60 protein-coding genes and 2 pseudogenes (2 of these 62 cut by a window edge) are annotated in these 55,616 nt (G+C 68.7%); 41 read left to right on the plus strand and 21 right to left on the minus strand.

Features of this window, described 5'->3' with window-relative positions; translation table 11 throughout:
- On the minus strand, positions 1 to 292 hold the 5' portion of the coding sequence (locus NI2_RS19565) for an acyl carrier protein (protein WP_133733790.1). The gene continues 107 nt to the left of window position 1, outside the view; 292 of the gene's 399 nt are visible here — the first part of the coding sequence; its start codon is at positions 290 to 292; its stop codon lies beyond the left edge, outside the window.
- Between the two features lie 53 nt (positions 293 to 345).
- On the minus strand, positions 346 to 1,140 hold the full coding sequence (locus NI2_RS19570) for an SDR family NAD(P)-dependent oxidoreductase (protein ID WP_067492668.1): 795 nt from the start codon (positions 1,138 to 1,140) through the stop codon (positions 346 to 348).
- A gap of 492 nt (positions 1,141 to 1,632) precedes the next feature.
- Between NI2_RS19570 and fabD the strand changes: the two genes are divergently transcribed.
- The gene (fabD, locus tag NI2_RS19575; protein WP_067492670.1) at positions 1,633 to 2,607 is read left to right on the plus strand and encodes an ACP S-malonyltransferase; all 975 of its coding nucleotides are present in this window, start codon (positions 1,633 to 1,635) and stop codon (positions 2,605 to 2,607) included.
- On the opposite strand, the gene NI2_RS19580 is transcribed toward fabD, so the two are convergent.
- From NI2_RS19580 to NI2_RS19595, 4 genes are all read right to left on the minus strand, one after another.
- A complete protein-coding gene (locus NI2_RS19580) occupies positions 2,526 to 3,149 on the minus strand; it encodes a PadR family transcriptional regulator (protein ID WP_067492672.1) in 624 nt (207 codons plus the stop codon). The genes fabD and NI2_RS19580 overlap by 82 nt on opposite strands.
- 170 nt (positions 3,150 to 3,319) lie before the next feature.
- A complete protein-coding gene (locus NI2_RS19585; RefSeq protein WP_208115308.1) occupies positions 3,320 to 4,312 on the minus strand; it encodes an LLM class F420-dependent oxidoreductase in 993 nt (330 codons plus the stop codon).
- Between the two features lies 1 nt (position 4,313).
- A complete protein-coding gene (locus NI2_RS19590; RefSeq protein WP_067492675.1) occupies positions 4,314 to 5,120 on the minus strand; it encodes an ABC transporter permease in 807 nt (268 codons plus the stop codon).
- A complete protein-coding gene (locus tag NI2_RS19595) occupies positions 5,117 to 6,025 on the minus strand; it encodes an ATP-binding cassette domain-containing protein (protein WP_067492967.1) in 909 nt (302 codons plus the stop codon). The genes NI2_RS19590 and NI2_RS19595 overlap by 4 nt, the downstream gene beginning before the upstream one ends.
- Before the next feature lie 104 nt (positions 6,026 to 6,129).
- Here NI2_RS19595 and NI2_RS19600 point away from each other — a divergent pair, with 104 nt between their 5' ends.
- From NI2_RS19600 to NI2_RS19610, 3 genes are all read left to right on the plus strand, one after another.
- Positions 6,130 to 6,900, plus strand: coding sequence for a response regulator (locus NI2_RS19600; protein WP_243749692.1), 771 nt, complete (start codon positions 6,130 to 6,132; stop codon positions 6,898 to 6,900).
- Between the two features lie 55 nt (positions 6,901 to 6,955).
- Positions 6,956 to 7,201 (plus strand): tetratricopeptide repeat protein, encoded by a 246-nt coding sequence (locus NI2_RS19605; RefSeq protein ID WP_067492677.1) that lies wholly within the window; start codon positions 6,956 to 6,958, stop codon positions 7,199 to 7,201.
- Positions 7,202 to 7,293: 92 nt separating this feature from the next.
- Entirely contained in the window at positions 7,294 to 8,799 is a 1,506-nt protein-coding gene (locus NI2_RS19610; protein ID WP_133733789.1) for a tetratricopeptide repeat protein, read from the plus strand.
- A gap of 89 nt (positions 8,800 to 8,888) precedes the next feature.
- On the opposite strand, the gene NI2_RS19615 is transcribed toward NI2_RS19610, so the two are convergent.
- Positions 8,889 to 9,221: an ArsR/SmtB family transcription factor gene (locus NI2_RS19615; RefSeq protein WP_067492681.1), complete on the minus strand. Its 333-nt coding sequence runs from the start codon at positions 9,219 to 9,221 to the stop codon at positions 8,889 to 8,891.
- 95 nt (positions 9,222 to 9,316) lie between these two features.
- On the opposite strand from NI2_RS19615, the gene NI2_RS19620 reads away from it, so the two are divergent.
- Complete coding sequence (locus NI2_RS19620) at positions 9,317 to 10,516, plus strand: MFS transporter (RefSeq protein ID WP_067492683.1); 1,200 nt, start codon at positions 9,317 to 9,319, stop codon at positions 10,514 to 10,516.
- A 48-nt stretch (positions 10,517 to 10,564) separates the two neighbouring features.
- Here the strand turns inward: NI2_RS19620 and NI2_RS19625 are convergent, their stop codons facing one another.
- Entirely contained in the window at positions 10,565 to 10,960 is a 396-nt protein-coding gene (locus NI2_RS19625) for a VOC family protein (RefSeq protein ID WP_067492972.1), read from the minus strand.
- 135 nt (positions 10,961 to 11,095) lie between these two features.
- Here NI2_RS19625 and NI2_RS19630 point away from each other — a divergent pair, with 135 nt between their 5' ends.
- The 8 genes from NI2_RS19630 (at position 11,096) to NI2_RS19665 (ending at position 18,216) form a co-directional block, all read left to right on the plus strand.
- Complete coding sequence (locus NI2_RS19630; protein WP_067492685.1) at positions 11,096 to 12,202, plus strand: zinc-binding dehydrogenase; 1,107 nt, start codon at positions 11,096 to 11,098, stop codon at positions 12,200 to 12,202.
- 70 nt (positions 12,203 to 12,272) lie between these two features.
- Complete coding sequence (dapB, locus tag NI2_RS19635; protein WP_067492687.1) at positions 12,273 to 13,019, plus strand: 4-hydroxy-tetrahydrodipicolinate reductase; 747 nt, start codon at positions 12,273 to 12,275, stop codon at positions 13,017 to 13,019.
- A complete protein-coding gene (locus tag NI2_RS19640) occupies positions 13,016 to 13,516 on the plus strand; it encodes a hypothetical protein (protein ID WP_243749691.1) in 501 nt (166 codons plus the stop codon). The genes dapB and NI2_RS19640 overlap by 4 nt, the downstream gene beginning before the upstream one ends.
- Positions 13,517 to 13,519: 3 nt before the next feature.
- The gene (locus NI2_RS19645) at positions 13,520 to 13,972 is read left to right on the plus strand and encodes a flavodoxin family protein (RefSeq protein WP_067492689.1); all 453 of its coding nucleotides are present in this window, start codon (positions 13,520 to 13,522) and stop codon (positions 13,970 to 13,972) included.
- Between the two features lie 86 nt (positions 13,973 to 14,058).
- Positions 14,059 to 14,751: a response regulator transcription factor gene (locus NI2_RS19650; protein ID WP_067492691.1), complete on the plus strand. Its 693-nt coding sequence runs from the start codon at positions 14,059 to 14,061 to the stop codon at positions 14,749 to 14,751.
- Positions 14,748 to 15,962, plus strand: coding sequence for a sensor histidine kinase (locus NI2_RS19655; RefSeq protein WP_067492693.1), 1,215 nt, complete (start codon positions 14,748 to 14,750; stop codon positions 15,960 to 15,962). Before NI2_RS19650 ends, NI2_RS19655 begins: the two co-directional genes overlap by 4 nt.
- On the plus strand, positions 15,955 to 16,980 hold the full coding sequence (locus NI2_RS19660; RefSeq protein WP_067492695.1) for a DUF8320 family protein: 1,026 nt from the start codon (positions 15,955 to 15,957) through the stop codon (positions 16,978 to 16,980). Before NI2_RS19655 ends, NI2_RS19660 begins: the two co-directional genes overlap by 8 nt.
- Before the next feature lie 36 nt (positions 16,981 to 17,016).
- Complete coding sequence (locus tag NI2_RS19665; RefSeq protein WP_067492701.1) at positions 17,017 to 18,216, plus strand: winged helix-turn-helix domain-containing protein; 1,200 nt, start codon at positions 17,017 to 17,019, stop codon at positions 18,214 to 18,216.
- An 11-nt stretch (positions 18,217 to 18,227) separates the two neighbouring features.
- Here the strand turns inward: NI2_RS19665 and NI2_RS19670 are convergent, their stop codons facing one another.
- Positions 18,228 to 18,665: a hypothetical protein gene (locus NI2_RS19670; protein ID WP_067492704.1), complete on the minus strand. Its 438-nt coding sequence runs from the start codon at positions 18,663 to 18,665 to the stop codon at positions 18,228 to 18,230.
- 114 nt (positions 18,666 to 18,779) lie between these two features.
- Between NI2_RS19670 and dapA the strand changes: the two genes are divergently transcribed.
- On the plus strand, positions 18,780 to 19,688 hold the full coding sequence (dapA, locus tag NI2_RS19675; RefSeq protein ID WP_067492706.1) for a 4-hydroxy-tetrahydrodipicolinate synthase: 909 nt from the start codon (positions 18,780 to 18,782) through the stop codon (positions 19,686 to 19,688).
- Complete coding sequence (locus NI2_RS19680; protein WP_067492708.1) at positions 19,685 to 21,760, plus strand: ribonuclease J; 2,076 nt, start codon at positions 19,685 to 19,687, stop codon at positions 21,758 to 21,760. Before dapA ends, NI2_RS19680 begins: the two co-directional genes overlap by 4 nt.
- A 58-nt stretch (positions 21,761 to 21,818) precedes the next feature.
- Here NI2_RS19680 and NI2_RS19685 read toward each other — a convergent pair whose 3' ends face one another.
- Positions 21,819 to 22,367: a WKL family lipoprotein gene (locus NI2_RS19685; RefSeq protein ID WP_067492710.1), complete on the minus strand. Its 549-nt coding sequence runs from the start codon at positions 22,365 to 22,367 to the stop codon at positions 21,819 to 21,821.
- 34 nt (positions 22,368 to 22,401) lie between these two features.
- The gene (locus tag NI2_RS19690) at positions 22,402 to 22,785 is read right to left on the minus strand and encodes a DUF4189 domain-containing protein (protein ID WP_067492712.1); all 384 of its coding nucleotides are present in this window, start codon (positions 22,783 to 22,785) and stop codon (positions 22,402 to 22,404) included.
- Positions 22,786 to 23,078: 293 nt separating this feature from the next.
- Here NI2_RS19690 and NI2_RS19695 point away from each other — a divergent pair, with 293 nt between their 5' ends.
- Both NI2_RS19695 and NI2_RS19700 read left to right on the plus strand, forming a co-directional pair.
- Positions 23,079 to 25,616, plus strand: a complete 2,538-nt coding sequence (locus tag NI2_RS19695) for a DNA translocase FtsK (RefSeq protein ID WP_067492714.1) — start codon at positions 23,079 to 23,081, stop codon at positions 25,614 to 25,616.
- 415 nt (positions 25,617 to 26,031) lie between these two features.
- Positions 26,032 to 27,009: a TerC family protein gene (locus tag NI2_RS19700; protein ID WP_067492716.1), complete on the plus strand. Its 978-nt coding sequence runs from the start codon at positions 26,032 to 26,034 to the stop codon at positions 27,007 to 27,009.
- A 54-nt stretch (positions 27,010 to 27,063) separates the two neighbouring features.
- Here NI2_RS19700 and NI2_RS19705 read toward each other — a convergent pair whose 3' ends face one another.
- Together NI2_RS19705 and NI2_RS19710 are read right to left on the minus strand one after the other, a co-directional pair.
- On the minus strand, positions 27,064 to 27,348 hold the full coding sequence (locus NI2_RS19705; RefSeq protein ID WP_067492717.1) for a YciI family protein: 285 nt from the start codon (positions 27,346 to 27,348) through the stop codon (positions 27,064 to 27,066).
- Positions 27,349 to 27,375: 27 nt separating this feature from the next.
- Positions 27,376 to 27,942, minus strand: coding sequence for an amino-acid N-acetyltransferase (locus NI2_RS19710; protein ID WP_084476546.1), 567 nt, complete (start codon positions 27,940 to 27,942; stop codon positions 27,376 to 27,378).
- Between the two features lie 257 nt (positions 27,943 to 28,199).
- On the opposite strand from NI2_RS19710, the gene pgsA reads away from it, so the two are divergent.
- The 5 genes from pgsA to pspM all read left to right on the plus strand — a co-directional run bounded on the left by pgsA (position 28,200) and on the right by pspM (position 31,871).
- On the plus strand, positions 28,200 to 28,838 hold the full coding sequence (gene pgsA, locus NI2_RS19715) for a CDP-diacylglycerol--glycerol-3-phosphate 3-phosphatidyltransferase (RefSeq protein ID WP_067492719.1): 639 nt from the start codon (positions 28,200 to 28,202) through the stop codon (positions 28,836 to 28,838).
- Positions 28,835 to 29,344, plus strand: a complete 510-nt coding sequence (locus NI2_RS19720; protein ID WP_067492976.1) for a CinA family protein — start codon at positions 28,835 to 28,837, stop codon at positions 29,342 to 29,344. Before pgsA ends, NI2_RS19720 begins: the two co-directional genes overlap by 4 nt.
- A 92-nt stretch (positions 29,345 to 29,436) precedes the next feature.
- Positions 29,437 to 29,862, plus strand: coding sequence for a helix-turn-helix domain-containing protein (locus NI2_RS19725; RefSeq protein ID WP_067492978.1), 426 nt, complete (start codon positions 29,437 to 29,439; stop codon positions 29,860 to 29,862).
- 183 nt (positions 29,863 to 30,045) lie between these two features.
- Entirely contained in the window at positions 30,046 to 30,867 is an 822-nt protein-coding gene (locus tag NI2_RS19730) for a PspA/IM30 family protein (RefSeq protein WP_067492725.1), read from the plus strand.
- Between the two features lie 137 nt (positions 30,868 to 31,004).
- A complete protein-coding gene (pspM, locus tag NI2_RS19735; RefSeq protein ID WP_067492980.1) occupies positions 31,005 to 31,871 on the plus strand; it encodes a phage shock envelope stress response protein PspM in 867 nt (288 codons plus the stop codon).
- An 87-nt stretch (positions 31,872 to 31,958) separates the two neighbouring features.
- Here the strand turns inward: pspM and NI2_RS19740 are convergent, their stop codons facing one another.
- Together NI2_RS19740 and NI2_RS19745 are read right to left on the minus strand one after the other, a co-directional pair.
- On the minus strand, positions 31,959 to 33,449 hold the full coding sequence (locus tag NI2_RS19740; RefSeq protein ID WP_067492728.1) for a carboxylesterase/lipase family protein: 1,491 nt from the start codon (positions 33,447 to 33,449) through the stop codon (positions 31,959 to 31,961).
- Between the two features lie 56 nt (positions 33,450 to 33,505).
- Positions 33,506 to 34,201, minus strand: a complete 696-nt coding sequence (locus tag NI2_RS19745) for a maleylpyruvate isomerase family mycothiol-dependent enzyme (protein ID WP_067492982.1) — start codon at positions 34,199 to 34,201, stop codon at positions 33,506 to 33,508.
- A gap of 154 nt (positions 34,202 to 34,355) precedes the next feature.
- Between NI2_RS19745 and NI2_RS34495 the strand changes: the two genes are divergently transcribed.
- From NI2_RS34495 to NI2_RS19770, 5 genes are all read left to right on the plus strand, one after another.
- A complete protein-coding gene (locus tag NI2_RS34495; RefSeq protein WP_166655713.1) occupies positions 34,356 to 34,532 on the plus strand; it encodes a hypothetical protein in 177 nt (58 codons plus the stop codon).
- Positions 34,533 to 34,548: 16 nt separating this feature from the next.
- Entirely contained in the window at positions 34,549 to 35,259 is a 711-nt protein-coding gene (locus tag NI2_RS19755; protein ID WP_067492984.1) for a PIG-L deacetylase family protein, read from the plus strand.
- Between the two features lie 131 nt (positions 35,260 to 35,390).
- Positions 35,391 to 36,545, plus strand: coding sequence for a glycosyltransferase (locus NI2_RS19760; RefSeq protein WP_067492986.1), 1,155 nt, complete (start codon positions 35,391 to 35,393; stop codon positions 36,543 to 36,545).
- A 107-nt stretch (positions 36,546 to 36,652) separates the two neighbouring features.
- Positions 36,653 to 36,844 (plus strand): DUF3046 domain-containing protein, encoded by a 192-nt coding sequence (locus NI2_RS19765; protein WP_067492988.1) that lies wholly within the window; start codon positions 36,653 to 36,655, stop codon positions 36,842 to 36,844.
- Positions 36,845 to 36,851: 7 nt separating this feature from the next.
- Entirely contained in the window at positions 36,852 to 38,078 is a 1,227-nt protein-coding gene (locus NI2_RS19770) for a tetratricopeptide repeat protein (RefSeq protein ID WP_067492732.1), read from the plus strand.
- Positions 38,079 to 38,082: 4 nt separating this feature from the next.
- Here the strand turns inward: NI2_RS19770 and NI2_RS19775 are convergent, their stop codons facing one another.
- The gene (locus NI2_RS19775) at positions 38,083 to 38,598 is read right to left on the minus strand and encodes a CGNR zinc finger domain-containing protein (protein WP_067492733.1); all 516 of its coding nucleotides are present in this window, start codon (positions 38,596 to 38,598) and stop codon (positions 38,083 to 38,085) included.
- A 126-nt stretch (positions 38,599 to 38,724) separates the two neighbouring features.
- Here NI2_RS19775 and NI2_RS19780 point away from each other — a divergent pair, with 126 nt between their 5' ends.
- From NI2_RS19780 to NI2_RS19825, 11 genes and pseudogenes are all read left to right on the plus strand, one after another.
- A complete protein-coding gene (locus tag NI2_RS19780) occupies positions 38,725 to 39,186 on the plus strand; it encodes a VOC family protein (RefSeq protein WP_067492734.1) in 462 nt (153 codons plus the stop codon).
- A 9-nt stretch (positions 39,187 to 39,195) separates the two neighbouring features.
- Complete coding sequence (locus NI2_RS19785; RefSeq protein ID WP_067492735.1) at positions 39,196 to 40,074, plus strand: pyridoxamine 5'-phosphate oxidase family protein; 879 nt, start codon at positions 39,196 to 39,198, stop codon at positions 40,072 to 40,074.
- Between the two features lie 11 nt (positions 40,075 to 40,085).
- On the plus strand, positions 40,086 to 40,535 hold the full coding sequence (locus tag NI2_RS19790; protein WP_067492990.1) for a nuclear transport factor 2 family protein: 450 nt from the start codon (positions 40,086 to 40,088) through the stop codon (positions 40,533 to 40,535).
- Positions 40,536 to 40,675: 140 nt separating this feature from the next.
- Positions 40,676 to 41,713 (plus strand): recombinase RecA, encoded by a 1,038-nt coding sequence (recA, locus tag NI2_RS19795; RefSeq protein WP_067492737.1) that lies wholly within the window; start codon positions 40,676 to 40,678, stop codon positions 41,711 to 41,713.
- Between the two features lie 421 nt (positions 41,714 to 42,134).
- Positions 42,135 to 42,671: pseudogene (gene recX / locus NI2_RS35220) on the plus strand (recombination regulator RecX); the annotation flags it as partial.
- 183 nt (positions 42,672 to 42,854) lie between these two features.
- Positions 42,855 to 43,013: pseudogene (locus tag NI2_RS35755) on the plus strand (recombination regulator RecX); the annotation flags it as partial.
- 215 nt (positions 43,014 to 43,228) lie between these two features.
- Entirely contained in the window at positions 43,229 to 43,879 is a 651-nt protein-coding gene (locus tag NI2_RS19805; RefSeq protein WP_067492992.1) for an ABC transporter permease, read from the plus strand.
- On the plus strand, positions 43,872 to 45,041 hold the full coding sequence (locus NI2_RS19810; protein ID WP_067492740.1) for an ABC transporter ATP-binding protein: 1,170 nt from the start codon (positions 43,872 to 43,874) through the stop codon (positions 45,039 to 45,041). Before NI2_RS19805 ends, NI2_RS19810 begins: the two co-directional genes overlap by 8 nt.
- 67 nt (positions 45,042 to 45,108) lie before the next feature.
- Positions 45,109 to 45,912, plus strand: coding sequence for an ABC transporter permease (locus NI2_RS19815; RefSeq protein ID WP_084476548.1), 804 nt, complete (start codon positions 45,109 to 45,111; stop codon positions 45,910 to 45,912).
- On the plus strand, positions 45,909 to 46,886 hold the full coding sequence (locus NI2_RS19820; RefSeq protein WP_084476549.1) for a glycine betaine ABC transporter substrate-binding protein: 978 nt from the start codon (positions 45,909 to 45,911) through the stop codon (positions 46,884 to 46,886). Before NI2_RS19815 ends, NI2_RS19820 begins: the two co-directional genes overlap by 4 nt.
- A 107-nt stretch (positions 46,887 to 46,993) precedes the next feature.
- Positions 46,994 to 47,854 carry a 3-hydroxyacyl-CoA dehydrogenase gene (locus tag NI2_RS19825; RefSeq protein WP_067492742.1) on the plus strand — a complete coding sequence of 287 codons (861 nt, stop codon included), beginning with the start codon at positions 46,994 to 46,996 and terminating at the stop codon, positions 47,852 to 47,854.
- Positions 47,855 to 47,901: 47 nt separating this feature from the next.
- Here the strand turns inward: NI2_RS19825 and NI2_RS19830 are convergent, their stop codons facing one another.
- From NI2_RS19830 to NI2_RS19845, 4 genes are all read right to left on the minus strand, one after another.
- Complete coding sequence (locus tag NI2_RS19830) at positions 47,902 to 48,798, minus strand: amino acid ABC transporter permease (RefSeq protein WP_067492744.1); 897 nt, start codon at positions 48,796 to 48,798, stop codon at positions 47,902 to 47,904.
- Positions 48,795 to 49,466 carry an amino acid ABC transporter permease gene (locus NI2_RS19835; protein ID WP_067492746.1) on the minus strand — a complete coding sequence of 224 codons (672 nt, stop codon included), beginning with the start codon at positions 49,464 to 49,466 and terminating at the stop codon, positions 48,795 to 48,797. Before NI2_RS19835 ends, NI2_RS19830 begins: the two co-directional genes overlap by 4 nt.
- Positions 49,467 to 49,551: 85 nt before the next feature.
- Positions 49,552 to 50,388 carry a glutamate ABC transporter substrate-binding protein gene (locus NI2_RS19840; RefSeq protein WP_067492748.1) on the minus strand — a complete coding sequence of 279 codons (837 nt, stop codon included), beginning with the start codon at positions 50,386 to 50,388 and terminating at the stop codon, positions 49,552 to 49,554.
- 36 nt (positions 50,389 to 50,424) lie between these two features.
- Positions 50,425 to 51,153, minus strand: coding sequence for an amino acid ABC transporter ATP-binding protein (locus NI2_RS19845; RefSeq protein ID WP_166655747.1), 729 nt, complete (start codon positions 51,151 to 51,153; stop codon positions 50,425 to 50,427).
- 233 nt (positions 51,154 to 51,386) lie between these two features.
- Here NI2_RS19845 and miaB point away from each other — a divergent pair, with 233 nt between their 5' ends.
- On the plus strand, positions 51,387 to 52,931 hold the full coding sequence (gene miaB, locus NI2_RS19850; protein ID WP_084476550.1) for a tRNA (N6-isopentenyl adenosine(37)-C2)-methylthiotransferase MiaB: 1,545 nt from the start codon (positions 51,387 to 51,389) through the stop codon (positions 52,929 to 52,931).
- A 119-nt stretch (positions 52,932 to 53,050) separates the two neighbouring features.
- On the plus strand, positions 53,051 to 53,632 hold the full coding sequence (locus NI2_RS19855) for an Rv2732c family membrane protein (protein WP_067492752.1): 582 nt from the start codon (positions 53,051 to 53,053) through the stop codon (positions 53,630 to 53,632).
- 57 nt (positions 53,633 to 53,689) lie between these two features.
- Here NI2_RS19855 and NI2_RS19860 read toward each other — a convergent pair whose 3' ends face one another.
- A complete protein-coding gene (locus NI2_RS19860) occupies positions 53,690 to 55,069 on the minus strand; it encodes a DUF349 domain-containing protein (RefSeq protein WP_067492753.1) in 1,380 nt (459 codons plus the stop codon).
- A 262-nt stretch (positions 55,070 to 55,331) separates the two neighbouring features.
- On the opposite strand from NI2_RS19860, the gene NI2_RS19865 reads away from it, so the two are divergent.
- Positions 55,332 to 55,616 carry the 5' portion of a class III extradiol ring-cleavage dioxygenase family protein gene (locus NI2_RS19865; RefSeq protein ID WP_067492755.1) on the plus strand. The gene runs 471 nt beyond the window's last position, so 285 of the gene's 756 nt are visible here — the first part of the coding sequence; its start codon is at positions 55,332 to 55,334; the stop codon falls past the right edge of the window.

The raw sequence follows: 55,616 nt of genomic DNA on the forward strand, positions 1-55,616 counted from the left end.
CGATCTGGGGCATCACCTTGTGCAACTGCTCGAGGCCGAGGTCGGAGACCATTCCGTCGTCGGTGCCGAATTGCTCGTCCGGGATGCCGCCCTGGATTCGCTCGCTCAGCTGGGTGGTCGTGATCTTGACGCCCAGGCGGCGTTCGATTCGGAAAAGAATGTCGAGCAGATCGATCGACTCGGCGCCGACCTCACCGAACAGGGTGGCATCGGCTTCGACCTCATCGATTTCCAAAGCGACTGCCTCGGCGACGATTTCGCGGACGGTATCGATAACGCTGATTTCGGACATGCTGGTTTCCTCCATCTGGAAGTGGTCGGATCGGGGTGGAGCTGAGGTACCGGCTAGCGGCGCGCGGTCTTCTTGAGCGGTTTGCCGGTCAGTAGCGTCCCGGCGACCATGCCGTCGACCGGGACGAGCGCGCCGGACAGATGCCGGTTGCCGGGCGCGGCGAGGTAGGAGACCAGGTCGGCCACCTCGTCGACGGTGGTCGCACCCGAAATGGGCACTTGCCCGATGACGGAGTCGCCACCGTCACCACTGAGAACGTCGGCGATCATCTCTGTCTCCACGAAGCCGGGCAGCACCGCGTTGACCCGGATGCCGAAGCGGGCGAACTCGAGCGCCGATGCCCGGGTGAAGGAGTTGATCGCCGCCTTGGACGCGGCGTAGCTGGACGCGCCGAACCAGGCGCGTTCGCCCATCACCGAGGAGATGTTGACGATGGCCGCGCCGTCGCTCTGGGCGAGCGCGCCGCAGGCCGCCCGCGTGCCGTTGAACACGCCGCCGAAGTTGACCCGCATGACCTCGAGCCAATCGCTCTCCGACATTTTCATGATCAATTCGTTGCGCGTGATACCCGAATTGTTGACGAGGATATCGAGTTTCCCGGCGAATTCCAGCACCTGCTCGACAACCGATTCGGCAGCGCTGTAGGAGGAGATATCTCCCTGAATGGCAACGGCCTTTCCGCCGTTGTTCTCGATTTCGGTAACCACTTCCTTGGCCGCCTGCTCCCCGCGAAAGTAGTTCACGGCGACAATGGCGCCTTCCGCGGCGAGACGATGACAAACCGCGCGGCCTATTCCGCCTGATCCGCCGGTCACCAGTGCGACCCGGCCGGTGTGAATTGCTGACATCAAGTACCTCCCCAGGGGTCAGCATGAAAAGCGTGCGATGGTCCGGTTCGGACGATCTCATCCACACTTTCCGAAACCGATGATCCGGCAGTTAAACCCCAGGTGCAACCGACACAAGTGTGATTTGCGCCATAATAGCTGTGCGCTATTACCGGTTGGTGACGCTCTTAGCACGTGTTGTTGCAGCGCGCTAGCTAGTAATTCCTTGGGCCGCTAGAGGCTGATCTTCGCGTGGGAAAGACGGAATAGATCTGGCGTTAACGCTGAATTCATCACGACGTGAGCCGACTACTGAAACCGACCGGTCGGAGATTTGGGCGAGATATGCTTCGCGGTATACCAACAAGGGCAAGTCTTGAACTCCGGACTACCTGCGAGCAGAATCGAGCAACGACGCTCGTCGTCGAGCGGAATTCCGTGTATCCGTACCGGCAGATTGTTTTTGACACCTGTCCAGGTTGATACCCGTTCTATATTCAGGGGAAGAAACGCATGACATCCACCGCTTTCCTGTTTCCCGGCCAGGGTTCGCAACGAGTCGGGATGGGGCACGACCTCGCCCAGGCCTACCCCGACCTCGTCGCACCGCTGTTCCGGACCGCCGACGAGGTGCTCGGCTTCGAGCTGTCCCAGCTGTGCTGGAACGGGCCGGAGGACCGGCTCGCACGCACCGACATCACCCAGCCCGCGATCTTCGTCGCCAGCCTGGCCGCCTACCGCGTGCTGTCCGAACTCGTTCCCGCACCGGTGGTCGTCGCCGGCCACAGTCTCGGCGAGTACACCGCCCTGGTCGCGGCGGGCGTACTCGAGTGGACCGACGCGTTGCGCCTGGTCCGACGGCGCGGCGAACTCATGGCGCGGGTCAATGAATCGAATCCCGGTGCGATGGCGGCCGCTCTCGGGCTGTCGAGTGACACGGTCGAGCGCCTCTGTGCCGAGGTGCGCGAGCAGACAGGCGCCGTCGTCGAGGTCGCGAACTACAACGCCGAGGACCAGACGGTGGTGTCGGGCAGTGAAGCCGGTGTAACCGAGTTCACCACCAGGGCAACACGACTCGGCGTCGAGGGGGCGAAGGTGAAGCGGCTCGCGGTCGGCGCGCCCTTCCACAGCTCGATGATGGCCCCGGTCGAGGCGGAGTTCGCGGCCGATCTCGCAGGCGTTCGGTTCGCCGATCCGGTGATCCCGCTCGTCGCGAATGTCACTGCGGCGCGGGTGCATACGGGGGAGCAGGCGCGTGCGGGGCTACGGGCACAGCTCGCCGGATCGGTGCGCTGGAGTCAGAGTCTGCGCGCTGTGCGGGAATTCGGTGTCGAGGCGTTCGTCGAGGTCGGCCCGGGACGGGTGCTCACGGGATTGTGCAAACGCGCGTACCCCGAGGTGGCGAGCTATTCCGCGGGAGACCGGCGGCGCATCCGCGCGGTGGCCGATGAGGTGGGCGGTGTGTTCCCGGTCGAAGCTGTGGGCTGAACCGCCGCTCTGCGCTGTTCGATCTCGCCCCAAAACTCGACGGACAGAGCTTCGTAGCGGATGCCGAACTCGAGCACGAGCAGCTCGTGGGAATCGCTGGCCGGATCACCGGAGAGCGAATCATGCGCGGCCAGATAGCGATCGAGCCGTTTCTGATGCGCCTGCTTCTCCCCGGCGGCGACCTCGACCACGTCGTCGGGGGAGGACAGGCTGCCGAAGTACAGCTTGAGCAATCCGCTGTCGCGCAGTTCGTGCGTGCGCTTGTCCTGCCCGGTGGTGAGCCAGTCCTCGAGTTCGGCGCGGCCCGCGTCGGTGATGGTGTAGATCCGGCGGCGGCGACCGGTGGTCTCCTGATAGCCGGACAGCAGCCCCTCTTCGACGAGGCGTTCCGGTTCGGCGTAGATCTGGGAATGGGGGAACGACCAGAAGAATCCGATCGAGCGATCGACCTGCTTCTTGATGTCGAACGGAGTGCAGGGTCCGGTGCGGGCGACCAAGCTGAGGACCAGATAGGACGTCGGGCTGAGCTTCCGGTCGGCCAAGCAGCTCACTCCTCTGGTATCGGGTGACAACATCCTGGGTGAGAAACAGGAATGCTTCATTATTGGAGCCGGATATCGCGATCCGCACTATACGTTTCGGACTATGGGCTGTCAAAGGCTGCTCGCAGTCGTCCGCCGTGCGACGACAGCGTCACACGGCGGACGAAGGCTCAGGCGACCAGCGGTTTCAGTGCTTCGCCTGCCATCTCGAGAACACCGGGATGGTGGCCGTTGGCAACCATATTGATGATGAGGCCGTCGACGCCGTGGACGAGGACGCGGTCGGAGATCTGCTCGGCCACCTGCTTCGGCGTTCCGACGAACAACTTGCCCGCCATCGAGGCACGCACCCGCTCGACCTTCGCCCGTTCGCCCACGCGCGCGGCGAACATGTCGTCGATGAGCTGTTCGGCGCGGTCGGCGCTTTCGTCCATCACGACGAAGGCGAGGTAGCTGACGTCGAGGGTCGACCGGTCGCGCCCGGCCTCCGCGCAGCGCTGGTCGAGGGCGGCCATCTTGCGCGGCAGCTCGTCGGTCTCGCAGCCGATGCTGAGATGGTCGGCGTGCCGCGCCGCCAGGGCGAAGGTCTTCTTCTCGCCCGCACCGCCGAGCATGATCGGCACGTCGTCGCGCATGCGTGGTTCGTTGATGACGTTCGCGACGCGATACCAGGTGCCCTCGAAGCTCGGGCGTTGGCCGCGGAACATCGGTGCGATGATCTGCAGTGCCTCGTCCAGCTTGGTGAACCGGTCGGTGAAGGTGCCGAATTCGTAACCGTAGGCGAGGTGTTCGAGCTCGAACCAGCCCGCGCCGATACCGAGCATCGCCCGGCCCCGGCTGATCACGTCGAGCGTGGTGACGATCTTGGCGAGCAGCGCCGGATTGCGGTAGGTGTTGCCGGTGACCATGGTGGAGAGCCGGATGGTCTCGGTGACGGCGGCGATCGCGCCCAGCGTGGTGTAGGCCTCGAGCGTCGGGCCGTTCGGCGGGCCGAAGCGCTGATAGAAGTGGTCGGTCAGGAACAGGGTGTCGAATCCGGCCTTCTCCGCTGCCTGCGCCTGCGCGACGATGGCGGGGAAGAGTTCGTCGACCGGTGCGCCGAAGTTGAAGTCGGGCATCTGGAAACCGAGGCGGACAATGCCTCGGCCGGTGGGTACGGACATGTCAGACATCCCTTCGGAGCAGGGCGCGGCGGGCGAGGGCCGACACCCCGAGTGTCACGGTTGTCACGATCGCCAGCCGGGGCCAGCCGCCGAGCGCGCCGATGAGTTCGGCCGAGGCGTCGGCACTTTGGGAGAGCTTGCCGACCACGGCACTGGGTGCCTGCAGGGTCGCCAGCTTGTGCAGCTCGCCGAACGCCGTCGCCGACGCCGCCTCGGGCAGCACCACGTGCGCGGCGGCAGCGGCGACCGCCCCGGCCGAGCTGCGCATCAGGATGCCGAGCGCTGCCCCGAACAGGGCCACCGCCGGGAACACGCAGACGATGCCGAGCAAGCCCGGGAACGCGTCACCCGCGGCGTATTTCGAGCTGTCGATGGCGAAGACGCCGACCAGATAGGTGAGCGTGGTGGCCGCGATGCCCAGGGTCGTGCTCACCGCGGCGGCGGTAAGCATCTTCGCCCCGAACACGACATCGCGTTGCGGTGTCGCCGCCAGGACCGAGCGGATGGTCCCCGAGGTGTACTCGGTGGAGGTGACCAGCGCACCCCAGGCGCCGATGAGCGCGATGGGCAGGGTCATGGCGGTGAAGGCGCCGCCGATCACGGTGTCGGTGGTCTCCAGGCTGTCGGACAGGCCGACCAGTGCCGCCGACACCGGGCCGATCAGCAGCGCCAGGATGGGCAGCAGGAACAGCGCCCTCGACGACCGGATCTTGATCAGCTCCGAGATCACCTGGTACCGCATCACCTCCCAGGGCGGCGCCGAGCGGTTCGGGGTGGCGGTGGTGCTGGTCACGATCGTGGTACTCATGCCGACTCCTGCAGTGTTTCGCTGTCCTGGAAGGTGTGCCGACCGGAGACCAGCCGGGTGAAGACCTCTTCGACCGACGCGGTGACCGGCGTCAGCTCGTCGAGGACGATGTCGTGGGTGGCCGCGAGGCGCCAGATCTCGCGCGCGGTCACCCCGCGCACGGTGCCGGTGTCGCCCCGGATCTCGATGCGGTCGCCGAGCACGGCGGCCAGCCGGGTCAGCTCTTCCCCGCGCACGCGCACCCGTGGTTCGGCATTGGCGACGAAGTCGGCGGTCGGCTCGTCGGCGACGATCTTGCCCCGGCTGATCACCAGCAGGTGATCGGCGACCAGTTCGGTCTCGCTCATCATGTGGCTCGACAGCAGCACCGTGCGGCCCTCGTCGGCCATGGCCCGCAGGGTCTGGCGGATCCAGCGGATGCCCTCGGTGTCCAAACCGTTGACGGGTTCGTCGAGGATCAGCACGGCGGGGTCGCCGAGCAGGGCGGCCGCCACGCCGAGGCGCTGGCGCATGCCGAGCGAGAAGCCTTTCACCCGCATCCCGGCCACGTCGGCGAGCCCGACCCGCTCGAGCACCTCGTCGACCCGCGTGCGTGGGATGCCGTTGCTCGCCGCGAGGAAAGCCAGATGATAAGCGGCGGTGCGTGATCCGAGCACATCGCTCGCATCGAGCAGGGCGCCGACGGTGTGCAGCGGGAATCGTAGGTCGCGGTAGTCCTGGCCGAGCACCGTCGCCGTACCGGAGGTGGGCGTGTCGAGTCCGAGTATGCAGCGCATCGCGGTCGACTTGCCCGAACCGTTGGGGCCGAGGAACCCCGTGACCCGACCTGGTTCGACGGTGAAGCTCAGGTTGTCGATGGCGCGAGTCCTGCCGTAGAACTTGGTCAAGTTACGTGCTTGGATCATGCTTTCGAGCGTATTGAGCAGGCATTTCGGCCACATCCATCCCGGGAGCCAACTGCGCGGGTAGTCCTCGAGAGGGATGCGGCGCTGCCCGGTGCGTTCGCGCGGTGGCCATTACGCTGATGTCGCAGGGTGGTTCGGATCGGTTCGGCGCCTACCGCGCCGTCCGCACAGAGGGGCGAATTCCGTTGTCGGACAATCACTATCACGCGCACGATGCGGCGAAGGCGAACATCCGGGTGCTGATCGCCGACGACCAGGAGCTGGTGCGCGAGGGATTGAGCGTGCTGCTGGACTCCCAGCCGGATATCGACGTCGTCGGCCAGGTCGCCGACGGCGAGCAGGCGGTGCGTGAGACCGAGCGGCTGGCCCCCGATGTGGTGCTGATGGACGTGCGGATGCCGGTGTGCGACGGGATCGAGGCCACCCGCCGCATCACCGCCGCCGGGCCTGCCAAGGTGATCGTGCTGACCACCTTCGACCTCGACGCCTACGTGTACTCGGCGCTGCGCGCGGGCGCCTCGGGGTTCCTGCTGAAGGAATCCTCGGCCCGTTCGCTCGGTGAGGCGGTACGCGTGGTCGCCACCGGTGAGGCGCTGCTCGCTCCTTCGGTCACCCGGCGCCTGCTGTCCGAGTTCGCCCGGCAGGGGCAGTCGGTTCGGTCGGCGGAGAAGGCGGCCGGGCTCACCGCGCGGGAGACCGAGGTGCTGGTACTCATCGCGCGGGGCTTGTCGAATGCCGAAATCGCCGGGGAGATGGTCATTTCCGAGCAGACGGTGAAAACGCATGTCGGCCGGATACTGGACAAACTGCAATTGCGCGACCGGACCCAGGCGGCGATCTACGCCTATGAGACCCGACTGGTGAGCCCGTTGTAACTCCGGTGGCGATGCGGGAGCGAACTGTCGTGGTCGCACCGTAACGTTGTGCGCGGTGGACGCCGGTCGCCGAGCGGTTCGCCTGCGACGTACCGATCACCGACAGCGGTACGACGTCGACGGGCAGGGAACGGTTGTGACGGTGGAGGGGGCGCTCGCACGCGCGCGTGCCGCCAGGCGGATCGGACGCGTCGAGAAGGCGCGCCGGATGCTGGGGACGGCCCTGACGCATGCGCACGACGACCCGGACGTGCTGGTCGAGTTGGCCGAACTCAGCGGCGAGCGCGGCGCCCTGGCGTGAGTCTCGACTGCCGCCAACAGTGGGCAGGCCGGTCGTGCTGACTGCCGTAGCAACGGTAGTGTGCGCCCGAGGAATCCAGGGGGAGGGAAATCGTGCCGGTGCAGGCGGCGCTCGAGCGGGCGCGAGTGGCTTTGGAGATCGGACGGGCCGAGGAGGCTCGGGAGATTCTGGGGGCTGTGCTGGCGCAGGCGCCGGACGACCCGGAATTGCTTGTGGCGCTGGGAAATACGGCCTTCGCGCTCGACGATCCACAAGAGGCGTTGCGGTGGGCGGGGCGCGCCATCGGTGCCTACCCGGAACTGCCCGAAGCGCAGATGCTGGCCGCCATGTGCGCGGCGATGCTGGGGGAGTGGGGGCGGGCGCGCGAGCACAGCGAGACCGTCCTGCGGTTGCTGCCCCACGAACCCGCGTCGCTGTTGCTCGCGGCGTGGATGATCGCCTTCGGACCGGCCGGCGACAGCGACCGGGCCGCCGTGCTCGTCGGCGAGGCCGTCGAACTCGCGCCCGACGACGCCGGTGTGCACTGCTCCGCCGCCGAGATCTACCAGCGTCTCGGCGACTTCGACGGGATCCGGCGCCATGTCGGCGCGGGACTCCTGCTCGACCCGACCCACACAGACCTGCTCCGCATGCAGGCGCAGCTCGAGTTCGGCGGCGTCGAAGGCGGCAGGCGGTCGGCGGTGGCGACGCTGCGCGGTGTCCTCGCGCAGGCGCCGACCGACAGCAAAGCCACAAGGTTGCTCGCCGAAGTGCACTGGCGAGCGCTGATGCGACTCGCCGCGTGGGTGTGGTTCTTCGCGGGTTGCTATGCGGCCGTGGCGATGTGGGCACCGACGGTACTGCTCCGAATCGTGTCGCCGGTGCTGCTCGCGGCGATTCCGCTCGCCTGGTTCGGTGTGTTCCACAAGCTGCGCAAACAACTGCCACCCGGTTATCTGCGGACTCGCGTACTGCGACCGCGCGTGGTGTTGGCGCTGCTCGTGGTGGTCGGCTCGGCGTTCGGTGTCGTACTCGGCGCGGTGGCGATGCGGTCGGAGTACGTGGCATTCATCCGGATCGGGAGCTGGCTGCTGGTGCTCGGCGCGCTCGGGGCCGCGCTCGCGCATCTGCTGCTGTATACGGCGTGGTTGCGGCCGGGCCGCGACGACCCCGATCCCGAAGACGGCTTCGACTTCGCGGCCATGCAGATCATGGTGCTCGGCATCTGCGTGGTGCCGCTGGTCGTCGTCGCCGGTCTCGCACGCGGATTCGCTCGTCAGCCTGCCGTATTCGGTGCGTTTCTCGCCGTGGTCGGTGCGGTGTTGTTCGCCCTCGTCCTGGAAGCCGGAATCGGGATCTGGCGCGATCGAGCGGGATACCGCAGGCTGCCCGTGATCGCGGCGATCGTGTGCGCCCTGCTGGCCGGGTCGGGTGCGGCTGTGTGGTGGGGTGGCGGCGAAATCGTCGACGGTGAGGTGCGCGGGCGTGAGTTCGTGAATGTGCCCGCACCACCGACGATCTCACCGCGCGAGTTCCCGACGATCCCGACCCTGCGGGTTCCGACTCTGGTCGTACCCCCGACTGTCACGGGGGTACCGGCCGTGACCCCGACCCGGTGACAGCGGCAACCGGTCCGCAGGGCCGCGCGCAGCAGGTGTCGGCTCCGGCGCTCCGTGACCGTTAGGCGCGTGGGCAGGACCGCCGCTCGTCAGTCGTCGGCAGCGCTGTTGGCGGCGGCGACGACCGCGGGGAGCAATCCAGGGACCGCCGATTCGACGTCTTCGGTGCGCAGGCGCTGATAGGTCTGCCCGTCGAGGGTGAGGCGCTCGATGAGACCCGCTTCGCGCAGGATCTTGAAGTGGTGCGTCGCGGTGGACTTGTTGATCGCGTCGTAGAGCGCCGAGCAGCGCAGCGGGCCGCCCGCGTTGCTCAGGCGGCGCACCATTTCCAGGCGCACGGGATCGTGCAGCGCGCCGAGTACGGCGGGCAGCTCCGCCACGGGCAGGGTGGGCGCCGCGGGGAGATCTTTAGCCTGCGTCATGATGATCTACCTCACTCCCGGGTTTGATAGTCATCATACCCGGCGTAGGGTCGGGTTCGTTCGATGGTTATCAAACTCACCTGATGGGGGCTGCGATGGCAGCGACAACGATGGTGCCGACCGAAACCGGTCAGCGGTGGGCCTACGGGCTGGTCCTCGCCGCCACCGGCGTGGCACTCGGTGTCTCCGGGGCGCCCGCCCCGCTGTACGGAATCTACGAAACCGAATGGCACCTGTCGCCGTTCACCACGACGATGGTCTTCGCCGTGTACGCGGTGGCCGCGCTCGGCGCGGTGCTGGTGTCGGGTCGCGTCTCCGACGTGGTCGGGCGCAAGCCGGTGATCGTCGGCGCGTTCGCCACCATGATCCTCGGGCTGCTGGCCTTCCTGCTCGCCGACTCGGTGCCGATGCTGCTGCTGGCGCGAGCCCTGCACGGCGCGGCGGTCGGGGCAACCGTGGTGGCGGGTGCCGCCGCGCTGCTGGATCTGCGACCCGAGCGGGGCGCGCGGTCCGGTCAGCTCAGCGGGGTGGCGTTCAATGTGGGCATCGCGATCGCGGTGCTCGGCACCGCTGTGCTCGCCCAGTACGCGCCGTCGCCGCTGCGCACGCCGTACGTGGTGATCGCGGTGATCTGCCTGGCCGCCGCGGCCGGGATCCTCGCGTTGCGCGAACCGCACGTCGCGCGCGTGAAGGGTCGCATCACGATCGCCAAACCCGCTGTGCCCCAGGAGATCAGGGCAGATTTCTGGTTCTCCGCGATCGGGGTGATGGCCGCCTGGTCGGTGCTCGGTGTGCTGCTGTCGCTGTATCCGTCGCTGGCAGCCGCGAAAACCGGCGTGCACAACCTGGTGTTCGGTGGGGCGGTGGTGGCCTCGACCGCCCTGGCCGGCGCGCTCGCGCAACTGTTCGCCACCCGCATTCCGGCGCGTAAGGCCGCGATCATCGGTGACCTCGGGATGGCCGCCGCGTTGCTTGCCACGATTCCGGCGCTGGCCACCAGGCAACCGGCTGCCGTGCTGATCGCGGGGCTGGTGCTCGGCGCGACGTTCGGGCTGGGCTTCGGTGGTTCGCTGCGCCATCTGTCGGAAGTGGTGCCGCCGCATCGGCGCGGAGAAACGATGTCGGCCTATTACCTGCTCGCCTATTCGGCAATGGCTTTGCCGACGCTCGCGGCGGGCTGGGCGGCGACCACCTGGGGAATCGCGACGGTATTCCCGTGGTTCATCGCGATCGTCGCCGTGGCCTGTGTGCTGGCCGCCCTGCTCGGGCTGCGCGGCAGCCGGGCGAAAGGCTGAGGAGCACCCCGTCCGGCCGGGGTTGAACGGCCGGACGGGGTCGGGCATTTATGTGGGCCAACCGCCGTAGGGCACGGTGATCAGTTCCAGGAAATGGCCGTTGGGGTCGAGGAAGTACACGCCTCGGCCCCCGTCGTTGTGATTGATCTCGTTGACGCCGTGCTGCTGCGGATCGGCCCAATGGTCCAGCTTGTAGCGCTGGATCTTGGCATAGGCCGCGTCGAACTCGGCTTCGGAGACCAGGAACGCGTAGTGCTGCGGCTGGATCTCGGAAACGAACGGCGGCACCTTCGCGAAATCGAACGTGACACCGTTGTCGAGCGGGATGGGAATGAACGGACCCCACTCTTTTCCTATGTCCAACCCGAGGATGTCCGCCCAGAATTCGGCGGTTTCCCTATTGTCCCGACATCCGACAATGGTGTGATTGAACTGTACTGACAGGGGATTTCTCCTTGGTTCGTGACGGCGCCGACCCTGGGCTCGGTACAAGGCGGCCGACAGGAGCACCGTCACCGGAAACGAGATTAACGCCGAATCCCGGGTCCGGCAATGCCGATGGCGCGGTAGGTTCGCGCCATGAGGATTCGTGGAGCCGTTCTCGAACGCGTCGCCGATCCGGCGCCGTTCGCGCAGTCGCGGCCGATCACCGTGTGCGAACTGGAGCTGGCCGAGCCGGGTGACGGCGAGTTGCTGGTGCGGATCGAGGCGGCCGGGTTGTGCCATTCGGACCTGTCGGTGGTCGACGGCAACCGGGTGCGCCCGGTGCCGATGCTGCTCGGCCACGAGGCGGCGGGCATCGTCGAAGCGATCGGCGCCGGTGTCGACGATGTGAGGGTGGGGCAGCGCGTGGTGATGACGTTCCTGCCCCGCTGCGGCGACTGCGCGGGCTGTGCCAGCAACGGCCGCACACCCTGCGGGCCCGGCAGTGTGGCCAACAACGCGGGTGAGCTGCTCGGTGGTGGGCGGCGGCTGCGTCGCGACGGTGAGGATGTGCACCATCACCTGGGGGTATCCGGATTCGCCACGCACGCGGTGGTGGATCGGCGGTCGGTGGTCCCGGTCGACGACGACGTGCCACCGGAGGTGGCCGCGGTCCTGGGCTGCGCGGTACTCACCGGCGGCGGCGCGCTGCTCAACGCCGCGAAACCTGGTGCGGGAGACCGGATCATGGTGGTCGGCCTCGGTGGCGTCGGGATGGCGGCGGTGCTGGTCGCGGTGTCGCTCGGTCTCGGCGAGGTGATCGCCGTCGACACCGTGCCCGAAAAGCTGGCGCTGGCAAGAGAATTCGGCGCCACCGCCGCCTTCACTCCCGCCGAGATCGTCGACAAGGGGGTGAACGCCGACGTGGTGATCGAGGCGGCGGGCAATGTCCGTGCCTTCGAAACCGCCGTCGCCGCGACGGCTCCCGGTGGCGTCACGGTGACGGTCGGGCTGCCCGCTCCCGATGCCACCGCCACGATCTCCCCGCTAGCACTGGTCGCCCAGGGCCGAACCATCATCGGCAGCTATCTGGGCTCGGCCGTGCCCGCCCGCGACATCCCCGAGTACGTGCGGATGTGGCGCGCCGGGAAACTGCCGCTGGAACGGCTCGTATCGGCGCGCATCGGACTCGACGCGGTGAACGAGGCCATGGACGAACTCGCCGCGGGCGCCGCGCTGCGGCAGGTGATCGTCTTCGGCTGACCTCGGCGTCCCCGGCCGGTGCCTGCTCGATAGGCTTGCGGACAAGCGGAAACGACGACGAGGAGATGCGGTGACCATTCGGGTCGGAGTGCTCGGAGCACGCGGCAAGGTCGGGCAGGCCATCTGCGCGGCGGCGGAGGCGGCGGCCGATCTGGAGCTGGTGGCCCAGGTCGACAAGGGTGACGCGCTGGAGGCGTTCACCGAGACCGGCACCCAGGTCGTCGTCGACTTCACCCATCCCGATGTGGTGATGGGCAACCTGAAGTTCCTGATCGAGAACGGCATCCACGCCGTGGTCGGCACCACCGGCTTCGACGAGTCGCGGTTGGCCGAGGTGCGCGGGTGGTTGGCGCAGCGTCCCGAGGTCGGGGTGCTGATCGCGCCGAACTTCGCCATCGGGGCGGTGCTGTCGATGCGGTTCGCCGAGCAGGCGGCGCGGTTCTTCGAGTCGGTCGAGGTCATCGAACTGCACCACCCGAACAAGGCCGACGCGCCCTCGGGCACCGCCTACCGCACCGCCGCGCTCATCGCCGCCGCCCGCGACGAAGCCGGGGTCGGGCGCAGTCCCGATGCGACGACGGCCGAACTCGAGGGTGCGCGCGGCGCCGATGTCGACGGGGTGCGCGTGCACTCGGTGCGCCTGGCCGGGCTCGTGGCCCACCAGGAAGTGCTCTTCGGCACCCAGGGCGAGACGCTGACCATCCGCCACGACTCCATCGACCGCAGCTCCTTCGCCCCCGGCGTGCTGCTCGGGGTTCGTGAGATCGCCGGACGACCGGGCCTGACCGTCGGGCTCGACCCGTTCCTCGACTTGTGAGCGCCGATCCGGTGACCCAGGCCGAGCCGAACCGTCAGGTCGTGAAAACCGTTGCGCTCGTTGCCTTCCTGGTGCTGGCGCTGGTGTTCTACTTCGTCCGCCTCGGTGGCCTTGCCATCGCCTACATCGCCGACGGCAAGCCGGCGGGCATCGCCATCGGCATCGGCATGCTCTTGTTGCCGATCGTCGGCGTATGGATCGTGTGGACCACCTTGCGGGCCGCCCTCGATCATCAGCGCCTGGCCCGGCGCATCCACGAGGAGGGCCGCGAGGTCGACACCTCGCAGCTGGCGCGCCGCCCGTCCGGCCGCATCGAACGCGACGCGGCCGATGCCCTGTTCGCCGAGATCAAGGCCGAGTGGGAGGCCGATCCGGACAACTGGCGCAGCTCCTACCGCCTGGCTCGCGCCTACGACTATGCCGGTGACCGCACCCGTGCTCGCGAAACCATGCGCCGTGCGGTGGCACTCGAGAAACTGGAACGCGACGGAAAGTAGCTCATGGCCCGGTTGCTGATCGTCCACCACACCCCATCGCCGCACACGCAGGCGATGTTCGAAGCGGTCCTGTCCGGTGCCACCGACCCGGAGATCGAGGGCGTGGAAGTGGTGCGCCGAGCCGCGCTGGCCGTCACCGCCGTCGACGTGCTGGAGGCCGACGGCTACCTGCTCGGCACCCCGGCCAACCTCGGCTACATGAGCGGCGCCCTCAAGCACGCCTTCGACACCATCTACTACCCGTGCCTCGACTCCACCCGCGGTCGGCCCTACGGGCTGTACCTGCACGGCAACGAGGGCACCGAGGGGGCCGAGGCGAGCGTCGAGCGGATCACCACCGGGCTGGGGTGGACGCGGGCGGCCGCGCCGGTGGTGGTGTCGGGGCCGCCGGGCAAGGCCGAACTGGAGCGTTGCTGGGAGCTCGGGGCCACCATCGCCGCAGGTCTGATGGGGTAAGTGGGGTTCGCCCCGAATTCTGGTGGCTGACATCCGCGCCGGCGATACGGTAGAACTCGACCCGACGTGTTGCGGGCTGGCCGCGGATGGGTGTTCGAGATGGGGAGTGGTCGGTGACCGAGGTGCAGACGGTGCGACGGATCGGGTTGGTCGAGGACCACGAATCGGTGGCGATCGGGTTGGCCGCCATGCTCGGCCCCGAACCAGACCTGGAACTGGTCGCCACCGCCGAGACCGTCGCGGGCTTGCTCGCCGACGCCGACGACCTGGACCTGGTGGTGCTCGACCTGCGCCTGCCCGACGGATCGAGCCCCGAGGACAACGTCACCGCGCTGCGCGAGCGCGGCATCGAGGTGCTGGTGTTCACCGGCGCCGACAACGCCTTCCTCGTCCGCTCGGCCGCCAAGGCGGGCGTGCTCGGCGTGCTGCGCAAATCCGAGGGCGCGGCCACCGTGGTCGACGCCGTGCGCCGCGCCGCCTCCGGCGAACAGGTGGTCACCACCGACTGGGCCGCCGCCATCGACGGCGACCCGCAGCTGTCCGACGTGGGTCTGAGCCCGCGCCAGGAGGAAGTGCTCATGCTCTACGCCTCGGGCGAGAAGGCCTCGCGCGTGGCCCGCCTGACGGGGCTGTCGGAACAGACCGTCAACGACTACCTCGGCCGCATCCGGCAGAAATACGCCGACGCGGGCAGGCCCGCGCCCACCAAGACCGACCTGTACAAACGGGCCGTCGAGGACGGGTGGCTGCCCGTGCCGGAGAGGCAGCAGCGCACGTGAGCACCGCGGTCGCCGCCGCGCCCGCACCTGTCGCCGAGATCGACCTGTCGCACGCGGCGACCGATCAGATCCTGCGCAGGCTCGGAGTGGTCATCGGGATCGGCGCGCTGATCGTGATGATGCTCGAATTGCCCGCGGTGCTGGTGCAACCGGTCTACCTCGCCCGCTGGCCCGAGATCCACCTCGTGTCGGCCTATGTGCTGTTCGCGGTGCTGGCGATCGTGTCGGCGCGCGGCCCGGTGCGCGCCATCCGGCGTGCGGCCGGGGCCGCCGCGGTGGTCTATCTCGCGGCGGCGGCGGTGACGCCGCTGCTGTACTCGGTGACCTACATCGGCTCGTTCGCGTCCTGGCCCTACCGGGGCCTGGCCGTCGGTGCGCTGGCGGCCGGTCTGGCATGGCCACGGCGGGTGGCTGCGGTCTTCGTCGCGCTGCTGGCGACGGTGGCCGCGATATCGAATGTGCTGGTGATCCCGGGCAGTTCGATGTGGACGCTGGTCGGTGACATCACCCGGGCGCTCGGGGTGGCCGCGCTGTTCCTGTGGTGCGTGGTGTACGCGCGGGCCGCCGCCGAACGCGTCGACCGGGAGGCCATCCGGCAGCGGGTGCGCGCCGCGACGGTCGCGGCGACCACCGCCCGCGAACGCGAAGGCGCCCGCTTCGCCGCACTCATCCACGACGCGGTGCTGTCGACTCTGCTCGAGGCCTCACGCAGTGCCGGGTCGACGCCGGTGCTGCGCCGCCAGGCCGCGCGCACCCTCGAACAGCTCGAACAGTCGCGCAACGCCCCCGAGATCGACCACTTCGACGCCGCCGCCACGGTCGAGTTCCTGCGCGACGCGGTGCGTGAAGTGGATCCCGAACTGCCCGTTCAGGTTTCCTCACGCGGTGCCGACCTGCGGCTGCCGGTGGAATCGGCGCGGGTACTCGGCGCGGCACTGATGGAGGCGGTGCGCAACAGCTTGCGCCATGCGGGTGCACCCGGTCGCACCGTCCGGCGTGGCTTGTCGGTGACCATCGCGACCGGCGGCATCCGGGTGGTGCTCACCGACGACGGCGTCGGCTTCGACCCGGCTCGCGTCCCGGCCGACCGGATGGGCATCACCGGCAGCATCCTCGGCCGCATGCGCACCCTCGCGGGCGGCGCGGCGTTCGTCGAGTCCGCGCCCGGCGCGGGCACCGTGGTCACCCTGGTGTGGGCCAGCGATGGCTGAGCGCGACCTGCCGTTCGGGATGCGCGACCTGTTCGGCCTCAGCGACGGCACCGCCTGGCTGTTCGTCGTCATCTTCGAAGCGACCATCGTGATGCACCTGCGGGTGAACTTCGGCATCGCCCCCCTACTGCCCGCCACGGCCGCGCTGCTGCTGATGGCGGCGGCCGCGCTGGTGGTGCTGGTGTTCCCGATGGATCCGCTGCCCTGGCCGCCCACGGTGTTCGTCGCGGCCGCCGGACCGATGGCGATGGCGCTGACCGTGCCGTGGGTGCAGAACCCCTCGGGCTTCTCGAATCAGCTGTGGACGGCCTATCCCACTTCGTACCTGCTGGCCATGCTCGTCCTGCGCGGGCGGGTCGGTGCGGCCTGGCTCGGCGTGACCGCGGCCGCCTCGGTGCTCATGACACTCGGGGTGTTCACCGACTGGCACGCGGAAACCGTGGTGCGCGCGCTGACCCCGATCGCGACCGTCGGCGCGGTGACGGTGTTCATGGCCATCGTGCGGCCCACCCAGCGCTCGCTGCGCGAGCTGGGATCGCAGGCGAATCTGCGCGCCGCCACCGAGGCGGCCCTGCACGCGGCGACCGCCGAGCGGGACCGTCAGCTGGTCCGGCTGGACCAGGTGGCGGGCCCCATCCTGACCCGCATCGCCGAGGGCCGCGAACTCACCGACGACGAACGCGAACAGTGCAGGCTGCTCGAAGCCGAACTGCGCGACGGGTTGCGCGCCCCCGAACTGGTCACCGAACGCCTCAGCGCCGCCGCCCGGGGCGCCCGGGCGCGCGGAGTGGAGGTGACACTCCTCGACGACGGTGGCTTCCGCGGTGTCCCGGAATGGGTGCGGCGCAACGTGATCGAGGCCGCCGTCGAGGCACTGGACGCGGCCCGGGCGGGCACCGTCACCGTGCGGGTGCTGCCCATCGGCAGGCGCTGGGTGGCGACGGTGCTGGCCACCGGACCCGACGGTGACCGGCGCACCGAGATCGATACCGCCGGTGACGTGCGGGTTTCCACCTGACCGGAACCTGTCGTACCCCTGTGCCAGGGTGGTGGCATGCAGCGGATGAATGCGGCGGCGGCCCGGCGGATCGCGCTGGCCGCCCAGGGTTTCGGCAAACGCCGCCCGGCCAACCCCAAACGGCGGGCGATTCTCGATGTGGTGGCCAGAACCCGCCTGCTGCAACTGGATTCGGTCTCGGCGGTGGTACGCGCCCACTACGCGCCGGTGTTCAGTCGCATCGGCCCCTACGACCGCACCCTGCTCGACGGCGCCGCCTGGAGCGACAGCCCACGCGCCAGGCGCGGTCTCGTCGAGTACTGGGCACACGAGGCCGCGCTCATCCCTGTCGCCGACTGGCCGTTGATGCGGTGGCGCATGGCCGAATACGAACACGGCCGGTGGGCGGGCATGCGGAAGGCGGCCGAACGCAACCCGACGCTCGGCAAGGACATCCTCGACGTGGTGACCGAGGTCGGTGCGGCCAGCGCCCGCGAAATCGAACGGCATCTCGAACTCGACAAGCCGCGACCCAAGGGCACCTGGTGGAATCTCAGCGACACCAAACTGATCTGCGAACAGCTGTTCGCGGCAGGCGAGTTGTCCACCGCGCGCCGGGTCGGGTTCACCCGTCACTACGACCTCACCGAGCGCGTCGTCCCCGCCGACATCCGTGAGCGTGAGATCGCCGAAGCCGACGCGGTGCGGGAACTGGTGCGCCGCGCGAGCCGGGCGCTCGGCATCGCCACCGAACCCGACCTGCGCGACTACTACCGGCTGCACCGCCGCCAGAGCGCCCCGGCCATCGCCGAACTCGTCGACGCCGGCGAACTCGTGCCCGTCGATGTCGACGGGTGGGACGCACCGGCCTACCTGCACCCGGAGGCGAGTATCCCGCGCCGGATCACCGGTGCGGCCCTGCTGTGCCCGTTCGACCCGCTCATCTTCTTCCGGCCGCGCACGCAGCGTGTATTCGACTTCCACTACCGCATCGAGATCTACACACCCGAACCCCAACGGGTGCACGGGTATTACGTCTTCCCGTTCCTGCTGGACGGCAAGCTCGTCGGCCGGGTAGACCTGCGCGCCGAACGCGCGACCGGGCGGCTGCTCGCGCCCGCCGCGTTCGCCGAACCCGGCCACGCCACCGCCGAGACCGCGCACGCCCTTCGCGGCGCGCTGCGGGAGATGGCGGACTGGCTCGAACTCGACGAGGTGGTGATAGGCGAACGCGGCGACCTGGCCCCGCTGTTATGACCGGGTGCGCGTCACCACTTCTGTCCGCGCATCTGATCGCGCAACGCGCCGGTGACCGCACCCGAGAGCCACGAGTTCAATGACTGTCCGTTCTGCTGGGCGGCTTCCTCGGCGCGGGACTTGAGCTGTTCGACCAGACGCAGGGTGACGCGGCTGATGTCACCGGTCATCTCCTCGAAGGTCGGGGGTTCGGCGTCGTCGCCGGACGTGTTCTTGCGCACGTCGGCTACGACGTCGGTGCCGTCGAGACGCACGTGCACGGTGCGGTCACCGAGCTCGGTACTGATCTCGGCGGCCAGTTCCGACAGCGCCGACAGCAGCACCAGCCGGTGCGAGCTCTCCACCGCTGCGGCCAGTGCGGCGGCGGTGGCCTGCGTTTTCTCGTCGCCGAGAGCCGCGGCGGCGAGCAGTTCCTCGCGCAGCCGCGCGGTGTGAGCGTTCAGATCCATGACATCAGCATGACGTCACATATGACATCACGCAAGGAAGGCGACCCCTACCGGCCGCGACTTCGGCCGCTAGGGTGTCGAGGCTCTCGAGCCGACCGGGTAGCCTTTCTGACCATGACGAACGGTGAATCGACGCCCACGGAGCTGCACGCATCCGGCACGGTAGGTGTCGCGATGGTGACCCCCTTCAGCGCTGCGGGCAAGCTCGACGTGGACGCCGGGGTGGCACTCGCCGCTCGCCTGGTCGATCGCGGCGTCGATCTGCTCGTCGTCTCGGGCACCACCGGCGAGTCGCCGACCACCACCGAATCGGAGAAGGTCGACCTGCTGCGTGCCGTCGTCGACGCCGTCGGCGACCGCGCCACCATCATGGCCGGTGCCGGAACCTACGACACCGCGCACTCCATCGAGCTCTCGCGCGCCGCCGAGAACGCGGGCGCGCACGGTCTGCTCGTGGTGACCCCCTACTACTCCCGGCCGACGCAGGAGGGGCTGATCGCGCATTTCACCGCGGTCGCCGACGCCACGTCGCTGCCGGTGACGCTCTACGACATTCCACCGCGGTCGGTGGTGCCGATCGCCATCGACACGATCCGATATCTGTCCGAGCATCCGAACATCGTCGCCGTGAAGGACGCCAAGGGCGACCTCGTCTCCGGTGCCGATCTCATCTCGAGCACCGGACTGGCGTTCTACTCCGGTGACGACGGGCTCAATCTGCCCTGGCTCTCGGTGGGTGCTGTCGGATTCATCAGTGTGATCGGGCATCTGGTGCCCGAACGCCTGCGCGAGATCCACCAGGCCTACACGGCCGGTGAGGTGGCTCGGGCCAGGGAGCTCAACGCGACACTGCTGCCGCTGTACGCGGCCATGACCCGCCTGGGAGGTGTGGCGATGTGTAAGGGAGGACTTCAATTGCTCGGGATCGACGTGGGTGAACCACGGTTGCCCCAACTGATGCCGACGCCGGCTCAGCTCGACGAGCTGGCGCTGGATCTGCAAGCCGCGGGGGTGACCGCGTGACCGAACCCACTGGTCGTAAGCCCCGCCGCCGGGCCGCGTCGCGTCCTGCGGGCGCGCCGGAACCAACCCCGGCCGAAACCGTGCGCGAGACCCAGCCGGTCGCCGCGCCGCCTGCGGCCGAGCAGCCCGCTGCCGCACCCGCCGCAGTGGAGCCGGTCGCCGAGATCGTCGCCGAGGCGGAACTGACGGCCGAGGCCGAGTCGGTACCCGAGGCGCTCGAGATCGCGCAGGATCGCGCCCCCGCGAAGAAGGCGGCGTCGCGTCGCGCCAAGGCCAAGCCCGCCGAGCAGGCCGCCGCCCAGCAGCCGAACCGTCGCGGTGGCGGCGGTGGCCGGGGCAGGCAGGGTGGCCGGGGTCGCGGTGACGCGCAGGCCGAGCCGCGCGAGAAGGCGGCGCAGGACAAACTCGGTCTGCCGCCCAAGCTGCCCAAGAACGGGCTGCGCGTGTTCGCGCTCGGCGGCATCGGCGAAATCGGCCGCAACATGACCGTTTTCGAATACAACGGCAAGTTGCTGATCGTCGACTGCGGTGTGCTGTTCCCCGAGGACCAGCAGCCCGGCGTCGACCTGATCCTGCCCGACTTCCGGCCCATCGAGGACCGGATGGACGACATCGAGGCGATCGTGCTCACGCACGGTCACGAGGACCACATCGGCGCGGTGCCGTTCCTGCTGCGCATGCGCCCCGACATCCCGGTGATCGGCGCCAAGTTCACCCTCGCCCTGGTCGCGGCCAAGGCCCGTGAGCACCGCCAGCAGCCCCGGCTGCGCGAGGTCGCCGAGGGTGAGACCACCGTGCACGGGCCGTTCGAGCTCGAGTACTTCGCGGTCAACCACTCCATCCCCGACGCGCTGGCCGTGGCCATCCGCACCCCGGCGGGCGTGGTGCTGCACACCGGTGACATCAAGCTCGACCAGCTGCCCCTGGACGGCCGCCTCACCGACCTGGCCGGGTTCTCCCGCCTGGGCGACGAGGGCGTCGACCTGTTCCTGGTCGACTCGACCAACGCCGAGGTCCCCGGCTTCGTCACTCCCGAACGCGAGATCGGCGGAGTGCTCGACAATGTGATCGGCAAGGCCCGCAACCGGGTGATCGTGGCGTCGTTCGCCAGTCACGTGCACCGCATCCAGCAGGTGGTCGACGTGGCCCAGAAGCACAACCGCAAGGTGTGTTTCGTCGGTCGTTCGATGGTGCGCAACATGCAGATCGCCCAGGACCTCGGCTACCTGTCGGTGCCCGACAACGTCGTGGTCGAAATGGATCAGGCGGCGACCCTGCCCGGCAACCGCCTGGTGCTGATCTCCACCGGTTCCCAGGGTGAACCGCTCTCGGCGCTGGCGCGGATGGCCCGCGGCGACCACCGCCAGATCAACATCCGCGCCGACGACCTGATCGTGCTCGCGTCCTCGCTGATCCCCGGCAACGAGAACTCGGTGTTCGCCGTGGTCAACGGCCTGGCCCGGCTCGGCGCCACGGTCATCACCCAGCAGAGCGCCAAGGTGCACGTCTCCGGGCACGCCTCGGCCGGTGAGCTGCTGTACCTGTACAACGCGGTGCGCCCGACCAACGCCATGCCGGTGCACGGCGAATGGCGCCACCTGCGCGCCAACGCCGCGCTCGCGGTGGCCACCGGTGTGCCGGAGGAGCGGGTCGTGCTCGCCGAGGACGGCGTCGTGGTCGACCTGGTCGACGGCATCGCCTCCATCGTCGGCCGGGTCCCGGTCGGGCACGTCTACGTCGACGGCCTCTCCGTCGGTGACGTCGGCGAGTCGACGCTGTCGGACCGCCTGGTCCTCGGTGAGGGTGGCTTCATCTCGATCGCCATCGTCATCGACGCCACCACCGGCAAGGCGGTGAGCACCCCCGAGGTCAACGGGCGTGGCTTCTCCGACGACCCCACCGCCCTCGACGGTGCGAACGAGCTGGTCGAGGCGGAGCTGCTCCGCCTGGCGGGCGAGGGCATCACCGACACCCATCGCATCGCCCAGGGCGTGCGCCGAGTGGTCGGCCGCTGGGTCGCCGACACCTACCGTCGCCGCCCGATGATCGTGCCGACGGTCATCGGCGTCTGACCTCACGGAACACGAAAACCGCCGGGTGACGTTGTCGCCCGGCGGTTTTCGTCTCTTCTCAGGCCTGGCAGGCCGCGGAGTCGAGCTTGGCCGACTTCACGATGTTGCAGGCGAAGGTATGCGACACCTTCCACGACTCGTCCTCGGCGACGAAGTCGATGAAGGCGTCCTGCACGGGCTGGCCGTCGATGGTGACATCGGCGTCGGCCTTGAGCTTGCCGTCGGCGGGCTCACCCACGTTGGTGATGGAGACCTTCACATTGTTCTTCTTCGCGGCGTCGACGAACTTGTCGACCAGCATCGGGTCCTGATCGGCGTCCTCGATGTAGGTCTTCTTCTCGTCGGCGGTGAGCTGGCCGCTCATCGCCTTGGTGAGCCGCGCGTTGAGTTCCTCGACGGTCGGCTTGGGCAGGTTCGGCGGGGTGGTCTCGGCGACGTCGCCGCCTTCCTCCTTGTCCTGCTTGGCCGTACCGGACTCGAAGGCGGCCGCGGTGGTGGTGGCGCCCGCGCTGCTCGACTCGGTGTCCGAAGAACCGCACGCGCTCAGCCCCAGCGACGCGACGAGCGCGATGAGGACGGCGGCGGTCTTGATCGGTCGGTTGTTCACTACAACTCCCATGATGGTGGTCGAAACGGTCGGGCTAGAGCTGGTAACCGCTGGTGCAGTTCCAGTGCTTGATCGAGGCATTGCCCGGATTGCGGTTCAGCGCTTCGCGTTTGGCGCCACCGATGGTCGAGGCCGAGCCGTAGCTCCACCAGCCACGCGAGATCGCGATGGCTCCGCAGCCGTTTCGATAGGAGACCTTCACGTCGCAACCGCCGCCGCCACCGCCGCGTCGGCAGGCGGCCATGGCGCCCGCTTCGGCGTCGGCGTAGCTGCCGTAATCGGTCGCGTACCCGTACACCCCCGATTTGACCGACGCCGCGATGGCGCCGTAGTAGCCCGACTGCGCCTGGGCCGGTGCGATGTGCCCCGCGAACATGGTCGCGACGGTGGCACCCAGCACGGCCGCGCTGGTGAGCATTCTCTTCACTTGTTCCCCTTCATACGCATGGGTCGACGACCCGTTAGAGCGCAGTCAAAGTACCGATCGGTGCGCTGCCCGCGCCACCGCTGGCCGCCCAGATCGGCCGAAATGCTGGAAATCGGTAAGGATTCGGTAAGCGACGGGCCGCGAAACGCCCTCGATCCGGGATTTCCGCGCGTTGACCGGCGGGCCCGCGACCTGCGGGTCCGGCGCGTATCGGCGGTCACATCACCCGTGGGACCAGTGTTGCGGATGGTCTCGATGGTGTGCGAGCGGCTAGCCTGATCGTCATGGCAGGTAAGTCCCGCAGCACCACGACCTCTCGTGCGCGGGCGGGATCGAGCAGGGGGCAGACGCCGTCGGCGCGGTCTCGTTCGACGACACCGCGAGCGTCGTCGGCCGCGCGTGGGCGAACCACTCCCGCCCGCAGACCCGTCAAACGCGCCTCGAACACCGCACCGCTGGCCGTCATCGGCCGGGGCGTCACCAGCGGCTGGACGATGCTCGCGCGCGGCCTCGGCGCCACCACCCGCACGCTGAGCCGCGCGGGCGAGCTCGAGCACGGGCATCGTCGCGACGGAATCGGACTGGCGCTCATCGCGTTGAGCGTGATCATCGCCGCCGCGGTGTGGTTGTCGGCCGGCGGCCCGGTGGGGCGTTTCCTCGAGGACATCGTGCGCGCGATCGCCGGGTCGGCGGCCGCGGTGGCGCCGCTGCTGTTCGTGGCGATCGCGGTGGTGCTGATGCGCACCGAACCGCATCCGGAGATCCGGCCACGGCTGGTCCTCGGCGGACTGCTGGTGATCCTGCCCGCGCTCGGCATCTGGCATCTGGCGGCCGGGTCACCCACCGACGCGCACGGACGTTCGCGTGCCGCGGGCGCGCTCGGCTACGCCATCGGCGGCCCGCTCGGCCAGGGGCTCACCCCGTGGCTGGCGATGCCGATCCTGTTGCTGGCCATGGTATTCGGTGTGCTGTTGCTCACGGGGACCACGGTGCGCGAGGTGCCGTCGCGGTTGCGCGAATACTTCGGCCTCGGCGAATACGCCGACGACAGCGACCCTTACGACCCGGCCAACTACGACGCCGACGGATTCCCGGCGCACCGCAACCGGTCCCGTCGCGGTGCGGCATCGGCGGCCGACGATTTCGCCGGATCCGACGCGGTCACCGAGTCGCTGGGCGAGCCGCCGCTGCGCGATGCCAAACCCATCGTCGACGAGCCGCCGGCCCCCGCGCCGAAACCGGCCCGCAAGCGCCCGGCTCCCGCACCCGTCGACCAGACGCCGCCGCCACCACCGGAACCGGAGTTCGTCACCGACCGCGTGGTCGACGGCGACTACTCGCTGCCGCCGTTGAGCCTGCTGCTCGACGGCGACCCGCCCAAGAAGCGTTCGGCCGCCAACGAATCGATGATCGAGGCGATCACCGAGGTCCTGGTGCAGTTCAAGATCGACGCCGCGGTCACCGGATTCGTGCGCGGGCCGACCGTCACCCGGTACGAGGTGGAGCTCGGCCCCGGCGTGAAGGTCGAGAAGATCACCGCGCTGGCCCGCAACCTCGCCTACGCCGTCGCGACGGAGAACGTGCGCCTGCTCGCACCCATCCCGGGCAAGTCGGCGGTGGGTATCGAGGTGCCCAATGCCGACCGCGAACTGGTCCGCCTGGCCGACGTGCTCAAATCGCCGCACACCCGCAACGACCACCATCCGCTGGTGATCGGCCTCGGCAAGAACATCGAGGGCGAGTTCGTCTCGGCGAACCTGGCCAAGATGCCGCACCTGCTGGTGGCGGGTTCCACCGGTTCGGGTAAGTCCAGCTTCGTCAACTCGATGCTGATCTCGTTGCTGCACCGGGCCACTCCCGAAGAGGTCAGGATGATCCTGATCGACCCGAAGATGGTGGAACTCACGCCCTACGAGGGCATTCCGCACCTGATCACGCCCATCATCACCCAGCCCAAGAAGGCCGCCGCCGCGCTGGCCTGGCTGGTGGAGGAGATGGAACAGCGCTACCAGGACATGCAGGCCAACAAGGTCCGCCACATCGACGACTTCAACAAGAACGTGCGTTCGGGCAAGATCACCGCTCCGCTCGGCAGCGAACGGGTCTACCGGCCCTACCCGTACATCCTCGCCATCGTCGACGAGCTGGCCGACCTGATGATGACCGCCCCGCGTGACGTCGAGGACGCGATCGTGCGGATCACCCAGAAGGCGCGTGCGGCGGGCATCCACCTGGTGCTGGCCACCCAGCGCCCCTCGGTCGACGTGGTGACCGGCCTGATCAAGACCAACGTGCCCTCACGGCTGGCGTTCGCCACCTCCTCGCTCACCGACTCGCGCGTCATCCTCGATCAGCCGGGCGCGGAGAAGCTGATCGGCATGGGCGACGGCCTGTTCCTGCCGATGGGCGCCGGTAAGCCGACCCGTCTGCAGGGTGCCTTCATCTCCGACGAGGAGATCCAGGCGGTCGTCGAGTTCAGCAAGACCCAGGCCGAACCGGAGTACCAGGAGGGCGTCACCGCCGCCAAGGCGGGCGAGACCAAGGACGTCGACCCCGATATCGGCGACGACATGGACGTGTTGCTACAGGCGGTGGAACTGGTCGTCACCTCACAGTTCGGCTCCACCTCCATGCTGCAGCGCAAACTGCGTGTCGGGTTCGCCAAGGCGGGCCGACTCATGGACCTGATGGAAACCAGGGGAGTGGTCGGTCCGAGCGAGGGCTCCAAGGCACGCGACGTGCTGGTGAAGCCCGACGAACTGGATGGTCTGCTGTGGTCGATTCGTGGCGGTGATCCGGCGGATTCCGGGGACGGCGAATAGCGCACTGCTGGTTTGCTCTGACCGTGCCGTCAGCGAGCGGCGACGAACGAGGAGGGACCGGGGCGCGGGGTGCCGATCGCGGGGAGCGGCCGGAGGCGGGTTCGGGTCAGCTGCCGATGCCCGCGCGCGACACGCGCTGCGGTCGCGCGGCATCCTCGGACAGCCGTGACATCGCGGCGAAATGGTCGTACTGGGCGGTCACGGCTGACTCCTCTCGCGGTGCCGGTGGGTGGTCGATGGGTCGACGGTAGCAGCGGCCGTGACGAGGCGAAACGGGTTTTCGGCTCGGCTACCGGCGCGGACGGGTTCGCACGGCTGTGTGTGGAATCATGGCGGGCAATCGCTCCGCAAAGTTGGCTGAAACGGACATATTGGACATGATGGACGGCATGAACCTCATCGATCGGACCACTTCATGGATGTGACCACGCTCGAATGGGTCATCACCGGCTTGGTGATCCTCGGACTGTTCGTCTTCGACTTCTTCGCCCACGTGCGCACGCCGCACGAACCGACCTTCAAGGAATCGGGCATCTGGTCGGCCGTCTACATCGGCCTCGCCCTGCTGTTCGGCGGGTACGTCGCCTGGAAGTGGGGCGGCACCTTCGCCGGGGAGTACTACGCCGGTTTCGTCACCGAGAAGGCGCTCTCGGTGGACAACCTGTTCATCTTCCTCATCATCATGACCACCTTCGCGGTGCCGCGGATGTACCAGCAGAAGGTGCTGCTCATCGGCATCGTGCTCGCCCTGGTGATGCGCGGTGTGTTCATCGCCGTCGGCGCGGCCGCGATCAGCGCGTGGAGCTGGGTGTTCTACCTGTTCGGCGCGTTCCTGATCTATACCGCGTTCAAGCTGCTGCGCGAGAGCGGGCACGAGGCCGAGCACGAGGAGCAACGCGACAGCCGCATCGTCGCGCTGGCCAAGCGGGTGCTGCCGACCACCGACCAGTACGACGGCGACAAGCTGATCACCAAGATCGACGGCAAACGAGTGGTCACCCCGCTGCTGCTGGCACTGCTCGCCATCGGTTTCGCCGACCTGCTCTTCGCCCTCGACTCGATTCCGGCCATCTACGGCCTCACCGAGCAGCCGTACCTGGTGTTCACCGCCAACGCCTTCGCCCTGATGGGTCTGCGTCAGCTGTACTTCCTCATCGGTGGGCTGCTGGACCGGCTGGTGTACCTGTCCTACGGCCTGGCCGCCATCCTGGCGTTCATCGGTGTGAAGCTGGTGCTGCACGCGCTGCACGAGAACACCCTCGGCTTCATCAACGGCGGCGAGCACGTGAGCGTGCCGGAGATCTCCACGCCGGTGTCGCTGAGTGTGATCCTCGGGATTCTCGTGATCGCGACGGTGGCGAGCCTGCTGAAGACCCGCCGCACGTCTGTCTGACCGACGAGGAACGGCCCGGAACCCGTGGGGTTCCGGGCCGTTCGCGTCTACGGGCTATTCGGAGAAGGCGCCCATCACGGGCAGCCACTCGACCACGCGCACGTCCTCGATCAGACCGAGCTTCGCGAACGGGTCCTCGGTGAGCAGTTGCTCGAGCGAGGACTTGTCCTCGGCCCGGAACAGCAGCAGGGCGCCCGAACCGTCCGCGTACGGGCCGCTGGTGAGCACGGTGCCCGCGTCGACCAGGGCGTTGAGCCAGCCCCGGTGCTCGGGTCGATTGGTGGTCCGCTCGGCCGCGGTGGCCTCGGTGTAGGTGTAGTGGACGGCGAAGATCGGCACGTCGATCAACTTTCTCGCGGTGGGTATCTACAGGGTCAGCAGCATGCGGGTGTTGCCGAGGGTGTTCGGCTTCACGAAACTCAGGTCGAGGAACTCGGCGACGCCGGTGTCGTAGGAACGGCACATCTCCGCGTACACCTCGGCGGTCACCGGCGTGCCGTCGATCTCGACGAAACCGTGCCTGCCGAAGAAGTCGACCTCGAAGGTGAGCACGAACACCCGCTGCAACTGCAGCTCCCGTGCCACCTCGATCAGCTGACGCACCACCGCGCCGCCCACCCCGCGGCCCTTGACCACCGGATCGACCGCGACCGTGCGCACCTCGCCCAGATCGGCCCACAGCACGTGCAGCGCGCCGCACCCCACGACCCGGCCCTCGACCTCGGCAACCCAGAACTCCTGCACCGACTCGTACAGGGTGACCAGGTTCTTCTCCAGCAGGATCCGGCCGGCGTACTCGTCGACCAGACGTTTGATCTCGGGGACATCCGAGGTTCGCGCTCGTCGCACGGTGACGTCTCGAACTGGCGCCACGGTAGGCGCGGACGGGTGCGCGTCGCTGGTCGGACCACCTGCTGGTCCCCGTGAAGTCATGGGGTGCACAGTAGTCGGCCCGGTTACCGATAGTCTGAACATGTGCCGCACATCCTGTCGTTCCGCTCATCGCATCGCGCCGGGCCCGGCGACCGGGGAATACGGCACTGCACGCGTGAGCAAACATCGCGCGACACACCCGAGATTCGGCGCAGTGCCGGTGAGTGCCGAGAGGGCGGGGGCATGAGAGGTCAGCGCCTGGCGGCGGAAGCGTGCGTGACCACGGAGGGCACCCGATCATGCCGAGAAGACGCAGCATGAGCGTGCGACCCGAGGAGATCGAACGCGGGGCGGCTCGACTGCCGGGGATGTCCGAACATCAGGTCCCGGTGGTCAATATCGCGAATGTGCTGACGGTGGCGCGCATCGTCCTGGTGCCGTTGTTCGTGCTCGCGCTGTTCGCCGACGGCGGGCACGACACCCGTTGGCGCGTGATCGCGGCGGCGGTCTTCGGCCTCGCCGCCATCACCGATCGGTTCGACGGGCAACTCGCCCGCAAATACGGTCTTGTCACCGATTTCGGCAAGCTCGCCGACCCCATCGCAGACAAAGCGCTGATCGGCGCCGCCCTGATCGGGCTCTCGATCCTCGGCGATCTGCCCTGGTGGATCACCCTGGTCATCTGCGGCCGCGAACTCGGCATCACCCTGCTGCGGCTGGTCGTGGTGCGGCGCGGGGTGATCCCGGCCGGGCGTGGCGGCAAGCTCAAGACACTCGTGCAATCGGTGGCCATCGCCCTGCTGGTGCTGCCGCTGTCCGGTGCGTTCGCCACCGCGGGCATGGTCCTGATGTACCTGGCCGCGGCGCTCACCGTGATCACCGGCCTCGACTACGTCGGCCAGGCCGCGCGGGTGTGGGTGGCGGGTGGTCGCGCGCGCAACGAGTCGCGCGGGTGAGCGACCCCTTGGTCGCCGGTGCGCCGGCCGCCGAGCTGGTCGCGGCACTCACGGCCGCGGGCCAGACCGTCGCCACCGCCGAATCGCTCACCGCGGGCCTGCTCGCCGCGACGATCGCCGGGGTGCCCGGCGCGAGTGCCGTGCTGCGCGGCGGGCTCGTCGTCTACGCCACCGACCTCAAGCACCGGCTCGCGGGGGTGGACGAGGAGGTGCTGCGCGTCGAGGGCGCGGTCGCGGCGTCCACCGCCGAACAACTCGCCGTGGGCGCGCGCGAACGCTGCGCGGCGGACTGGGGGATCGGTCTCACCGGGGTCGCTGGACCCGATTCCCAGGACGGGCATCCGGTCGGCACGGTATACCTCGGAGTGGCCGGACCCGATCACAGCGCGGTGAGCCGGTTGAAACTGCACGGTGACCGGTGGAACATCAGGATCGGTGCGGTGCACAACGCGATCGGGGAGTTATTGCGCTGTGTCGGTGGGTACGGCGATGTGACGACGGACTAGCCGCGTCCGGGAACCCCCGGCCGCTGTTCGACGTTGTGCCAGAAAGAGGTGAGCACCGCCCGAGGCGGTGACCCGAGGTGGAGGAGAACGAGATGACGCTGCTGCGGGAGGCAATCGGGGACAGTCTGCGGCGTGCGCGTCTGGCCCAGCATCGGACGCTGCGCGAGGTGTCGACCTCGGCGCGCGTGAGCCTCGGCTATCTGTCGGAAGTGGAGCGCGGCCGCAAGGAAGCCTCCAGTGAACTGCTCGCCGCCATCTGCGAGGCACTCGATGTGCCGTTGTCGCGGGTGCTGTGGGACGTGAGCACCATCATGGCCGGAGCCGACGGCTCCGCGCCCCGCGAACCCGCGCTCACCGAGCCCGTGGCCGAACCCGTCGCCGAACCGGTGCCCGCCGAGCCGTCGGCCACCGCGAGCGCGCAGGCCGACGTGGACGCGCGCATCGGGATCGCCGAGGACACCCGCATCGTCATCCCGGCCCCGCGGGCCGAGATGCTGGTATTGGTGAAAGGGATGTGACGCGGCGAACCCGCGTGACGCTGCGCACTACTGGTGAGAGCGGATAGATTCTCATCAGGCGTCGAGTGGGCCGGTCATATCGGTCCGGGTGCCGCATGGTGAAGGATAAGCACATATCTGGTGCGTGACGGTCGCGCACCACCAGTCGCACGAGCGACGCACAGATGGAGGCGGGATCAATCGATGGCTAATCCGTTCGTGAAGGCCTGGAAGTACATGATGGCCCTTTTCGACTCCAAGATCGAAGAGCATGCGGATCCGAAGGTCCAGATCCAGCAGGCGATCGAGGAGGCGCAGCGTCAGCATCAGGCGCTGTCGCAGCAGGCGGCGTCGGTGATCGGCAACCAGCGTCAGCTGGAGATGAAGCTGAACCGCCAGCTCGACGAGGTCGAAAAGCTCAACGCCAATGCCCGCCAGGCCGTCACCCTGGCCGATCAGGCACAGGCCGCGGGCGACACCGAGAAGGCGATCCAGTACACCAACGCCGCCGAGGCGTTCGCCGCCCAGCTGGTCACCGCCGAGCAGTCGGTGGAAGACCTCAAGGTGCTGCACGACCAGTCCCTGCAGGCCGCCGCACAGGCCAAGAAGGCGGTCGAGCAGAACGCGATGATGCTGCAGCAGAAGGTCGCCGAGCGCACCAAGCTGCTCAGCCAGCTCGAGCAGGCCAAGATGCAGGAGCAGGTCTCGGCCTCGCTGCAGCAGATGGACTCCACCCTGTCCGCGCCTGGTTCCACCCCCAGCCTCGACGCCGTGCGCGACAAGATCGAACGCCGCTACGCCAACGCCCTCGGTTCGGCTGAGCTGGCCCAGAACTCGGTGCAGGGCCGGATGATGGAGGTGCAGCAGGCCAGCATCCAGATGGCCGGGCACAGCAAGCTCGAGCAGATCCGTGCCTCCATGCGCGGCGATGCCCTGCCCACCGGGAACAACGCGGCCATCGACCCGGCCAAGCAGCAGCCCGCGGCGCCGCAGATCAACAAGGGTGGCCAGGCGGCTCAGCAGTAGTCACGCCACCTCGGGCCGTCGGCCGACGCTCGATACTCGCGCCCGTCGCGGGCGTCGAACGCCGACCGGCGGCCCGGCCCTGTTCAGGGTGAGGTTGTCGTACCCGCGTGGCACTCTGGGTAGGTGGAAGGATCACGATGAGCGGGAGAACGCGGCGCGACCGGATCGAGGTCGCCGATCCGATGGCGGTCGTGCAGTCGACGATGAACGGCGGGGTTCCGGCGACACTGCGCGGAGTGGGCGAGCAGGCGCTCGTCGCGGTGCGGCGCTGGGCCGACCCCCGCGAGCGTGAGTTGCGGCGTCGCCGCCGGATGCGCAGGCGCAGTTTCCAGCTGGGTACGGCTTCGGGGATCACGACGGTCGGCGCGGTGGGGCTGGCCGTGGTGTCGGCGCCGGCGTGGGCGGTGGTCGTCATCGGCGGTGGGGCAGTGGCTTTCGTGACCGGCGCCGCGGTGAACGCGCGCCGCTATCTGCAGACCCGCCATCAGCCGTTGCCGCAGGCGACGTTCGTGCCGCGCAAGTCGCCGGGACTGCGCTCGGCGGCCCGCGGGCCGATTCAGCGATTGATCCGGGCCGAACGCGCGTTGCACGGGCTGGGCGCCCAGATCGCGCGCACCCGGCGGTTACCCGAGGACGAATTGCGCGACCTGCTCGGCACCGCGAGCTCCGGGGCGGCCGCGCTGCACGCCCTGGCCGCCGACGTGGTCGCCATGGAACAGGCTGTCGACACGGTAGGCCGGGCGAACCCGGAGACGGTGTCGGCATTGAAGACCACGGTCACCGCCGTGCTCGCGCGCCTGGAAACCGGTGTCGTCGAATACGAACAGCTCGTCGCGGCGGCTGCTCGCATCCTGGCCGTCCCGGAGGACACCGTGGTGGCCTACCAGTTCAACGGCATCGTGGCCGATCTGCGCGAAGCCGCCGACCGCCTCGACGGCTGGGCCCAGGCCCTCACCGAGATGGCCGACGGACCCGGCTTGACGTCGCCCGATCTTCCCCGCTGAAATCTCGCCCGCACGGATCCCGTACTCGCGCAGCGGGTATCCCGGGTCGGCGGCCCGACTCGACAGACCTGCTGAGCAGTCCGGTTCTCAGGAGCGAATCGCCTGACGGAGGGCGGCCAGCTCCTCGGCGCGCGGATTGTCGACCGTGGACGACGCGGGGTGGTCGAAGATGCGGACGTTCTTCTCTGCCGGAGTGAACGCCGACCAGCCCGTGCTGCCATGTGCGGCGAAAGAGACCCAGGCTGCGTGGATTTCGTCGGCCAGCGGCTGCGGCGGGGTCGGCCCGGTGAGGGTGTGGGCGTTGTCCACGGCGTCGAAGACGAACGGGACTTCCAGCACATGGCAGGCGCCGAGGCCGGGCAGTGCTGTGGGCCAAGCGAACTCGTAGACGTAGGTCGCCGCGGTTGCGGCATTGGTTTCGGCGAGGTCCATGGTGCCCGCGCGGAAACACCAGTCGGTGAGGATCGCGTTGAAGATCTCGGCCGGTGCGGCATCGGGGCGTTGCCGCGCATAGGTGTGTGCGACCGACGGATCGATGCCGTAGCGGGCCAGCACGAACGGCAAGCTGTCGGCGTTGACGCCCGCGGTGATCCCGGTGGGCACCGTGAAGAAGCGGAATTCGTCGGCGGTGGTGCCCGCGACGAGCGGAACCCGGCGCTGCGGGTTGGCCGCGAGTACCTCGGTGGGGGTGCCCTCGACGACATCCCCGTCGACCACCGGGAACAGGCTCATGATGCCGAGGCCGCGCTCGACCACCGAGGTGCCCCACCGCTGGGGGTCGGGGTCGGTCATCAGCGCGAGCGCGACGGCGTTCTGCGCCGAGCACAAGTCGGCCGGACCGAGTGCACCGAAATCCGCCGCGGTGGGGGTGATTCCGAGGTGCTCGGCCAGCGCGGCCGAAACCAGGCGCGCGTCGTCGGCCTCGGCGGCGACGGATCCGTTGCCGCTCTGCACGATCGCCCGGCGGAACAGTCCCGCCGACTGCGGCGCCGCCATCAGCGCGGCCACGCTCATACCGCCGGCGGACTCCCCGAAGATCGTCACATTGTCCGGGTCGCCACCGAACGCGGCGATGTTGTCCCGCACCCAGCGCAGCGCGCAGAGCTGGTCGTGCAGACCACGATTCGACGGTGCGCCGTCGAGCACCGCGAACCCGGAGATCCCCAGGCGGTAGTTGATCGACACCAGGACCACACCGTCGCGCGCGAACGCGGTGCCGTCGTAGATCCGGCGTGCGTTGGACCCGCGCACGAACGCGCCGCCATGTATCCACACCAGCACCGGCAGGCCCGCACCGCCCACATCGGGTGTCCAGACGTTCACATTGAGGTAGTCGTCGCCGGGGATGCCGTCGCTGCCGATCAGGGCGTGGATCGGCGCGGGATACGGTGACTGCGCGCACGTCGGGCCCATACTCGTCGCCTCGCGCAGCCCCTGCCAGCGCTCCACCGGTTCGGGCAACCGGAACCGTCGCGCGCCCACCGGCGCCGCCGCGTACGGCACACCGAGGAACCGGGTGACGCCGCCTTCGGTCGTGCCCAGAATCGCGCCGCCGGTGATCGTGACGATCGGTTCCATCGGTCCTCCTCGCAGTCGAACCCGATTATGGACGCTTGTCCGGTTCGGTGGGGTGCTTATGGAACCAAGGGCCCGGCGAGGACGCGCAGCCCGGCGGCGCGGTCACCGTCCCAGCGCAGACCCTGGTGCTCGGGCGGGATGCGGGCCCACAACGCGAGCAGCAGATCCGATGCGGTACCCGCCAGCTCGGCCACCGGTTCGCCGGGGCCGTAGGTCCAGCGGCGATCGGTGTCGGTGGTGCGAACGCGCAGCGCCACCTCCGGTGCGGTCGCCAGGCCGCGGTGGATCATTCGGGGTGCGAACAGCTCGAAGACCTCATCGATGCCGTCCTCGGCGATCGCGCGGTCGTACGGCTCGGCCTTCCCGAGCGCGTGTTGGCCGTCCCACCGGTGCATCAGCGTCTCGTGGGCGCGGCGACGGCGCCAGAAGCCGACCGTGCGCGGCATGGCACGGGTGAAGGTCCACGCCTCCTGTTCGGGATCGGCCGACAGGGTGGCGGCGAGGGCGTCGGCGGACTCGTCGTACCACTTGCGCAGGGTCGCGGGATCTTTCGGCGCGGGCCGACCGTCGTCGTCGCCACGGAGCTCGGCGACGGCGGTGACCACCCACTGATTACCCCGGCCCAGGTGATCGACCAGATCGTAGAAGGTCCAGTTGCCGCAGGTGGTGACGGGTGCGGCGAGATCGACGTCGTCGGTGATCAGTTCGCCGAACGTGGTGAGTTCGGTACGCAGCAGAGCCAGGTAGTTCATGGATTCACGGTAGATGTCGACGGCGGCAGTCTCGGGGTGAACCCTGATCTCTACCCGGATATCCGTGCTGACCTGGTGATTTACCACGGTTGCGGTGGCAGCATCGAAGGTGTCGATCGCGGCTGTGCGGTCGCGGACACCGAGGAGTCACATCATGGTTTTCAAGGTCATCGGCATCGTCGTCGTAGCGGTCATCGCGTTCTGGATCATCGGGGCGATCCTCGAGGCGGTGCTGCCGATTCTGGTGCTCGCCGCGATCGGCACAGGGCTGTACCTGCTGTACAAGGCGGTGACGGGGTCGGGCGACAAGACGCCGGTCAGCAAGATCTAGCCCTAGCATGGGCGGGGTGGAACAGCTACCCGAGGATTGGCAGCGCGGACTCGTGATCGTCGCGCATCCGGACGACATCGAATACGGTGCGGCGGCGGCCGTCGCGCGATGGACGAAGCAGGGCAAGGACATTCGCTATCTGCTCGTCACCCGAGGGGAAGCCGGGATCGCGGGCGTTCCCCCCGCGCAGGCCGCGCCGTTGCGGGAGGCCGAGGAGATCGCGGGCGCACGCGAAGTGGGCGTGCACACCGTCGAATTCCTCGACTACCCCGACGGGCGCATCGAGGAGGGCCTGCCGCTGCGGCGCGACCTGGCCGCCGCGATCCGCAGGCACCGCCCCGAGATGGTCGTGCTGTTCAATTTCGGCGACACCTGGGCGCCCGGCTTCGTGAACAGCGCCGATCACCGGGCCGTCGGCCGCTCGGCGATGGACGCGATCTCCGACGCGGGCAACGAATGGATCTTCCCCGAGATCGCCGATCTGGCACCGTGGTCCGCGCGATGGGCCGCCGTCGTCGGCCCCGTCGCCACCCACGCCGTCGACGTGAGTGATCAGCTGGAACAAGCCCGCGCCTCCCTGGCCGCGCATCGCCGCTACCTACAGGTCCTCAGCTCCGTTCCGGTCGAGGAACAGGTGAACCAGATCGTCGCGATGGCGACCGGTCCCAAGGAGGGGTTCCCGACCGCCCACGCGGTCGGATTCGAACTGTTCACCTTCGCGGGCTGAGCGCACGTCGGAAACGCTGACGCGGCCCGATTGTCTTGGGTGCGTGGGCGGATGGCCCCGGCATCGGCCGATGTGGGTCATGTCGACGGGGTCGCGACCGTGCGTCCTGCGGATATGGCATGGTGAGGCGCATGCGAGTAGCTGTGGTAGCCGGGCCCGACCCAGGGCATGCGTTTCCCGCGATCGCGTTGTGTCTGCGGTTGCTGGACGCCGGAGACGAGCCGGTGTTGTTCACCGGTCCCCGGTGGCTCGACGCGGCGCGGGCCGCGGGCATCGGCGTGCGCAAACTCAAAGGGCTCGCGCCGCGCTCGGTCGACGACGACACCGACGCGGGCGCCCGGATCCACGAACGCGCCGCCTACATCGCCACGGAGAACCTGCCCGAACTCGGTGCCATGCTGCCCGACCTGGTCGTCTCCGATGTGCTCACCGCCGGGGGCGGTCTCGCGGCCGAACGCCTCGGCGTGCCATGGGTAGAGCTCTCACCACACCCGCTGTACCTGCCGTCGAAAGGTCTGCCGCCGATCGGGAGCGGCCTGGCACCGGGAGAAGGGGTGCGCGGCCGGTTGCGCGACACCGTGCTGCGCACCATGACCGACCGCGCGGTGCGGGCCGGTGAGCGGCAGCGTTCGGCGGCACGGGTGAGCATCGGGCTACCCGCCGAGGACCCCGGCCCCGCCGCCCGCCTCATCGCCACCCTGCCCGCGCTCGAGCTCCCACGACCCGATTGGCCCGCCGACACCTACGTCGTCGGCCCGCTGCTCTGGGAACCCACCGATGCCGTGCTCGAACTGCCACCCGGCGACGAACCACTGGTGATGGTTGCCCCGTCCACCGCCCACACCGGGGTGGCCGGCATGGCCGAGACCGTGCTCGAGGGTCTGTCCGGACTCGGTGTGCGCGCGGCGGTTTCGATGCTCGACACCCCACCGGCAGACCTGCCCGCCTGGGCGACGGCGGGTCTGGGCCGCCAGGACGAACTGCTCACCCACGCCGCGGTGGTAGTCGGTGGGGGCGGGCACGGGTTGCTCGCGAAATCCCTCTCCGCCGGGGTGCCGGTGGTGACCGTGCCCGGCGGCGGCGACCAGTGGGAACTGGCCAATCGCGCGGTACGCCAGGGCAGTTCGCTGCTGATCCGGCCGCTCACCCCGGACGCCGTCGCCGCGGCCGTGCGGCAGGTCCTCGACGACAAGGCGTTCGCCGCCGCCGCGCGCCGGGCCGCGGACGGCCTCGACGAGGTCGCCGACCCGGTCGAGATCTGTCATCGCGTGGGGGCCACGGTCTGAGGAACCGGCCGGGCTCGCAACGGCCGCATCTTCGGTCGACCGTAGAACGCAGGCGGGACTGGCCGGCGTCCTGACGGGTGCACGACAGCGCGAGTATCTTGGGCAAGGTGCGGTTGACCGAATTCCAGGAGCTGATGCACACCGAGTTCGGCGTTGCGCGCGCCGACGCCATGCTGGCCGATCACGTCATTCCGGCCTTCGGAATGACCGGTGCGGCCGCGATCGAGGCGGGAATCGACCCGCGCGAGGTATGGCGGGCGCTGTGTGCCGACTTCGACGTCCCCAGAAACCGGTGGTGACCAGACCATGTCCGTGACAGCGCAGAACTCGTCGGCACGTCCCTACCGGTTCGACGAACGATTGCGGATGATCCCGGTCGACGCCGAATCCCTCGCCGCCCGTGTCGCCGCCGCCGACCCGCACGACTTCGGTGGTCTGCGCAGGCTCGGTATCGCGCTGATGCTGCTCGGGCGCCATGACGAGGCGCTCGACCGCCTGGACCAGGCCCTCGAACTGGCCGACACCGAGCGCCGCCGCATCACCGTGTGGATCAATGTGGCCGATGTGTACCGCTATCAGGGTGAACCCGGTCGCGCCGAGATCCTGTACCGCCGCGCGCTGGACGCCAGCCGCGCCCTCGACCCCGAACTCGTCTCCTTCGCCGCCCACCACCTGGGCAAATCGCTGGCCGAACAGCATCGGCCCGCTGAGGCGCGCGAGCTGCTGAACGAGGCGATGCGGTTGCGGGTGGCCGACGGTGACTCCGAGCTGATCGAATCGACCAGGGCGGCGCTCGACCACCTCGACGAGCTGGCCCTGCCGCTGCCACCCGAGGTGATCGCGCTGGTCGGACCGCTGGCCGATTGGTCCGACGAGCACGAGGGCCGCGGCGGCAATGTGCTGCGGGCGGGGGAGTACTGGATCAAACGCGGCCCACGCGCCGTCGCCGAACACGAGCGCCTGATCTGGTTGCGCGACAAGGGCATCGCCGTTCCCGAAGTGGCGGCGTTCGCCGAGGACGTGCTGGTTCTCGCGGACGTGGGCGGTGGTTCGGTGTCGTCGCAGGCACCCGACCCGGCCGCCGCCGGTACGCTGCTCGGTTCGCGGCTGCGTGCCCTGCACGACCTGCCGGCAGCGGACTGCCCGTTCGACGCCGGGCTCGACGTCACCCTCGCACGGGCACACCGCAATGTCGTCGAGGGGTTCGTCGACGCCGACGATTTCGACCCCGATCACCGCGATCGGACACCGGCCGAGCTGCTCGCGGAACTGGTCCGCCGTCGTCCGGCGAGCGAGGATCTCGTCGTCGCGCACGGCGATTTCACCCCGGGCAATGTGCTGGCCGGTGGCGTGCTGATCGATGTCGCCGAGCTCGGCCGCGCCGACCGCTACCGCGACATCGCCCTGGCCGAACGCGACCTCGGCGAGAATTTCGGCGCCGAAGCGGTGACGGCGTTCCGTGCGGCCTACGGCCTGACCGAGCCCGATGCGGACAAACTCGACTACTACCGCCTGCTCGACGAATTGTTCTGAACGCTCACCCGCTCTTGGCGTAGTGGCGGGCGGCCTTGGCGCGGTTGCCGCAGGTCGCCATGGAATGCCAGCGGCGGGTGCCGTTCTTGGACGTGTCGTAGAAGAAGAGCACACAGTCGGGGTGGGCGCACTGGCGGATCCGGTGCGGCGCTTCGGCGATCAGCCGCAGCAGGTTGTCGGCGGCGAGCCAGCCGGGTAACCAGGCGGGGTCGGCCACCTCCGGGATGTCGCGTGGGCCGTCGTCGGTGAGTTCGCGGCGGATGCGTCCCTGGTCGAGCACCCGGTTGAGTGCGGTGTGGTCGGCGCGGGTGACCGTGTCGTACACGGCATCGCGTGCGGTGTGCAGCGCGGTGAGGGTGTGCTCGTCGGCGGGCACCCGGTCGGTCAGGTCGAGCAGCGCCAGCCAGGTGCGCAACCCGTCGAGATCGGCCAGCAGATCGCCGGGTTCGGCGCCTGCCCATCGGGTGTTGAGCAGGTCGAGAGCAGGTGGTTCGCCGGTGTGCGGACGGGGATCGCGCATGTCTGAGGCTATCAACTCGCGCTCCTAACCATCAAAAAGTATTTCAAGGGTTGACGGCAGTGCTTCGGCGTCTTATGTTCTAACCATCAAAACAATCATAGATGGTTTCCCATTCCTGGAGGACTCATGACCGCCGTCACCGCTCCCGTGCTCACCACCGGCCACATCGGGCTCAATGTCACCGACCTGGACCGCTCCGCGGAGTTCTATCGCCGTGGTCTCGGCTTCGAGGAACTCGGCAGCGGCGCCGACGGTGCGCGCCGCTGGGCCTTCCTCGGTATCGACGGCGTGCTGATGCTCACGCTGTGGCAGCAGAGCACCGGCGAATTCGCCACCGGCGCACCGGGCCTGCATCACCTCGCCTTCCAGGTCGCCGACCTCGACTCGGTGCGCGCCGTCGAGTCGGCGGTGCGGGAACTGGCCACCGAGTTCTTTCACCAAGGAGTGGTCGCCCACGGCGAGGGCGCGTCCTCGGGCGGGATCTTCTTCGCCGACCCCGACGGCATCCGGCTCGAGGTGTACGCCCCGGCCGGCGCCGAATCCGCGCCCGCTCCCGCGGGTAGCGCACCGACCTGTGGATTCTTCTGAGGAGTCGTCATGTTCCATCCGGGTGAGCTGGCCGTGCAGCAACGCCTCGGCCAGGCCGGGATCGCCGATCGCGTCGGGCGTTCGATCCGCACCGGGATCCCGGCCGTCGCCGCGGACTTCCTCGCCGAGCAACCGATGGTCGTCCTCGCGGCGGCCGACGCGGCCGGGCGGCTGTGGGCGAGCCCGCTCACCGGACCCGCCGGATTCGTCCACGCGATCGACGACACCACCATCGACATCGCCGCGCTACCCGGTGATGACGACCCCTTGCTCGACGCGCTGACCGGCGATATCGCGGTCGGGATGATCGCCGTGCAGGCGCAGCGGCGGCGCCGGATGCGCGTCAACGGGACCGCGCGGCCGCGGCCCGGTGGAGTGCGGATCAGCACCGAACAGGTGTACGCGAACTGCCCGAAATACATCTCACGCCGAGAGATCCGCGCTGTGTCGGCCGGGCAGGCCGGTCCGGCGCGGCAGGGCACGGAACTCACCGCCGAGCAGGGGACGATGATCGCCGCCGCCGACACCTTCTTCGTCGCCACCGCCGACGCCGACGGGCACGCCGATGCCTCCCATCGCGGCGGCAACCCCGGCTTCCTCGAGCTGCTGTCGCCGACCCGGCTGCGCTGGCCGGACTATCGCGGCAACTCGATGTTCATGACCCTCGGCAACCTCGCCGTGCACTCGCGGTGCGGATTGCTGATCGCCGACTGGTCGACCGGTACGCTGCTGCAGCTCACCGGCCGGGCCGAAATCGTCTGGGACACCGCCGATCTCACCACCGGTGCGCAATGCGCCGTCGACTACACCGTCGAGCGGGTGATCGAACGCCCCGGCGCGCTCCCGCTGCGCTTCGGCGCACCCGAACTGTCACCGCACAACCCTTGAAAGGCGACACCGTGCGACCACCGCTGCCTCCCTTCGACCTCGACTCCGCCCGCGCCAAGGTGCGGGCCGCCGAAAACGCCTGGAACACCCGTGACCCCGAGCGGGTAGCCGCCGCGTACACCGAGGATTCGGTGTGGCGCAACCGCGACGAGTTCTTCACCGGCCACGCCGCGATCGTCGAGTTCCTCACCCGCAAATGGGCCACCGAGAACGGCTACGCACTGCGCAAGGATCTGTGGGCCTTCCACGACAACCGCATCGCCGTGCGCTTCCAGTACGAATGGCACGACGACACCGGACAGTGGTGGCGCAGCTACGGCAACGAACAGTGGGAGTTCGCGCCCGACGGGCGGATGTCCCGGCGTGAGGCGAGCATCAACGATGTGCGCATCGAACAGTCGCAACGACGGATCCTCGGGCCGCGTGCCGAGGGTGACGAATCGGTGCTGCCGCAGCACTGACGACGGTCGTGGCGTGTTTGCGGGCGCGTCGCTTGACTCGAAAGAGTGTTCGACTAATCTGGGCGACAGAACTTGTCGGTGCCGCCCTCTACTGTGGGCGCCAACCAGAGAGACACTCACCTCGAGAAGGGGACCACATCATGGCACCGCAGGCCTACGATCGCGACAAAGCGCTGGAACTGGCGCTGGCTCAGGTGGAGAAGAGCTTCGGCAAGGGCGCGGTCATGCGCCTGGGCGAAGAGGCCCGCCAGCCCATCTCCGTCATCCCGACCGGCTCCATCGCCCTCGACGTCGCGCTCGGGATCGGCGGGTTGCCGCGCGGTCGCGTCGTCGAGATCTACGGCCCGGAATCCTCGGGTAAGACCACCGTCGCGCTGCACGCGGTGGCCAATGCCCAGGCCGCGGGCGGTGTCGCCGCCTTCATCGACGCCGAGCACGCGCTCGATCCCGACTACGCCCGCAAGCTGGGCGTCGACACCGACGCACTGCTCGTCTCCCAGCCCGACACCGGTGAGCAGGCCCTCGAGATCGCCGACATGCTCGTGCGCTCGGGTGCCATCGACATCATCGTCATCGACTCGGTCGCGGCCCTGGTGCCGCGCGCCGAGATCGAGGGCGAGATGGGCGACAGCCACGTCGGCCTGCAGGCCCGCCTGATGAGCCAGGCGCTGCGCAAGATGACCGGCGCGCTGAGCACCTCGGGCACCACCGCCATCTTCATCAACCAGCTGCGCGAGAAGATCGGCGTGATGTTCGGTTCGCCCGAGACCACCACCGGTGGTAAGGCGCTCAAGTTCTACGCCTCGGTGCGCCTGGACGTGCGCCGCATCGAAACCCTCAAGGACGGCAGCGACGCGGTCGGTAACCGCACCCGCGTGAAGGTCGTCAAGAACAAGGTGAGCCCGCCGTTCAAGCAGGCCGAGTTCGACATCCTCTACGGGCAGGGCATCTCCAAGGAGGGCTCGCTCATCGACATGGGTGTCGAGCACGGCTTCATCCGCAAGTCCGGCTCCTGGTACACCTACGAGGGCGACCAGCTGGGCCAGGGCAAGGAGAACGCCCGCAAGTTCCTGCTGGAGAACACCGATGTGCGCGACGAGATCGAGAAGAAGATCAAGGAAAAGCTCGGCATCGGCGCGGATCTGACCGCCGAGGCCGACGCACCCGCCGACTTCTGAGCCGATGCGCACGCCGAACCCCGGCCGGGCGCGCCGTGACCCGGCCGATCCGGTCGAGGACATGCGACGTCAGCTGGCTCGCCTCGGTATCGAGGTGCAACCGCAGTCGCTGACGTCCGAGGTGACGCGCGAACCGGGGTCGGCCACCGAACTCGCCCCGGCGGCTCGTGCAGAACGAGCCGCCTCGGGCGCGAAGGGAATTCGGTCGGGTGCGGGCGATCCGCAGCGCGCGCACCCGACCGGATTCACCGAAGAACACAATCGGACCGATTTCGCCCCGCGAACCGGTGTTGATCATGAAGAGTGGGGGAGCGGGGCGGCGACGCCCCGCCGCGCCCGGCGTTCTCGCCGATCCACGCGGCGCGACACAGACTCCCTGTCGACCGTCGTCGGTGGTGACGACGGGCGGCAGGTGGATCCGGTGGCGGCCGGATCCCCACCGGGAGAGCCCGAGAGGCGAGCCGGCACACGCCGGCTCGCCCCGGGTGACCGGCCCGGAGCCACCGTGGAACAAGCCAAGGACGCCTGCCTGCGGTTGCTGGCCGTGCGGGCCCGCAGCCGCGCCGAACTGGAGAAACGGCTCGGCGAGAAGGGTTTCCGGCTCGAGGTCACCGCAGCGGCCATCGACCGGCTCACCGAAGTGGGCCTCGTCGACGACAGCTCCTTCGCCGAACAGTGGGTACACGCCCGCCACACCTACTCCGGCAAAGGAAAGAAAGCGCTCCAGCGCGAACTGCGCGACAAAGGGGTAGCCCCTACCGACGCCGAACAGGCATTGTCGATGGTCTCCGACGACGCCGAACGTGACCGCGCCACCGATCTGGTTCGCCGTAAGCTGCGCACCCTGCCCCGAGACTTGGGCCGTGACAAGGCGGTTCGCCGCCTGGTCGGCATGCTGGCCCGTCGGGGCTACGACCAGTCCACCGCCTTCGCTGTCGTCACCACGGAACTCGATGCCGCAGGATTCGCCCGAACCTCGTCCACCGGCACCGATCGCAGCGCGAACCACGACGGCGCCGAGCAGCCCGACACCGACGACGGCCGCGCCCGGCAGGCCCGGGCCGACAGTGCCCGAGAACCCTCCCGCGGCACCGCCGCCCCCGCACGCCGCCCCCGTCCGGAGCCCGGCGACGACGAAGCCGCCGCCGACCTGGTCCGCCGCAAACTCCGCACCACACCCCCCGACCTCGACCGAACCAAACTCACCCGCCGCCTCGTCGACATGCTCGCCCGCCGCGGCTACAACCCCTCCACCGCCTACGCCGTGGTGAAAGCGGAACTGGCCGAAGCGGGTCGATGATTCGGTCGTCCTCATGATCCGGGGTCGGGAACCGGAACGGCCACGGCTGTCGGGGTGGAGCGTTAGCATGAGGCGGAAGTGAAACGCGGGTCCGCGCAGGTGGATTCGGGTGCTTGGTGGCCCGAGGGTGTGGGACGAGTGGTTTCGCCCGGGTTGTGGGTGGGCATCTTGGGGCAGGGCCCGTTGGGCCGCCGGACGATGGGGAGGTGGGGATCCTGGACGCACTGTGGTCGTTCGTGGTGAACCGGCGTGAGCAGTTGCTGGTCGATTCGTATCTGCATGTGTCGGCGGTGGTGCAGTCCCTGCTGCTGGCGACGGTGATCGCTGTGCTCGTGGGCATCCTGGTCTACCGGAGTCCGCTCGGATCGGCGGCGGCGACCGCGACGGCGGGCGCGATTCTCACCGTGCCGTCGTTCGCGCTGCTCGGGCTGCTGATCCCGTTCCTCGGGCTCGGCGTGGCACCGACCATCGTCGCGCTGGTCCTCTACGCGCTGTTGCCGATTCTGCGCAACACCGTGCTCGGGTTGTCCGCCGTCGACCCGGCCGCCGTCGATGCCGCACGTGGCGTCGGGATGGGCCGGTGGCAGTTGCTCACCAGGATCGAACTGCCGCTGGCATGGCCGTCGATCCTCACCGGCATGCGGGTGAGCGCCCAGATGATCATGGGCATCCTCGCGCTCGCGGCCTACGCGAAAGGCCCGGGGCTCGGCAACCTGATCTTCTCCGGGCTCGCGCGCCTCGGCAGTCCCAATGCGGTGCCGCAGGCGCTCACCGGCACCATCCTCATCGTCGTGCTCGCACTCGCGCTCGACGGCGTCCTGGTTCTGCTCGGACGGTTCACCATCTCGAGGGGTATTCGTGACTGACACCAGCACCGCCGAAACCGGCGCCGCCACCGCCGTTTCCGGGGTGGAGATCGTCCTGGACCGGGTGACCAAACGGTATCCGGAGCAGCCGGACCCCGCGGTCGAAGAGGTGAGCATGACGATTCCCGCCGGGGAGATCGTCGTCCTCGTCGGCCCGTCCGGCTGTGGCAAGACCACAACCATGCGGATGATCAACCGCCTCATCGAATCGACCTCGGGCACCATCACCATCGGTGGCCGCGACGCGCTCGCCATCGACGCCGACGAATTGCGCCGTGGCATCGGCTATTCCATCCAGCAGGCCGGGCTGTTCCCGCACATGACAGTCGCCAAGAACATCGCGACGGTGCCAGGTCTGCTCGGCTGGGACCGGCGCCGCGTCGCGGCCCGTACCGACGAAATGCTCGATCTCGTAGGCCTCGATCCCGACACCTATCGTGACCGCTACCCGCGCCAGCTCTCCGGCGGCCAGCAGCAGCGCGTCGGAGTCGCACGGGCGCTGGCAGCCGACCCGCCGGTACTGCTGATGGACGAACCGTTCGGCGCCGTCGACCCCATCACCCGCGCCCTGCTGCAGGACGAATTGCTGCGCCTGCAGGGCGAACTCGGCAAGACGATCGTGTTCGTCACCCACGATTTCGGTGAGGCGGTGAAACTGGGCGACCGCATCGCGGTGCTCGGCGACCGCTCCCGCATCCTGCAGTACGACACCCCCGCCGCGATCCTGGCCGCCCCCGCCGACGACACGGTCGCGGGCTTCGTCGGCGCCACCGCCACCATCGACCGCCTCGGCCTCGCGGTCCTCGCCGACCTCGACCTCGACCAGGGCGTCGCCGTCACCGAGGGCACCGGCCCCACGGCACTGGCCGCCGCGCTGCACGACGCGGATCGCACCTGGGGAATCGTCCTCGACCCTCAGCGTCGCCCACTGCGCCGGGTATCCAGAGATGAATCAGCACAAGCGGATTCGCTGACCACCGCAGGCACGCCCATCGGCACGACCCTGCCTGCCGATGCCACTCTCCAAGACGCCCTCGCCGCCCTGCTCACCGAGCGCACCGCCTCGGCGATCGTCCTCGACGCGAGCGGCGGTTACGCCGGAGTCGTCACCGTCGACACCCTCATCGACCACTTGGCCACCTCGGGGAAGGCGTCGTCATGATGCCTTTACCTCGGAATCACCGATCGCCCTGGCGCACCCGAACTCTCGCTGCGGAACGGGTGGGCTCATGGTGACCACGACTTCCTCCACTCGTCCGGTCGTCGACCTGCCCGCCGCCGCCTCCGCACCCGCCACCCAGCGTCGCGCCGAAGTCCTGCGGTTGCTCGCCCAACCGGTGATCGTGCTGATCCTCACCGCCGGTGTGCTGGTGTGGGCGTTCCGGCGTGAGCTCACCACGATTCAGCAGGCCAATATCAGTGTGGGCAATATCGCCGAGGTCACCTGGCAGCACGTGCTGATCACGGCGGCTGTGGTCGCGATCGTCGTCGTGATCGCGGTGCCGTTGGGCACGCTGCTCACCCGTCGCCGGTTCCGCCGTCTCGCACCGTTTTTCGTCGGGATCGCCAATATCGGGGCGGCGGCGCCCGCGATCGGGTTGATCGTGCTGTGCTACCTGCTCACCCGGACCACCGGGTTCTGGGTGGGTGTCGCGCCGATCGCGTTCTGCTCGCTGCTGCCGGTGTTGCGCAACACGATCCTCGGCTATCAGCAGGTGGACCCGGCTGTCATCGATGCCGGTCGCGGCCAGGGGATGTCGGCTGTGCAGGTGTTGCGGCGCATCGAGTTCCCGCTCGCCATTCCCTACATCCTCGCCGGGTTGCGCACGTCGCTGGTACTCGCCGTCGGCACCGCGACGCTGTCGTTCATGGTGAGCGCGGGCGGTCTCGGCATCCTCATCGACACCGGCTACAAACTGCGCGACACCGTCACCCTGACGGTCGGCGCGGTGCTCGCGGTGGCACTTGCCCTGTTCGTCGACTGGCTCGGCGCGCTGGCCGAACAGTTTCTCGGGCCGAGGGGGCTGCGGTGAGGAAGAGCAGATGGTTGCGTGGGCTGATCCCGGTCCTCGCGGTGGTGCTCGCCGGCTGCGGTCTGCAATCGGGCGGCTCGGTGCCGTTGCCGGTGGGGCCGGGCAGTATCACCCCGGTTCCGGAACTCGACGGTGTCGCGGTGACGGTGGGGTCCAAGGACTTCACCGAGGCCAATATCCTCGGCTACCTCATCGAATTCGCCCTCACCGCCGCAGGCGCGAATGTGCGTGACCTGACCAATATCCAGGGCTCCAACAGCCTGCGCGACGCGCAACTCAACGGCCAGATCGATATCGCCTACGACTACACCGGCACCGGCTGGATCAACTACCTCGGTAACGAGACCCCCGAACCCGACGAACGCAAACAGTTCGACCTCGTCCGCGACGCCGACCGCGCACAGCACGACATGGTGTGGGCGGCCATGGCACCGATGAACAACACCTACGCCCTGGTCACCAGCAGGCGCACCGCCGAGGAGACCGGCGTGCGCACCCTGTCGGACTACGCGAAACTGCTCGCCGCCGACCCGGCCGCGGCCGCCACCTGCGTGGGCACCGAGTTCAACGTCCGCCCCGACGGCTACCCGGGCCTGGCGCAGAAATACGGCATCGACGCGGGCAGAGCGCAGAAACAGATCGTGCAGGACGCCCTGGTCTACCAGGCCACCGCCGACGCGAAACAGTGCCGCTTCGGCTCCGTCGCCGCCACCGACGGCCGCATTCCCGCCCTGGACCTGGTGCTGCTCGAAGACGACAAGGGCTTCTTCCCCAAGTACAACGCGGCTCTGGTGATGTACGGCCCGTTCGCCGACGCCAACCCCCGCGTGGTCGACATCATGGCGCCGATCTCGGCCCGGCTCACCAACGAGGTCATCACCGAACTCAACCGCCAGGTCGACATCGACGGTCGCGAACCCGCCGACGTCGCCCGCGACTGGATGATCGCCGAGGGCCTCGTCACCGCAGGCTGACCCGACCCGGCGCCCGGGCCGGACCACCTCCCCACGATGCCGACCAGTCGGGCCATGATGGACGGTGGCTACACACCGGCACACCGACATCGCTGGGAGGAACACGCATGACCATCGCATTCCGCAAGGTGACAGTTCTCGGAACCGGCGTCCTCGGTTCCCAGATCGCGTTCCAGACCGCTTTCCACGGCTTCGACGTGACGTCCTACGACATCGACGACAAGGCGATCGCCGCCGCCCGCACCCGGTTCGACGAACTGGCAAAGACCTACCAGGCCGAAGTGAGCGGAGCCGACGCCGCCAAGACCGAGGCGACGGCTGCGGGCATCACGCTGACGACCGATCTGGCCGCCGCGGTCGCCGACGCAGACCTCGTCATCGAGGCGGTGCCGGAGGTGCTGTCCATCAAACGCGACCTGTACACGAAGCTGGGCGGCCTCGCCCCGGAACGCACGGTCTTCGCGACGAACTCCTCGACCCTGCTGCCGAGCGACATGGCCGGATTCACCGGGCGCGCCGACCGCTTCCTCGCCCTGCATTTCGCCAACCACGTGTGGAAGTTCAACACCGCCGAGGTGATGGGCACACCGGAGACCGACCCGGAGGTATTCGCCTCGGTCGTGAAGTTCGCCACCGACATCGGCATGGTACCCATCGAATTGCACAAGGAGAAGGCGGGTTACGTGCTCAACTCGCTGCTCGTCCCGTTCCTCAACGCCGGCATGGGGCTGGTCGCGGGCGGCTATGCCGAACCGAAGGCCGTCGACGAGACCTGGCGCATCGGTACCGGCGCACCGATGGGACCGATGCAGATCCTCGACATCGTCGGGCTCACCACGCCCTACAACATCCTGACCAACGGCGGCCCGGAGGAGCAGAAGCTGGCCGACTGGCTGAAGCAGAACTACATCGACAAGGGCAAGCTCGGCCTGTCGACCGGTGAGGGCTTCTACCGCTACACCGAATGAAGCGAGCGGGGCCCGGTCGAAGGACCGGGCCCCGTCGGATACCGGGCCTACTTCTTGGTGATGTCCACGCCGGGTGCGGCATCGGTGACGATCGAGTCGGCGGCCAGCACCGCACCGCCGCCCTTCTTGCGCCGCGACCGCAGCCGCTTCTCCAAGCGGGTCGCCAGGAACGACAGCGTGATATTGAGCGAGATCATGATGACCGCGATCACCATCAGGGCGGGGATCGTGTTCTGCTCCGCCGCACCGACCTGCTGACCCGAGCGCACCAGCTCCACATAGGTGATCTGGTAGCCCAGCGCGGTGTCCTTGAGCACCACCACCATCTGCGAGACCAGCGCGGGCAGCATCGCGGTGATCGCCTGCGGCAACAGCACCAGCCGCATGAGCTGGGTCTTGCGCATGCCGAGCGCGACGGCGGCCTCGCTCTGGCCCTTGGGCAGCGACCGGATACCCGCACGCACGATCTCGGCGATGACGGAGGCGTTGTAGACGATCAGGGCGATGACCACCGCGGCCAGCGCGAGCTGATCGGACGGGAACACCTTGTAGTCGCCGAACACGGCGAACAGGAAGATCATCAGGATCAACACCGGGATGGCTCGGGCCAGCTCGACGATAGCGCCCGCCACCCAGCGCACCCAGGTGTGATCCGAGAGGCGCAGGACGCCGAAGATCATGCCGAAGATCAGCGCACCGATGATCGAGAGCACCGCGGCCGTGAGCGTGCCCTCGAGACCGGGCAGCAGGTAGGTCTCCCAGACCTCGGCCTCGAGGAACGGCTTCCACTTCTCGGCGGTGAACTGGCCTTCGCGCTGGAAGGCCAGGAACATCCACACCGCGATCGCGACGAGCACCGCCGCTACCAGGACCGAGTAGATCCAGTGCCGCACCCGAGCCTTGGGGCCGGGAGCGTCGAACAGAACCGAAGCGCCTGAACTCACCGGACAACCTCGAATCGCTTGGCCAGCCAGCCGAAGAACAAGCCGGTCGGCAGGGTGAGCACGACGAAGCCGAGCGCGAAGACCGCACCGATGGCGAGCACCGCGGCCTCGTTCTCGTTCATCTCGCTCATCAGGAACGCGGCCTCACCGACGCCGATCACCGAGGCGATCGTCGAGTTCTTGGTCAGCGCGATCAGCACGCTGCCCAGCGGGGCGATGACGGCCCGGAAAGCCTGTGGCAGCACGATCAGGCGCAGATTCTGGGCGAACCCGAAGCCCAGCGAGCGGCCCGCCTCGGACTGCCCGATGTGGACGGTGTTGATGCCCGACCGCAGTGATTCGCACACGAAAGCCGCGGTGTAGACACTCAATCCGATGATCGCCCACCAGTAGTTGTTGTCCTTGATCGAATCACCGGCCAGCTCCCACCGCAGCGTGCTGTAGAGGCCGAGCGAGCAGAACACGATGATCAGCGTGAGGGGGGTGTTGCGGAAGATCGACACGTAGGCGGTGCCGACCCAGCGCGCGACGGGGATGGGAGACACACGCATTCCGGCGACGATGGTGCCGAGAATCAGGGCGCCGATCGCCGAGAAGAACGTCAGCTTGATGGTCACCCAGAAGGCAGCCAGGATTCGGGAGTCATACTCCGAGATCAGGTCGAACACGGACGCGCGTCCTCCGATCGATGAGAAAGGCCAGCAGGACAAAGACCGTCGCGGTGGCACACGGCCACCGCGACGGTGTTCGGGATCAGTAGCGGTCGACCTTCGGCGGCTCCGGGACCTTGAAACCGGTACCGGGGAAGGACTTCTCCAGCGCGGCCTTCCACGAACCGTCCGCGATCATCGCCTCGATCGCGTCGTTGATCTTGGTGCGGGCCTCGGTGTCGTCCTTCTTCACGCCGATGCCGTAGTTCTCGGTGGTGAAGGTCTTGCCCACCAGCTTGTAGGTGCCGGGCGCCTGCGCGGCGTAACCGGCCAGGATCACGTCGTCGGTGGTCATCGCGTCGATGGCACCGCCACGCAGGCCCTCGAGGCACAGCGAGTACGTGTCGTAGGTCTGCAGCTGAGCCTGCGGGTAGTTCTTCTCGATGTTCTGGGCCGGGGTGGAGCCCTTCACCGAGCAGACCTTCTTGCCCGCGAGCGAATCGGGGCCCGTGATGTCGGTGTTGTCGGCACGCACCAGCAGGTCCTGGCCCGCCACGTAGTACGGGCCGGCGAAATCGACCTTCTCCTTGCGCTTGTCGTTGATCGAGTAGGTGGCGACGATGAAGTCGACCTGACCGTTCTCGATCATCGTCTCGCGCTGCGCCGACGGGGTTTCCTTGAACGTGATGGCCTCTGGCTTCACCCCGAGCTTGTCGGCGACGTACTTGGCGACCTCGACATCGAAGCCGCTGTAGGTGCCGTCGGTGTTGCGCAGGCCGAGACCCGGCTGGTCGAACTTGATGCCGACGGTCAGCTTGCCTTCCTTGGCGTGGTCGAGCGCGCTGCCCTCGTCACCGCCGCCGCAGGCCGCCGTCACGGTGGCGGCCAGAGCCAGAGCCACAGCGCCGACGCCGACGCGCACCGCACGATTGATCCTCATCGAGTTTCCTTCTCCCTCTTGTGGTGTCGCTACAAGTCAGTGGCTGAGAATTTTGCCGAGGAAGTCCTTGGCGCGGTCGGATCGCGGTGCGGTGAAGAACGTTTCGGGCTCCGCGTCCTCGACGACCTCGCCGTCGGCCATGAACAACACCCGGTCGCCGGCACGGCGGGCGAAGCCCATCTCATGGGTGACCACGAGCATCGTCATGCCCTCCTTGGCGAGGGAGACCATCACCTCGAGCACCTCGTTGACCATCTCCGGGTCCAGCGCGGAGGTGGGCTCGTCGAACAGCATCACCTTCGGGTCCATCGCCAGCGACCGCGCGATCGCCACGCGTTGCTGCTGGCCGCCCGAGAGCTGGGCGGGGTACTTGTCGGCCTGGTTGGCGATGCCGACCCGGTCGAGCAGGGCGAGCGCGTGCTTGCGCGCTTCGTCCTTCTTGATGCCGCGCACCTTCATCGGCGCGAGCATCACGTTCTCCAGAATTGTCTTGTGCGCGAACAAATTGAACGATTGGAAGACCATGCCCACCTCGGCGCGCAGCGCGGCGAGGGCCTTGCCTTCTGCGGGCAGATCCACCCCGTCGATGGCGATGCGGCCCGAGTCGATCGGTTCGAGCCGGTTGATGGTGCGGCACAGGGTGGACTTCCCCGAGCCCGAGGGGCCGAGGACGATCACGACCTGCCCGCGGGGCACTTCCAGGTTGATATTGCGCAGAACGTGGAGTTCACCGAAGTGTTTGTCCACGTTGTGCATCGAGATCATCGGCGGCGCGCCTGCAGTGGCAGCGGCGTCGGCTTTCCCGGTCGCGGGTGCGGCGTCGTCGGTCATGCTCAGAAACCTTAGGCGTTCTTCGGAGATTTGCCCTGCTTTCCGTGACTCGCCGTCTCGGCTCGCCGAGAAGACACCTGCCGGTAACCGGGCGGCAGCCTCCTCGTCGCGGTCGGCCTGCCCGACCGCGACGCAGGTCACCGGGGCGGTGGCCGTACCCTGGACGGGTGGATTCGAACGGACAGAATGCGACGCACGGCTCGGTCACCGAGGCGCGCACCTACGAGGTCCGCACCTTCGGTTGCCAGATGAACGTCCATGATTCCGAACGCTTGTCCGGCCTGCTCGAAGACGCGGGTTATGTGAAGGCCGCACCGAGCGACACCCCGGACCTGGTGGTGTTCAACACCTGCGCGGTGCGGGAGAACGCCGACAACAAACTCTACGGCACCCTCGGGCACCTCGCGCCGGTGAAGCAGGGCAGGCCCGGCATGCAGATCGCCGTCGGCGGCTGCCTGGCGCAGAAGGACCGCGACACCGTGGTGCGCAAGGCGCCGTGGGTTGACGTGGTGTTCGGCACGCACAACATCGGTTCGCTGCCGGTTCTGCTCGAACGGGCACGGCACAACGAGCAGGCCCAGGTGGAGATCCTCGAATCGCTCGAGGCCTTCCCATCCACCCTGCCCGCCAAGCGGGAGTCGGCCTACGCGGGCTGGGTGTCGATCTCGGTGGGGTGCAACAACACCTGCACCTTCTGCATCGTGCCCGCGCTGCGCGGCAAGGAGGTGGACCGCCGCCCCGGCGACGTGCTCGCCGAGGTGCAGGCCTTGGTCGACCAGGGTGTGCTCGAAGTGACCCTGCTCGGCCAGAACGTGAACTCCTACGGCGTGAACTTCGTCGACCCCGAACAGCCGCGCGACCGTGGCGCCTTCGCCCAGTTGCTGCGCGCGACCGGGCGGATCGAGGGACTCGAGCGGGTGCGGTTCACCTCGCCGCATCCGGCGGAATTCACCGACGACGTCATCGAGGCGATGGCCGAGACACCCAATGTCTGCCCGCAGCTGCACATGCCGTTGCAGTCCGGCTCGGACCGGGTGCTCAAGGCGATGCGTCGCTCCTACCGCAAGGAACGCTTCCTCGGCATCATCGACAAGGTGCGCGCCGCGATGCCGCACGCCTCGATCACCACCGACATCATCGTCGGCTTCCCCGGCGAGACCGAGGAGGACTTCCAGGAGACCCTGGACGTGGTGCGCCGGGCCCGCTTCACCAGCGCCTATACCTTCCAGTACTCCAAGCGCCCCGGCACCCCGGCCGCCGAACTGGCCGACCAGGTGCCCAAGGCGGTGGTGCAGGAACGCTACGACCGGCTCATCGCCCTGCAGGAACAGGTGTCGCTCGAGGAGAACCAGGCGCTGATCGGCACCGAAGTGGAATTGCTCGTCGCCGAGGGCGCGGGCAAGAAGAACGCGGCGACCGCGCGGATGAGCGGACGCGCCCGCGACGGCAGACTGGTGCACTTCCGTCCCGGCACCGACGCGGGAATCCGGCCCGGTGACCTCGTCGTCGTCGACATCACCGCCGCGGCACCGCACCACCTGATCGCCGACGGTGTCGTGAAATCGCATCGCCGCACGCGAGCGGGTGACGCACACGAACGAGGGGTCACGCCCAAGACCGCGCCGATCGGTGTCGGTCTCGGCCTGCCGCGTATCGGCGCGCCCGCCGTCGAGCCGGTGGACAGCGGTTGTTCGACCGGGTGTCCGGCGTGAACGCCGAGGACCCGGACTCTACTACCGGCCGTAGTGGGTCGGGTGACGAGGACGGCGCGGGGGATGGCAGAGTGGAGCCCGGCGCACACGAGCCGAGTAACCCTGCGGACAGGAGCGACGTGAACCGGGTGGGCAACGATCAGGAATTCGAGCAGTTCCGCGGCGAGATCGACGCCGTCGAACGGCGGATCGCCGGTGAGATCGATCCCGGCGCACGGGCCATGGTGGTGGCGGGCGCGGTATTCGCCCTGCTCGTCTCGCTGATCCTGCCGCACGCGGGCGCCGCGCGCGGCTTCGACGTGCTGCTGAGCACCGATGCGGCCCGCCTCGAACACATCGGGCTGCCCTCCCGCGTCTTCGTGTGGCTGGTCATCGTGTTCGGTGTCGGCTTCTCCCTGCTGGCCCTGACCACCCGGCGCTGGGTGCTGGCCTGGCTGGCCTGTGCGGGCTCGGCCGTCGCGAGTGTGTTCGGCGTGCTGTCGATCTGGCATCGCCAGACCCCCGGCCTGGGCAACTACGAGGGCGCCGGGCCCGGCATCGGCCTGATCCTCGGCACTCTGGCCGTCATGGTGCTCACCTTCCACTGGATCCGGGTGGTCTGGAGTCGCACCGCCGTGCAGCTGGCCGCGGAGGAACAGCGCCGCAATGCCGCCCGCGAAGCCGAGGAACGCGACCGCAAACGCCTGCTGGGCGACGAGTAGCTCCCGAAACGAAGAAAAAAACCCCGACCGTAGGCGGTCGGGGTTTTCTCGTTCTCGTCAGAGATTGCTGACGGCGCCTTCGGCCGCTTCGGCCCATTCACGCCACTGCTTGGCCTGCTCGAGCGCCTTCTCCGCGTCCCGCTTCTTGCCCGCGGCCTCGGCCTTGGCGGCCTGCTCCTCGAACTGGGCGACGCGCTCGCGGAACTGCGCGGCCCGGGCCACGGCCTCCGGGTCGGTGCGGCGCCACTGCTGGTCGGCCGCGTCGCGCACCCGCTTCTCGATCGCGCGCAGCCTGCCTTCCAGCTCCTGCATCCGCTCGCGCGGGACCTTGCCGATGGCATCCCACTTGTCCTGCAGTTCGCGCAGGGCAGCACGGGCGGCTTCGAGGCCGTTGGCCGGGTCGATGTGCTCGTAGGCGTCGAGCAGTTCCTGCTTGGCGACGGCGTTGTGCTCGAACTCCGCGTCGCGTTCGGAGACCGCCGCGTTGCGGGCGGCGAAGAACACGTCCTGCGCGCTCTTGAACCGGCGCCACAGCGCCTCGTCCGCCTCGCGGGGCGCCCGGCCTGCCGCCTTCCACTCGGTGAGCAGGTCGCGGAACACCGCGGCAGTGCCGGTCCAGTCGGTGGAGCCGGACAGCTCCTCGGCGCGCACGCACAGCTCTTCCTTGCGCGTCTTGGCGGTGGCGCGTTCGCGATCGAGCTCGGCGAAATGGGCGCCGCGGCGACGGTTGAACGCCTCACGCGCCTTGGAGTAGCGCTTCCACAGCGCGTCGTCGACCTTGCGATCGACACCGCGGATCGACTTCCACTCGTCGAGGATCTCGCGCAACCGGTCGCCCGCGGCCTTCCACTGGGTGGATTCGGCGGCGATCTGCTCGGCCTCGGCGGCCAGGGCTTCCTTGCGCTCGGTGTGCTCGTGGCGGGCGCGTTCCTTCTCCTCCTTGGCGTGCGCGGCGGCTTCCTCGGAGTGCTCGGTGATGGCCTGCAGGCGGGCGGCCAGGCCGTCGATGTCACCGATGACGGCGGCGGTCGGCAGCGTCTCGGCCAGCGCGAGCGCGGCGGCCTTGGTCTTGCGGGCATCGGCGCCCGCGGCCAGGCGCGCCTCGAGCAACGCCACCTCGGTGGCCAGGTCGTCGAAGCGGCGGCCGAAGTGGGCAAGGCCCTCGGCGGCGTCACCGGCCTGCCAGGACCCGACGACACGTTCGCCGTCGGCGGTCTTCACCCAGGCGGTGCCGTCCTCGTCGACGCGACCCCATTTGCTCGGGTCGGTGGACGCGGGCACCACCACCGCGTGCGGGTGCGCCTGGTCGGGGCCGGGAGCGGGTTTCACGGCGTGCGGCTTGGGCGGACGCGCAGCCTTGCCGCCGGGCTTGGGGGTGCCGGAGGGTCGCGGGCCCGGACCGGGGGTGGGCTTCGCGGTTCCGTTGCTGTCGGTCATTGCTCTCCGTCCCTGCCGCGCGTCACGGCTGCCTGGTTACGCTCTAGCACATCCCATTGAACCCGCTTCGAGCCGAGGAAACCATCGATCCCGGGGATCGGATGCCGCGTTTCCTGGGAATTCGTCCCGGACGACGGGGGTGGTCGCATCAGAAAACACTAGCAATCTCGCGGGGCGTCACGGCGCCGGACACTCGCTGACCCGGTGCGCCCCTCCTGCGCCGGATGCTGGTGCGGGCCACCGGTGCGGCTACGGTTACCTGGTGTTCTCGATAGCGGCCCTGGTCCCGTCGCCGCCGATGCTGGTGCCACAACTGTGCGGACACCAGGTGGCCTCCGGCGATGCTCCCGACGAGCCGGTGGTGGTGTTGCGCGCGGCCGCGCTCGAGGCCGCCGCCACCCTCGCCGCCCATGCCGATCGCTGGGTCGTCGTCGGCGCCGGCGCGCGTGCCGAAGCGTTCGAACCCGGCGTGCGGGGGACTTTCCGCGGCTTCGGCGCCGATGTCGTCGTCGGTCTCGGCCCGGTCGCGAGCGCCGACGCACCGGCA

The sequence above is a fragment of the Nocardia ignorata NBRC 108230 genome (genome assembly GCF_001612905.1).
In the GTDB taxonomy this organism is placed as follows: domain Bacteria; phylum Actinomycetota; class Actinomycetes; order Mycobacteriales; family Mycobacteriaceae; genus Nocardia; species Nocardia ignorata.

What these genes read in the sequence shown, in the direction of transcription:
- NI2_RS19615 (WP_067492681.1), bottom strand. Translation starts at nt 9,221, where the DNA reads ATGACGCAGGCTAAAGATCTCCCCGCGGCGCCCACCCTGCCCGTGGCG.
- NI2_RS34495 (WP_166655713.1), top strand. Translation starts at nt 34,356, where the DNA reads ATGGTTTTCAAGGTCATCGGCATCGTCGTCGTAGCGGTCATCGCGTTC.
- NI2_RS19840 (WP_067492748.1), bottom strand. Translation starts at nt 50,388, where the DNA reads ATGAGGATCAATCGTGCGGTGCGCGTCGGCGTCGGCGCTGTGGCTCTG.
- NI2_RS19780 (WP_067492734.1), top strand. Translation starts at nt 38,725, where the DNA reads ATGACCGCCGTCACCGCTCCCGTGCTCACCACCGGCCACATCGGGCTC.
- NI2_RS19700 (WP_067492716.1), top strand. Translation starts at nt 26,032, where the DNA reads ATGGATGTGACCACGCTCGAATGGGTCATCACCGGCTTGGTGATCCTC.
- NI2_RS19860 (WP_067492753.1), bottom strand. Translation starts at nt 55,069, where the DNA reads ATGACCGACAGCAACGGAACCGCGAAGCCCACCCCCGGTCCGGGCCCG.
- NI2_RS19760 (WP_067492986.1), top strand. Translation starts at nt 35,391, where the DNA reads ATGCGAGTAGCTGTGGTAGCCGGGCCCGACCCAGGGCATGCGTTTCCC.
- NI2_RS19690 (WP_067492712.1), bottom strand. Translation starts at nt 22,785, where the DNA reads ATGCTCACCAGCGCGGCCGTGCTGGGTGCCACCGTCGCGACCATGTTC.
- dapA (WP_067492706.1), top strand. Translation starts at nt 18,780, where the DNA reads ATGACGAACGGTGAATCGACGCCCACGGAGCTGCACGCATCCGGCACG.
- pgsA (WP_067492719.1), top strand. Translation starts at nt 28,200, where the DNA reads ATGAGCGTGCGACCCGAGGAGATCGAACGCGGGGCGGCTCGACTGCCG.
- NI2_RS19585 (WP_208115308.1), bottom strand. Translation starts at nt 4,312, where the DNA reads ATGTCCGTACCCACCGGCCGAGGCATTGTCCGCCTCGGTTTCCAGATG.
- NI2_RS19665 (WP_067492701.1), top strand. Translation starts at nt 17,017, where the DNA reads ATGCAGCGGATGAATGCGGCGGCGGCCCGGCGGATCGCGCTGGCCGCC.
- fabD (WP_067492670.1), top strand. Translation starts at nt 1,633, where the DNA reads ATGACATCCACCGCTTTCCTGTTTCCCGGCCAGGGTTCGCAACGAGTC.
- NI2_RS19825 (WP_067492742.1), top strand. Translation starts at nt 46,994, where the DNA reads ATGACCATCGCATTCCGCAAGGTGACAGTTCTCGGAACCGGCGTCCTC.
- NI2_RS19710 (WP_084476546.1), bottom strand. Translation starts at nt 27,942, where the DNA reads ATGACTTCACGGGGACCAGCAGGTGGTCCGACCAGCGACGCGCACCCG.
- NI2_RS19670 (WP_067492704.1), bottom strand. Translation starts at nt 18,665, where the DNA reads ATGGATCTGAACGCTCACACCGCGCGGCTGCGCGAGGAACTGCTCGCC.
- NI2_RS19730 (WP_067492725.1), top strand. Translation starts at nt 30,046, where the DNA reads ATGGCTAATCCGTTCGTGAAGGCCTGGAAGTACATGATGGCCCTTTTC.
- NI2_RS19770 (WP_067492732.1), top strand. Translation starts at nt 36,852, where the DNA reads ATGTCCGTGACAGCGCAGAACTCGTCGGCACGTCCCTACCGGTTCGAC.
- NI2_RS19725 (WP_067492978.1), top strand. Translation starts at nt 29,437, where the DNA reads ATGACGCTGCTGCGGGAGGCAATCGGGGACAGTCTGCGGCGTGCGCGT.
- NI2_RS19595 (WP_067492967.1), bottom strand. Translation starts at nt 6,025, where the DNA reads ATGATCCAAGCACGTAACTTGACCAAGTTCTACGGCAGGACTCGCGCC.
- NI2_RS19740 (WP_067492728.1), bottom strand. Translation starts at nt 33,449, where the DNA reads ATGGAACCGATCGTCACGATCACCGGCGGCGCGATTCTGGGCACGACC.
- NI2_RS19645 (WP_067492689.1), top strand. Translation starts at nt 13,520, where the DNA reads ATGGCCCGGTTGCTGATCGTCCACCACACCCCATCGCCGCACACGCAG.
- NI2_RS19745 (WP_067492982.1), bottom strand. Translation starts at nt 34,201, where the DNA reads ATGAACTACCTGGCTCTGCTGCGTACCGAACTCACCACGTTCGGCGAA.
- NI2_RS19620 (WP_067492683.1), top strand. Translation starts at nt 9,317, where the DNA reads ATGGCAGCGACAACGATGGTGCCGACCGAAACCGGTCAGCGGTGGGCC.
- NI2_RS19630 (WP_067492685.1), top strand. Translation starts at nt 11,096, where the DNA reads ATGAGGATTCGTGGAGCCGTTCTCGAACGCGTCGCCGATCCGGCGCCG.
- NI2_RS19590 (WP_067492675.1), bottom strand. Translation starts at nt 5,120, where the DNA reads ATGAGTACCACGATCGTGACCAGCACCACCGCCACCCCGAACCGCTCG.
- NI2_RS19570 (WP_067492668.1), bottom strand. Translation starts at nt 1,140, where the DNA reads ATGTCAGCAATTCACACCGGCCGGGTCGCACTGGTGACCGGCGGATCA.
- NI2_RS19775 (WP_067492733.1), bottom strand. Translation starts at nt 38,598, where the DNA reads ATGCGCGATCCCCGTCCGCACACCGGCGAACCACCTGCTCTCGACCTG.
- NI2_RS19650 (WP_067492691.1), top strand. Translation starts at nt 14,059, where the DNA reads ATGGGTGTTCGAGATGGGGAGTGGTCGGTGACCGAGGTGCAGACGGTG.
- NI2_RS19785 (WP_067492735.1), top strand. Translation starts at nt 39,196, where the DNA reads ATGTTCCATCCGGGTGAGCTGGCCGTGCAGCAACGCCTCGGCCAGGCC.
- pspM (WP_067492980.1), top strand. Translation starts at nt 31,005, where the DNA reads ATGAGCGGGAGAACGCGGCGCGACCGGATCGAGGTCGCCGATCCGATG.
- NI2_RS19845 (WP_166655747.1), bottom strand. Translation starts at nt 51,153, where the DNA reads ATGATCTCGATGCACAACGTGGACAAACACTTCGGTGAACTCCACGTT.
- NI2_RS19695 (WP_067492714.1), top strand. Translation starts at nt 23,079, where the DNA reads ATGGCAGGTAAGTCCCGCAGCACCACGACCTCTCGTGCGCGGGCGGGA.
- NI2_RS19660 (WP_067492695.1), top strand. Translation starts at nt 15,955, where the DNA reads ATGGCTGAGCGCGACCTGCCGTTCGGGATGCGCGACCTGTTCGGCCTC.
- NI2_RS19815 (WP_084476548.1), top strand. Translation starts at nt 45,109, where the DNA reads ATGGTGACCACGACTTCCTCCACTCGTCCGGTCGTCGACCTGCCCGCC.
- recA (WP_067492737.1), top strand. Translation starts at nt 40,676, where the DNA reads ATGGCACCGCAGGCCTACGATCGCGACAAAGCGCTGGAACTGGCGCTG.